The 57,671-nt window shown below is 45.1% G+C and carries 51 protein-coding genes and 1 tRNA gene (1 of these 52 running past the window's edge); 26 read left to right on the plus strand and 26 right to left on the minus strand.

The window, feature by feature from the left end:
- The first annotated feature begins 240 nt into the window (after window positions 1-240).
- Both BW928_RS00005 and BW928_RS00010 read left to right on the plus strand, forming a co-directional pair.
- The gene (locus BW928_RS00005) at window positions 241-1,737 is read left to right on the plus strand and encodes a DEAD/DEAH box helicase family protein (RefSeq protein WP_076554091.1); all 1,497 of its coding nucleotides are present in this window, start codon (window positions 241-243) and stop codon (window positions 1,735-1,737) included.
- A 13-nt stretch (window positions 1,738-1,750) separates the two neighbouring features.
- Complete coding sequence (locus BW928_RS00010; RefSeq protein WP_158078417.1) at window positions 1,751-3,838, plus strand: DEAD/DEAH box helicase; 2,088 nt, start codon at window positions 1,751-1,753, stop codon at window positions 3,836-3,838.
- A gap of 242 nt (window positions 3,839-4,080) precedes the next feature.
- Here the strand turns inward: BW928_RS00010 and BW928_RS00015 are convergent, their stop codons facing one another.
- From BW928_RS00015 to BW928_RS00025, 3 genes are all read right to left on the minus strand, one after another.
- The gene (locus tag BW928_RS00015; RefSeq protein ID WP_076554095.1) at window positions 4,081-6,738 is read right to left on the minus strand and encodes a prolyl oligopeptidase family serine peptidase; all 2,658 of its coding nucleotides are present in this window, start codon (window positions 6,736-6,738) and stop codon (window positions 4,081-4,083) included.
- A gap of 74 nt (window positions 6,739-6,812) precedes the next feature.
- On the minus strand, window positions 6,813-8,150 hold the full coding sequence (locus BW928_RS00020) for a porin family protein (RefSeq protein WP_076554097.1): 1,338 nt from the start codon (window positions 8,148-8,150) through the stop codon (window positions 6,813-6,815).
- 41 nt (window positions 8,151-8,191) lie between these two features.
- Window positions 8,192-9,430, minus strand: a complete 1,239-nt coding sequence (locus BW928_RS00025; RefSeq protein ID WP_143821431.1) for a porin — start codon at window positions 9,428-9,430, stop codon at window positions 8,192-8,194.
- A gap of 515 nt (window positions 9,431-9,945) precedes the next feature.
- Here BW928_RS00025 and rapA point away from each other — a divergent pair.
- Both rapA and BW928_RS00035 read left to right on the plus strand, forming a co-directional pair.
- The gene (gene rapA / locus BW928_RS00030; protein WP_076554101.1) at window positions 9,946-12,810 is read left to right on the plus strand and encodes an RNA polymerase-associated protein RapA; all 2,865 of its coding nucleotides are present in this window, start codon (window positions 9,946-9,948) and stop codon (window positions 12,808-12,810) included.
- A gap of 191 nt (window positions 12,811-13,001) precedes the next feature.
- Window positions 13,002-14,510 carry a YifB family Mg chelatase-like AAA ATPase gene (locus tag BW928_RS00035; RefSeq protein WP_076554103.1) on the plus strand — a complete coding sequence of 503 codons (1,509 nt, stop codon included), beginning with the start codon at window positions 13,002-13,004 and terminating at the stop codon, window positions 14,508-14,510.
- 157 nt (window positions 14,511-14,667) lie between these two features.
- Here BW928_RS00035 and BW928_RS12185 read toward each other — a convergent pair whose 3' ends face one another.
- Complete coding sequence (locus BW928_RS12185; protein ID WP_076554105.1) at window positions 14,668-14,952, minus strand: GNAT family N-acetyltransferase; 285 nt, start codon at window positions 14,950-14,952, stop codon at window positions 14,668-14,670.
- A gap of 123 nt (window positions 14,953-15,075) precedes the next feature.
- Here BW928_RS12185 and BW928_RS00045 point away from each other — a divergent pair, with 123 nt between their 5' ends.
- Both BW928_RS00045 and BW928_RS00050 read left to right on the plus strand, forming a co-directional pair.
- Window positions 15,076-15,702: a hypothetical protein gene (locus tag BW928_RS00045; RefSeq protein WP_076554108.1), complete on the plus strand. Its 627-nt coding sequence runs from the start codon at window positions 15,076-15,078 to the stop codon at window positions 15,700-15,702.
- A 196-nt stretch (window positions 15,703-15,898) separates the two neighbouring features.
- Window positions 15,899-17,101 carry a hypothetical protein gene (locus tag BW928_RS00050; protein WP_076554111.1) on the plus strand — a complete coding sequence of 401 codons (1,203 nt, stop codon included), beginning with the start codon at window positions 15,899-15,901 and terminating at the stop codon, window positions 17,099-17,101.
- Window positions 17,102-17,278: 177 nt separating this feature from the next.
- On the opposite strand, the gene BW928_RS00055 is transcribed toward BW928_RS00050, so the two are convergent.
- Window positions 17,279-17,488, minus strand: a complete 210-nt coding sequence (locus BW928_RS00055; RefSeq protein ID WP_076554114.1) for a tautomerase family protein — start codon at window positions 17,486-17,488, stop codon at window positions 17,279-17,281.
- Between the two features lie 302 nt (window positions 17,489-17,790).
- Between BW928_RS00055 and hutU the strand changes: the two genes are divergently transcribed.
- Together hutU and BW928_RS00070 are read left to right on the plus strand one after the other, a co-directional pair.
- Window positions 17,791-19,518: a urocanate hydratase gene (hutU, locus tag BW928_RS00060; RefSeq protein WP_076554116.1), complete on the plus strand. Its 1,728-nt coding sequence runs from the start codon at window positions 17,791-17,793 to the stop codon at window positions 19,516-19,518.
- Window positions 19,519-19,726: 208 nt separating this feature from the next.
- Window positions 19,727-21,040, plus strand: a complete 1,314-nt coding sequence (locus BW928_RS00070) for a YjiH family protein (RefSeq protein WP_076554119.1) — start codon at window positions 19,727-19,729, stop codon at window positions 21,038-21,040.
- Between the two features lie 142 nt (window positions 21,041-21,182).
- On the opposite strand, the gene BW928_RS00075 is transcribed toward BW928_RS00070, so the two are convergent.
- Window positions 21,183-21,872: a DUF305 domain-containing protein gene (locus BW928_RS00075; RefSeq protein WP_076554121.1), complete on the minus strand. Its 690-nt coding sequence runs from the start codon at window positions 21,870-21,872 to the stop codon at window positions 21,183-21,185.
- A gap of 307 nt (window positions 21,873-22,179) precedes the next feature.
- Here BW928_RS00075 and hutH point away from each other — a divergent pair, with 307 nt between their 5' ends.
- From hutH to hutI, 4 genes are all read left to right on the plus strand, one after another.
- Window positions 22,180-23,736 carry a histidine ammonia-lyase gene (gene hutH, locus BW928_RS00080; RefSeq protein WP_076554122.1) on the plus strand — a complete coding sequence of 519 codons (1,557 nt, stop codon included), beginning with the start codon at window positions 22,180-22,182 and terminating at the stop codon, window positions 23,734-23,736.
- Window positions 23,737-23,962: 226 nt separating this feature from the next.
- Entirely contained in the window at window positions 23,963-24,589 is a 627-nt protein-coding gene (locus BW928_RS00085; protein WP_076554124.1) for a LysE/ArgO family amino acid transporter, read from the plus strand.
- A gap of 24 nt (window positions 24,590-24,613) precedes the next feature.
- On the plus strand, window positions 24,614-25,639 hold the full coding sequence (gene hutG / locus BW928_RS00090) for a formimidoylglutamase (protein ID WP_076554126.1): 1,026 nt from the start codon (window positions 24,614-24,616) through the stop codon (window positions 25,637-25,639).
- Window positions 25,640-25,699: 60 nt separating this feature from the next.
- Window positions 25,700-26,923 carry an imidazolonepropionase gene (gene hutI / locus BW928_RS00095; protein ID WP_076554128.1) on the plus strand — a complete coding sequence of 408 codons (1,224 nt, stop codon included), beginning with the start codon at window positions 25,700-25,702 and terminating at the stop codon, window positions 26,921-26,923.
- A gap of 30 nt (window positions 26,924-26,953) precedes the next feature.
- On the opposite strand, the gene BW928_RS00100 is transcribed toward hutI, so the two are convergent.
- On the minus strand, window positions 26,954-27,853 hold the full coding sequence (locus tag BW928_RS00100; RefSeq protein WP_076554129.1) for a DMT family transporter: 900 nt from the start codon (window positions 27,851-27,853) through the stop codon (window positions 26,954-26,956).
- Window positions 27,854-28,081: 228 nt separating this feature from the next.
- On the opposite strand from BW928_RS00100, the gene BW928_RS00105 reads away from it, so the two are divergent.
- Together BW928_RS00105 and BW928_RS00110 are read left to right on the plus strand one after the other, a co-directional pair.
- Window positions 28,082-28,831 (plus strand): electron transfer flavoprotein subunit beta/FixA family protein, encoded by a 750-nt coding sequence (locus BW928_RS00105; RefSeq protein WP_076554131.1) that lies wholly within the window; start codon window positions 28,082-28,084, stop codon window positions 28,829-28,831.
- 25 nt (window positions 28,832-28,856) lie between these two features.
- On the plus strand, window positions 28,857-29,786 hold the full coding sequence (locus BW928_RS00110) for an electron transfer flavoprotein subunit alpha/FixB family protein (RefSeq protein ID WP_076554133.1): 930 nt from the start codon (window positions 28,857-28,859) through the stop codon (window positions 29,784-29,786).
- A 95-nt stretch (window positions 29,787-29,881) separates the two neighbouring features.
- Here BW928_RS00110 and BW928_RS00115 read toward each other — a convergent pair whose 3' ends face one another.
- Together BW928_RS00115 and BW928_RS00120 are read right to left on the minus strand one after the other, a co-directional pair.
- Window positions 29,882-30,661, minus strand: coding sequence for a TrmH family RNA methyltransferase (locus BW928_RS00115; RefSeq protein ID WP_076554136.1), 780 nt, complete (start codon window positions 30,659-30,661; stop codon window positions 29,882-29,884).
- Window positions 30,658-31,656, minus strand: coding sequence for a class 1 fructose-bisphosphatase (locus tag BW928_RS00120; protein ID WP_076554137.1), 999 nt, complete (start codon window positions 31,654-31,656; stop codon window positions 30,658-30,660). Before BW928_RS00120 ends, BW928_RS00115 begins: the two co-directional genes overlap by 4 nt.
- Window positions 31,657-31,967: 311 nt before the next feature.
- Here BW928_RS00120 and BW928_RS00125 point away from each other — a divergent pair, with 311 nt between their 5' ends.
- On the plus strand, window positions 31,968-32,978 hold the full coding sequence (locus BW928_RS00125; protein WP_076554139.1) for an aspartate carbamoyltransferase catalytic subunit: 1,011 nt from the start codon (window positions 31,968-31,970) through the stop codon (window positions 32,976-32,978).
- 10 nt (window positions 32,979-32,988) lie between these two features.
- On the opposite strand, the gene BW928_RS11555 is transcribed toward BW928_RS00125, so the two are convergent.
- Entirely contained in the window at window positions 32,989-33,162 is a 174-nt protein-coding gene (locus BW928_RS11555; RefSeq protein WP_158078418.1) for a hypothetical protein, read from the minus strand.
- A 47-nt stretch (window positions 33,163-33,209) separates the two neighbouring features.
- On the opposite strand from BW928_RS11555, the gene BW928_RS00130 reads away from it, so the two are divergent.
- Both BW928_RS00130 and BW928_RS00135 read left to right on the plus strand, forming a co-directional pair.
- The gene (locus BW928_RS00130; protein ID WP_076554474.1) at window positions 33,210-34,370 is read left to right on the plus strand and encodes a dihydroorotase; all 1,161 of its coding nucleotides are present in this window, start codon (window positions 33,210-33,212) and stop codon (window positions 34,368-34,370) included.
- 14 nt (window positions 34,371-34,384) lie between these two features.
- On the plus strand, window positions 34,385-35,185 hold the full coding sequence (locus BW928_RS00135) for an HpcH/HpaI aldolase/citrate lyase family protein (RefSeq protein WP_076554475.1): 801 nt from the start codon (window positions 34,385-34,387) through the stop codon (window positions 35,183-35,185).
- A gap of 277 nt (window positions 35,186-35,462) precedes the next feature.
- Here BW928_RS00135 and epmA read toward each other — a convergent pair whose 3' ends face one another.
- From epmA to BW928_RS00170, 7 genes are all read right to left on the minus strand, one after another.
- Window positions 35,463-36,431 carry an EF-P lysine aminoacylase EpmA gene (epmA, locus tag BW928_RS00140; RefSeq protein ID WP_076554476.1) on the minus strand — a complete coding sequence of 323 codons (969 nt, stop codon included), beginning with the start codon at window positions 36,429-36,431 and terminating at the stop codon, window positions 35,463-35,465.
- Between the two features lie 26 nt (window positions 36,432-36,457).
- Entirely contained in the window at window positions 36,458-37,513 is a 1,056-nt protein-coding gene (locus BW928_RS00145) for a 4-phosphoerythronate dehydrogenase (protein ID WP_076554141.1), read from the minus strand.
- Window positions 37,510-38,703 carry an AI-2E family transporter gene (locus BW928_RS00150; RefSeq protein ID WP_076554143.1) on the minus strand — a complete coding sequence of 398 codons (1,194 nt, stop codon included), beginning with the start codon at window positions 38,701-38,703 and terminating at the stop codon, window positions 37,510-37,512. The genes BW928_RS00145 and BW928_RS00150 overlap by 4 nt, the downstream gene beginning before the upstream one ends.
- Before the next feature lie 72 nt (window positions 38,704-38,775).
- Window positions 38,776-39,225: a YaiI/YqxD family protein gene (locus BW928_RS00155; RefSeq protein ID WP_076554145.1), complete on the minus strand. Its 450-nt coding sequence runs from the start codon at window positions 39,223-39,225 to the stop codon at window positions 38,776-38,778.
- A 7-nt stretch (window positions 39,226-39,232) separates the two neighbouring features.
- Window positions 39,233-40,372 (minus strand): 5-(carboxyamino)imidazole ribonucleotide synthase, encoded by a 1,140-nt coding sequence (locus tag BW928_RS00160; RefSeq protein WP_076554147.1) that lies wholly within the window; start codon window positions 40,370-40,372, stop codon window positions 39,233-39,235.
- A gap of 74 nt (window positions 40,373-40,446) precedes the next feature.
- Window positions 40,447-40,980, minus strand: coding sequence for a 5-(carboxyamino)imidazole ribonucleotide mutase (purE, locus tag BW928_RS00165; RefSeq protein WP_076554149.1), 534 nt, complete (start codon window positions 40,978-40,980; stop codon window positions 40,447-40,449).
- Between the two features lie 250 nt (window positions 40,981-41,230).
- Complete coding sequence (locus BW928_RS00170; RefSeq protein WP_076554151.1) at window positions 41,231-42,166, minus strand: metallophosphoesterase; 936 nt, start codon at window positions 42,164-42,166, stop codon at window positions 41,231-41,233.
- 184 nt (window positions 42,167-42,350) lie between these two features.
- Here BW928_RS00170 and truC point away from each other — a divergent pair, with 184 nt between their 5' ends.
- A complete protein-coding gene (gene truC, locus BW928_RS00175) occupies window positions 42,351-43,133 on the plus strand; it encodes a tRNA pseudouridine(65) synthase TruC (RefSeq protein WP_076554477.1) in 783 nt (260 codons plus the stop codon).
- 34 nt (window positions 43,134-43,167) lie between these two features.
- On the opposite strand, the gene hemJ is transcribed toward truC, so the two are convergent.
- The 4 genes from hemJ to serB form a co-directional block, all read right to left on the minus strand.
- A complete protein-coding gene (hemJ, locus tag BW928_RS00180; protein ID WP_076554153.1) occupies window positions 43,168-43,593 on the minus strand; it encodes a protoporphyrinogen oxidase HemJ in 426 nt (141 codons plus the stop codon).
- Between the two features lie 85 nt (window positions 43,594-43,678).
- Window positions 43,679-44,719, minus strand: coding sequence for a biotin synthase BioB (gene bioB / locus BW928_RS00185; protein ID WP_076554154.1), 1,041 nt, complete (start codon window positions 44,717-44,719; stop codon window positions 43,679-43,681).
- Window positions 44,720-44,912: 193 nt separating this feature from the next.
- Window positions 44,913-45,422 (minus strand): hypothetical protein, encoded by a 510-nt coding sequence (locus BW928_RS00190; protein ID WP_076554156.1) that lies wholly within the window; start codon window positions 45,420-45,422, stop codon window positions 44,913-44,915.
- 26 nt (window positions 45,423-45,448) lie between these two features.
- The gene (gene serB / locus BW928_RS00195; protein WP_076554157.1) at window positions 45,449-46,558 is read right to left on the minus strand and encodes a phosphoserine phosphatase SerB; all 1,110 of its coding nucleotides are present in this window, start codon (window positions 46,556-46,558) and stop codon (window positions 45,449-45,451) included.
- Window positions 46,559-46,845: 287 nt separating this feature from the next.
- Between serB and BW928_RS00200 the strand changes: the two genes are divergently transcribed.
- The 3 genes from BW928_RS00200 (at window position 46,846) to BW928_RS00210 (ending at window position 49,009) form a co-directional block, all read left to right on the plus strand.
- Window positions 46,846-48,087: a hypothetical protein gene (locus tag BW928_RS00200; protein ID WP_076554478.1), complete on the plus strand. Its 1,242-nt coding sequence runs from the start codon at window positions 46,846-46,848 to the stop codon at window positions 48,085-48,087.
- A gap of 82 nt (window positions 48,088-48,169) precedes the next feature.
- Window positions 48,170-48,391, plus strand: coding sequence for a PA3496 family putative envelope integrity protein (locus BW928_RS00205; protein ID WP_076554159.1), 222 nt, complete (start codon window positions 48,170-48,172; stop codon window positions 48,389-48,391).
- A gap of 96 nt (window positions 48,392-48,487) precedes the next feature.
- Complete coding sequence (locus tag BW928_RS00210; RefSeq protein ID WP_076554160.1) at window positions 48,488-49,009, plus strand: UPF0149 family protein; 522 nt, start codon at window positions 48,488-48,490, stop codon at window positions 49,007-49,009.
- 183 nt (window positions 49,010-49,192) lie between these two features.
- On the opposite strand, the gene BW928_RS00215 is transcribed toward BW928_RS00210, so the two are convergent.
- A tRNA-Val gene (locus BW928_RS00215) sits at window positions 49,193-49,269 on the minus strand.
- Window positions 49,270-49,327: 58 nt separating this feature from the next.
- Window positions 49,328-50,386: an EF-P beta-lysylation protein EpmB gene (gene epmB / locus BW928_RS00220; protein WP_076554162.1), complete on the minus strand. Its 1,059-nt coding sequence runs from the start codon at window positions 50,384-50,386 to the stop codon at window positions 49,328-49,330.
- A 159-nt stretch (window positions 50,387-50,545) separates the two neighbouring features.
- On the opposite strand from epmB, the gene efp reads away from it, so the two are divergent.
- Both efp and lpxC read left to right on the plus strand, forming a co-directional pair.
- Window positions 50,546-51,121 (plus strand): elongation factor P, encoded by a 576-nt coding sequence (gene efp, locus BW928_RS00225; RefSeq protein WP_076554164.1) that lies wholly within the window; start codon window positions 50,546-50,548, stop codon window positions 51,119-51,121.
- A 244-nt stretch (window positions 51,122-51,365) separates the two neighbouring features.
- Entirely contained in the window at window positions 51,366-52,271 is a 906-nt protein-coding gene (gene lpxC, locus BW928_RS00230; protein WP_076554166.1) for a UDP-3-O-acyl-N-acetylglucosamine deacetylase, read from the plus strand.
- Window positions 52,272-52,657: 386 nt separating this feature from the next.
- Here lpxC and BW928_RS00235 read toward each other — a convergent pair whose 3' ends face one another.
- On the minus strand, window positions 52,658-53,173 hold the full coding sequence (locus BW928_RS00235; RefSeq protein WP_076554168.1) for a hypothetical protein: 516 nt from the start codon (window positions 53,171-53,173) through the stop codon (window positions 52,658-52,660).
- A gap of 233 nt (window positions 53,174-53,406) precedes the next feature.
- Here BW928_RS00235 and BW928_RS00240 point away from each other — a divergent pair, with 233 nt between their 5' ends.
- Complete coding sequence (locus BW928_RS00240; protein WP_076554170.1) at window positions 53,407-54,093, plus strand: CHAP domain-containing protein; 687 nt, start codon at window positions 53,407-53,409, stop codon at window positions 54,091-54,093.
- A gap of 68 nt (window positions 54,094-54,161) precedes the next feature.
- Here BW928_RS00240 and BW928_RS00245 read toward each other — a convergent pair whose 3' ends face one another.
- Complete coding sequence (locus BW928_RS00245) at window positions 54,162-54,779, minus strand: DOMON domain-containing protein (RefSeq protein ID WP_076554172.1); 618 nt, start codon at window positions 54,777-54,779, stop codon at window positions 54,162-54,164.
- A 25-nt stretch (window positions 54,780-54,804) separates the two neighbouring features.
- Window positions 54,805-55,125 (minus strand): YhbY family RNA-binding protein, encoded by a 321-nt coding sequence (locus tag BW928_RS00250; protein ID WP_076554174.1) that lies wholly within the window; start codon window positions 55,123-55,125, stop codon window positions 54,805-54,807.
- 207 nt (window positions 55,126-55,332) lie between these two features.
- Here BW928_RS00250 and BW928_RS00255 point away from each other — a divergent pair, with 207 nt between their 5' ends.
- Entirely contained in the window at window positions 55,333-55,965 is a 633-nt protein-coding gene (locus BW928_RS00255) for an RlmE family RNA methyltransferase (RefSeq protein WP_076554176.1), read from the plus strand.
- A gap of 111 nt (window positions 55,966-56,076) precedes the next feature.
- A protein-coding gene (ftsH, locus tag BW928_RS00260) for an ATP-dependent zinc metalloprotease FtsH (protein ID WP_076554178.1) crosses the window boundary here: on the plus strand, window positions 56,077-57,671 show its 5' portion. 292 nt of this gene lie beyond the right edge of the window; the window shows 1,595 of its 1,887 coding nt (coding positions 1-1,595); the start codon lies at window positions 56,077-56,079; its stop codon lies off the right edge, out of view.

A 57,671-nucleotide genomic window follows, 5' to 3' on the forward strand; every position in this document is an offset into this window, starting at 1 on the left:
CGCCGATGGTAGTGTGGTTCGCCCATGTGAGAGTAGGTCATCGTCAGCATCCCTTTTAAGCCCCCTTCATCGAGTGATGGAGGGGGTTTGTTGTTACAGGGGGTTACAGAGGGTTACGAAGGAACGACGAGATGGGTGGTGAAATGAAAGCAGGCAAGATTAATTTAAATCTGATAAAATGGTGAAATTTACCACAACATAGTTAATCAGAAGCTGTATTAAGACAAAAAGGTGTAAATAATGACCTTGCAGAGAAAGCAAGAGATATCAATTCTATCATTTTGGCACAAGTTAGAGTTTTTTGTTCCTTTTGATGCTAAGCAAAAAATTACAGAAGCACAAGATGACAATAGATACTGCTCATTTTCTATCAATCAATTGGAGGAATTGCCACAGAAGCAATCTGTACGACATCTTCTTCCAACAGCACTGCCAAATAAAGAGTTTGCTGGTGCAGATATTTATTTAAATCTATTTGACACTGGTAAAATTAGCCAAATAATTCAAGATATTTTGCAAGAAGAACTTAGTGAATATGAGCAATTCTCTCAAGAGGTGATGAATGCTGATGATGGCATAACATGTTTTGCCAAATTACAAATATTACAAAATGGTGCTTTGGATATAAAAAATATTCAGCTTTCTACCGTTCCTTGGGCATTGGGACTGAGTGCCAAGCATGGGCTTGGTGCGTTAAATATCAATACATTTGAACAGGATTGCTTAACGCTCAAAGATCAATTGATTCAAATCAACCAAGAATATTGTGTTGACCCAAGCTCTGAAGCGAATAAATCTGTTGGGCAGTACATATTATCACCTGCTGTGTTATTGCGGCTTGTTGAGACTTTGTGTCAGTGGGCATATCACTGCCCATTGATTGAATCCAATGCTTCTATCATTGGTATTTGTCTAAAGTGGCGAGATAAATACAATAAAAAAGAGTTAAAAAATAAGCAGCATGAAGCCAAGCTCAATGCTGAAAAAGATGATGGTAATAAAAAGATCGATGACAGCGATCAAGAATGGGCAGCTGATGATATAGGCATTCTAAATAGTTTTTATGCCAAAGATATTCACAGCATAATGAGAAAAATTAATCAAGGTAAACATAACCCAGCCTTGTCTGCCTATCTGAAAATGGCAGCTGATGAAGAAAAATTTGATTTATATTGCAATCAAAGCGATTGGTTAATTTGGCAAAAGCTACAACCTAAATATTGGAATCGGGGGCGTTGGCTGAGTGAGCCTGCACATGGATTAAGTTTGATGCAGCAATTTGCAGTCAATACTTTCTTTGAGGAAGAGAGCCAGCCTGTATTTTCGGTAAATGGACCGCCAGGTACGGGAAAAACAACACTGCTGAGAGATATTTTTGCAGAAAATATTGTTCGGCGGGCAGAGGTATTGGCTGCAATGGATAAAGCCCAAGATGCTTTTATTGCAATGGATAAAGAAAAAGCTATTAGTATTTTAAAGACTGAATTAACTGGCTTTGAGATGGTGGTTGTGTCTTCAAACAATACTGCTGTGGAAAATATTTCTCGTGATTTGCCAAAACAGTCATCGCTTGCCAGAGATTATCAGAAGAATGGTCAAAATGCTTTTGGTTATCTTGAGACTGTTGCAAGAAACTTGATTGCAAAACAGGGTGGCAAATACAAAAAATTACCCAAAGATCAAGAAGTTTGGGGTTTGTTTTCATGTGCATTGGGCAAAAAAAGCCAATCAGAATAAAGTAAAGCAGGGTTTGTTTTTTGTTAATAAAGACGATGATGGTTATGATTCGAGTTTGTATCAGACTATTTGGCAGTGGCGAGATAATTATCAAGGTGCTACTTTTGGGCAGGCGAAGCAAAATTTTATAAAGCAAAAAAGTCTGGTTGAGCAAAAACTACAACAATTACAGTGTTTGTGTGAACTGCATGAGCAAGTGGTGTTAAATAACAGTGGCAGTAAGCTAAAACAGCAATATGGCGAGCTTGGCACAGAGTTTGAGGCTGCCAAGCAAAACTACGAGCAGGCTGTGTTGCAACTAAAACAGACTCAGAGCATTGAGCAAAGCACCATAAATGTAGATGATGATTTTATTCAAGCTGTTACACAGGCTAAAGCCAATCAGCAAGCCAGTCAAGCGGCTATTGAAAACTGCCAAGACCAAAAGACTTATTGGCAGCATAAACTACAGGCACTTAAGCATGATAAGCCTAGCTTTTTTGTGAGATTGTTTCAAGCGAAGCAGTATAAAGACTATCAGAAAAATTTGGCAGAATGTCATGTACAGTTGGCTCAGTGGCATTTTGACGAAATTGAAGCCAAACAACGCCTGCAGCATCATTTGGATAAATTGCAGTCAGCCAATGATGATTTGTTGGCAGAGCAAAATCGCATTTATCAACAAGAGCTTAATATGGCTCAAGCCCGTGTTGAGCAGTATCAACGGCAGCGAGATAACTATCACAAAAAAATCAGTGAGGTCTTGGAAAAATTGCAAGAATTGGACAGCATGGCAGCGAAATATGGAGTTTTACTCAATAAACTCCCCAATATAAAATTGCCCGCCAGTCTAAATGAACTTCGCCAAGAGGATTATCAGATTGCAGGTTTGTGGCATGATGAAGAGCTTAATCATGAGCGTAGCTGTCTATTTGGCTTGGCTTTGCAGCTGCATGAGGCGTGGCTTGCTGAAGTTAGCAAGAAAGACTGTGGATTTGGTGGTAATCTTGCAAAGCTTAGCGAGTTTTTGCAAGGGAATGTGGTGCCAACCCATGAGCAGGCTTTGGCACTTTGGCAAAGCCTATTCATGGTTGTGCCTGTCGTGTCAAGCACTTTTGCTTCGTTTGCTAGGCAATTTCAGGGTTTGGAAGCAGGCAGTCTGGGCTATTTGTTTGTTGATGAAGCAGGGCAGGCGGTGCCACAGGCTGCCGTAGGAGCAATTTGGCGAGCAAAGCGAGTGATGGTGGTTGGTGATCCTATTCAAATTGAACCTGTCTTCACCACGCCACCACCATTGGTGCGTCATTTGGAGGCAATTTCAGGCATGCCACAAGATGTTGTCGCCTCTCCACTGGTTGTTTCGGTGCAGATTTTGGCAGATAAGTATAATCGATTTGGGGCAAATATTACTCAAAATGGTAAACCTTCATGGATAGGTAGCCCTTTGCGTGTACATCGCCGTTGTCTTGAGCCGATGTTTGGCATTGCTAATAATATTGCCTATGAGGGCAAAATGATTCTCTCTGAAACCAGCTCAGTTAAACAATGTCCGAGCAAAGAGGGGCTGTATCTGGGGGAGAGTGGCTGGGTGCAAATTGTTGGCGAGGCTGCCCCGCAGCAATTTGTACAAGCACAAGCCGATGTGGTGATACAAATGCTGGCTAAGATTGTGCATAGCACTGGTAAGTTGCCTGATTTGTATATCATTACGCCTTTTAAAAAAATCAAAAATGAGCTTATTAAGCAGATAAAAACTACCGACACTTTGCATTCGGCAAAGGGCTTGGGAAACTGGTGTGCAACACGCATTGGCACTGTGCATACTTTTCAGGGTAAGGAAGAAAAAATGGTGTGGCTTGTGCTGGGTTGTGATAAAAATACAAGTGGTGCTGTACAATGGGCAGCAAGCAAGCCCAATTTGCTTAATGTTGCATTGACGCGTGCCAAGCGATATGTATTTATCTTTGGTGATAAGCTGGTCTGGGCAAATAAGCCGTATTTTGATTATGCCATACAGCATTTACCAGAGATTGACTCAGAGAGTTTTTTATCCCAAAGTTGTGAATTGGCAGAAGAGCTGGATAAATTGATGCCATCTGTTAATACCGCAGAATTGTTTTAGGCTGGTTGGGGCAAAATAACGCAATATAAGGTTTTGCTGGTTAAACAAGTGGCTTATTGTGATTTTAACAACCAGCATCAATTGCTTGTTTTGATTGTATTAAATGATTGACGAGATTAAATGCCAAAATCATATGAGTGGTGATTAATGAAATACCAAGTCCAGAATGGCAACTTAAAAATAATCTGCCTTGTATAAGAAAACACCCCAAAGATTGCTTTGGGGTGTTTGTTATGCCAAGATTACTCAGTGTCTTTGTAAGATTCGGTTTGTTCATCCTCTTCTTTACTATCTTGTCCAGTAATTTTGGCAGCCTTTTTCTGTAAGCGTTCTTTTTTAATGATGTCCTCTTGACGCCATTTTTCGGTCTTCATGTCATCAAGTGATGGGCGCGGACCGATGGCAGGTACGCTGGTTACACCCATTTCATTAAAGGCAAATGCCATATCTGCCAGCTCGCGTTCATTACGCTCTGCATAGGTATTTGGGCTATGACCTGCATCTTGTGCAGCAGATAGTAATACAGGACGATCGCAACTTTGAATCTCTTGCATGGCCGCCGCAAAGCGATAAGAGTGCGATGGTACAACACGGTCATCGCGCTTAGAGGTTTCGATTAGAGTTGATGGATAGCACACACCTGCTTTTAGATTGTGAATTGGTGAGTAGCTTTTTAGCACATCAAACACACGGCGACCTTCTTCAGGTGTGCCATATTCGTCCATCCAGTACTGAGTTACACCTGCTTTTTCATGGCGGAATTGGTCAAGTACTGCCACCTGTGGAATGACCACACGGTATTTTTCAGGATTTCGCACCATGGCGGCACCAACCAACAGACCGCCGTTTGAGCCACCGATGATGCCCAAATAATCAGGGCTGGCATAGCCTGATTCGTTCAGGTAATCAGCAGCAGCGGCAAAGTCATCATAGCCCACCAAGCGGTTGGTGTGTTCGGCAGCCTTTTGCCATGCTTCACCATAGATGCCACCACCACGGATAAAGGCATGCGCCCAAACGCCGCCATTTTCTAGCCAAATAGAGCTGGCTGGGAAGCCAAATGATTGACTATAAATCACACCATAGCCACCATAACCATAGAGCATGGTTGGGTTTTTGCCATCAAGCTTGATGCCTTTTTTGTGGCTGATGACCATCGGAACTTTTGTGCCGTCTTTTGAGGTGTATAAGACAACCTTAGTCTCATAGTCGTTCTCATTAAACGGCGACAAATCAAAGCGACGAACATCAATAAACTTGTCTTTGGCGATGCTGTACTTATAAGTTGTCTGTGGTGTTGTCGGATTTTCATAACGGAAGCTGATGTAGTTTTCGCCAGCTTGGAAGTCGTTGACATCAATCTCATCTGGGTCTGTTTCTTCGGCTTGATCTTCAGCAACATTGCTCGACAGCTCAGTAACTGAACCACCGTCTTTTGGTGTCAGATCTTTAATAATCTTGCCTGTAGTTGCATCAATCAGCACCACTTGGCTGGCACCATTTTTTAAATAAGTGGCGACAAAATAGCCCTTGCCTTCCTTATGGCGAATGACTTCGCCAGATTCAGGGTCGATGATATCATAACCCTCAGGGAATGGTACGACCACTTCGCGTTTTTTTAGATTATCAAGATTGGTCTTGATAATCTCACCACGGCGATCGTTTTCACCACTGATGATCCATACATCACGGGTCTCTGGGTCAAAGTCAACCAACTTTGCCAAAATATTTTGGTTAAACGAAGTACCTCTGAAGACTTTATTGAAATAGTCTTTATTATGCAGGCGATAAGTCTTTTTGGTCTTGGTATCTTTGATATATACCGAATCACTCCTATCCCAAGTAGCCATGACGATGTAGCGATTATCATCACCTTTTAGTGATACACTTTTAATGCTGGCACCATCGACCTCGTCTAACGACACCACAACAGGGTCGTTAAACTTCTCTTTACCAATAGTGCGACTAAAGATAAATGGTCTCCATAGTTCAACTGCATTATACAGAATGGTTTCATCATCAGCCCAAGTTGCTGATGTATAGCTGCGAGAAATACGGCTGATGATTGGTGTGGCGAGCTCACCTGTTTTGGTGCTAATCACATGCAAAAAGTATGGATCAGAGTCAGCACGACCTTGACGCACAAAGAACGATGCGTAAGTGCCATTTTTACTGACCTTAAAGCTACTCATCTGAGATTTGCCACTTTCAGACAGATTGCGCTCATTAACAAGCTCAACAACACTGCCGTCAGGTTTGGTCAACTCGACACGGCGATAACCATCTGGGTGGCGATAAAAGCGGAACTCACCCACGCCTTTACGGTTAATGCGACTGAAAGTGTGTTCTCTGTTTTTTAAGCTGTCGGTATTTTCTTTCAGCTGAGCAAAGACAGGCAGGTTTTCGATGTAGTTATCAGTTACGGCATTTTGTGCTTCCACCCAGTCATTCACCTCGGTTGAAACAGGTGGCGGTACAGTTTGTAAAAACTTGGTGGTCTCAGCAGCCAGCGGTTTATCATCTTCTGCAGGCGTACCAATAAAGTTACGATCACGGTCAGCGGTAACTTCTTTGTTTTGGGCTGGGTTGATTGGGTCATAGTCTTCTAGCCAGCGATATTTGTCAATCACAATGCCACTGCTGTAGCGATCGATACCATCGTCAGGCTTGGTTCTTTCGTAGTAGGCGTTGTTGCTGTTGGCGGTGTTCATTGACATACCAAATTCACCAAACAAGAAAGGATCAAGCGTCTCTTGGTGATTGCGAGTGGCAGGGTAGACCAGCGGAGTTGTATTGGTGGTTTTGGCTTTTGGCTGTTCGCTTTGTTCGGCATGGCTTGGCATGGTGAACAATGTGGCGATGATTGCAGCAGCCAAAGTGCTTACTTTGTGTATTTTCATCGTATTATCCCTAAAATTATCTTAGCTAGGCTACTGACAGGCAGCAGCCGTGCTTTTTAAGATTTAATGACAGATTAGAAGCTAAAGACAACGCCAGCACGGACATTGGCATCTTTGGTTTCTGCATAGTCGGTATTTGCCACTTGATAGGTGGTTTTTTCGCGATCGTAGCGAGTATATAGACGCACATTTGGACGGATGCGATAGTCAATCTGTGCATAGATTTCTTTACTCTTGGCTTTATCAAATAGATATAGTTCGTCGCCATCAACATAGCTAAAACCTTCAAGTCTATTCGCAGGCCATGTAGCGAACAGCGGCTTAGCACCCTCTTTTAGTGTACTTTTGGTCTTTTTCACACCATAGCCTGTACTGATCTGTACCACTGGATTGATGTCATAGGCAAACTTTGCACCCACATAGTCAGTCTTTTTGTTATCCAATACTGTGCCATAGGTAGTAGTATTTGAGTCAAGTGGCACTCTCTGATCAGACATGCTTTCTTTTTTGCGACCAGCATCGGCAGCAATCAAGAACGGACCTGCTTGGTATTCTAAAGAAACAGCAGCACCTTGGGTTTTTTCTGGATAACGGTTTAAGGTGTTTTCAACCCAGCCGTAGTTTTGGAATACGGTATTTCTTCCACTGGAATTTAAGCCTGTGTAGGTGGTATTGGAATAAGCTGGATTGGCTTTATTTTGGCTATAGCCTGCTGCCACGCGTACACTTTGATTGTCAGCAAATGGATAGCGATAGCTGACCGATGCACCAAAGCCTGATTTTAGCCCTGAGTTGTCTTCTTCGCGCACATCGTTTATCCCAGTAAAGCTATAATAAGCACTGGTATGTAGGCCCTTGATGCCGTAGTAATCTAGGCGTAGTGCAGAAGAGCTGAAAATATCCAGTGGTGTATCTGTGCCTGTGCGATTGACATAGTTGGTGTGCAGGTATTGACGACCGATACTGATGGCACCTTGGTTTTTCTTATCAAATGAGATGCTGGAGTTATTTAGGTACATATCTCGGCTGTCGCTATAACCCAAACCAACATTGCCCGTTACACGCCAGTCATAAGGCAGCTCTTGAGAGGCACGAAACTCTACATAAGATACGCCACTGGTTTGGTTTAGACGAGGTTTTTTATCGGTATTGGTTAAGTTATAGCTTGTATCCACAAGGCTGGTACGAGAGGTTGTGCCACTTCTATACCAGTCATAACCATCAGCATCAAACAATACATTGTGCTGTTGGTCTTTTTTGGTAGCCTGAATGTCCACCTGACCGTTGATATCTAGCGACAGGCCATTTTTCTTGTAGATGTTATATACCGCTTGGCTGCTGGTGGCAAGACCAACTGTGCCTACAACCATTGCCAATTTGCTAAGACGGAATAATTTGGTTGAAGTTTTCATAAATCAAGTCCTTTCCTTAAGTGATCTGTAAGTGTATTAAGTTAAAAAGCGAAGCGAGCACCGAGACTAGTTTCTAGCATTTTGCGTCTGCTAAATTCGCCTTCGGTAACATAGGTACGAGTGCGAGTATCGGTAACGCCAGCATTGATAGTCAAGCCTTTATACAGTTGATACTCCAAATCAATGCCATAACGCTCTTGTTTACTCTTATCAAACACTAGCGATCTGGTAGTGTAGTTATAACCTCGGTCCATTAGCAGATTTGGGTTGCTCACCAAATCATCTATGCTGACTGATTTGTTGTTGTTATCTTCACGATAAGCATAGCTGAGCGTGCCTGCCAAACGAGGAGTGAAGTTGTAGCTTGTCTTAATGCCATAAACAGTGGTTTTCATGTTGTCAGACCAAAGTCCATTGTAATGGGTTTTTTGCTGACCATAATCCAATCCAACAGTCAAATCTTTATAATCATAGCTGGCACCAAGTAGATAAGATTTACCCTTGCTTGGCGTGTTGGTGAAATACGGATTTTCATTACCCTTGCTGACTGTGCCGCCAGCTGCGACCGTAATTTTGTGATATGGGTTGATGTCAAATAGATATTTGGCAGAAGCACCCGTGCTGGTACGCCAGCCACCCAATTGTCTATTATAGACATTTGAAGAGGCATTAAACGCATGATAAGCATTGAGTGTCAAATCAGGAATATGGGTAGATTCAACACTGATGTTATTGCCAGCCTGCTGAATGATGTTATCCACATCTGTTTGGCGTACTGGTAGACGACTCCAGCCATCACCAATGGTAACGCTTAGATCTTCTTTGTAGTCTAAAGTTACGCCCCATAAAGCACCATAGTTTCTGTAAGAGTCTGAATTGTAATTGATGGCAATCGATCCACGCAGAAGAAGATCTTTGGTTAAAACTTGTCTGGCTGCTAGCTGCAACATCACTCCATCTGTGCCGTCTTCGCGGATTCTTCTGTCTGAATCTTGGCGGTCTTGGTTTGCCATGACATCAGCAAGCGTGCCTTCGGTAACTAGATTGCCGTTACGATCGTAAGTGTCAAAAATACGAGGGTCGCCTAGGGTATAGGTGAATTTATTGCTGCGATTGACTAGGTTGGGGCTGACATTGGTAAAAACACCAAATTGCAAACCATCACGGACAGCTGGTGTGTCAATCCAGACGCTGTGAGCAGGCATGGCAAGCATGGTTGCCAAACACGCTAGCGTTAGCTTGGACGCTTGGTTTAGGGAAGTGGGGGGGGTCGGACGCATAAAAATTGTTCTCCTTAACGCAAAATAAACCAATCCAAGTGATTTTGGTTTAGCTATCCAAAATGTTGGAATGGCTGATCAGGGAATTCGTGTTAATGCTACAATTAAGTTACAAAACATTGCAAAAACACTGAATTGTTGTGATTATTACACAATAAAAAACAAAAAACAAGAATTTTTATTGCAATTTAGAAATTTTTGTTTAGCTTTTTTAATTGGCTATTCCAAAAGGTAATAAAAACAAGAAGATAGTTGGTAAGTTTGGCAAAACCGTGGTGGCGATGACTGTTTGCTGTGGGCATTGTAGACTGCTGACTGTTAGCTTAGTGAGGGCTTGTGGCTATTGATGAGTCAAAAACCCAAGCCAGCCTAAGATTGCACCAGACTGCCAAATTGGCGACTATTATTGATAATGATAAAATAATATGTGAAAAATTTTGCCAACTCAAGTAAAATAAACAGTTTGCTTTTGCCAAATATTGGCGTATGACAATAATCAAAAAATCGAGCAGTCTATGAGTGAAAATTTTGCCATTGGTCAGCGTTATTTGTCCGACAGTGAGTCAAGTCTGGGTTTGGGCGTGGTGATAGATGTTGATGATCGCTGTGTGCATATTTTATTCCCCCAAAGTGAGCAGACGCGAGTCTATGCCAAAGCATCGGCGTTGTTGTCTCGTGTCATATTCTCAAAAGGCGATAGCATTACAGATCAAGATGGCAATCTGTACACAGTGGCAAGCCGTGAGGAAATATCAGGGGTGGTGCGATACCACCTAAGCTGTGGCAAAAGCCTGATGGAGACCAGATTGGCTGCCAATATTACTCTGGCAAAGCCGCTGGAGCGATTGCTGGCAGGGCATATTGCCTCATCAGATGAGTATGAATTGCGTCAAGATGCTTTGCGTATCCAAGCCATGCTAAGTCGCCACCCATTGCGTGGTCTGATAGGAGCAAGGGTGGATATCATCAAGCATCAGTTGTATATTGCTCATGAGGTGGGCAAGCGACTTGCTCCTCGTGTGTTGCTGGCTGATGAGGTTGGACTGGGCAAGACAATTGAGGCTGGGCTAATTGTCCATCAGCAAATCATCACAGGTAAGGTTGAGCGTGTGCTGATATTGGTGCCTGACAGTTTGCAATATCAGTGGATGATTGAGTTAAAACGGCGGTTTAATTTGGACTTTGCGTTGTTTGATTTGGTGCGTACTGCATCCATCAAAGAGCATAATCCTGAGCAAAATGTCTTTTTGACAGAGCAGTTTATCATCGCAGGGATTGATTTGTTGCTTGATCATCATGATTTGTATGAACAGGCTTATGCAGCAGGGTTTGATTTGTTGGTGGTGGACGAGGCACATCATCTGCATTGGGACAGTGAACAAGGTGGCAATGACAAATACGAGCTGGTGGCGGATTTTGCTGCCAATATTGCAGGCGTGTTGTTATTGACCGCAACGCCTGAACAGCTGGGTGTGGAGAGTCATTTTGCTCGTTTGCGACTGCTTGATTCGCATCGTTTTGATGATTTGGAGGATTTTGTTGCTGCCCAAGATGCTTTTGCCGATGTGGCGATGGTGGCAACTTTGTTGATTGATGGCGTGGAATTGTCCGCCAAACAGATTCGTGCGGTGGCAGGGTTGCTTGGCTTTGATGAAGTGCAACTGGCCGATATTAATGCCAATGAGAGGCTGCGTACCCATGTGATTAATGAGCTTTTGGATAGGCATGGCACTGGGCGTGTGCTGTTTCGCAATACACGAGACAGCGTGCAGGGATTTTTTGGGCGTATGAGTGTGCCGTATCCGCTGCCACTGCCGATGGCATGGCAAAACACCCATTATACACAAGGCAAATTGCGTGAGCAGCTGTGGGGCGAGGAAAATTATCCTGATGGTTCATGGCTTGAGCATGACCCGCGTGTGGCGTGGTTGATTGGGCTATTGCGTGAACAATTAAAGCACCAAAAGGTGCTGCTGATTGCACGAAGTGGAGCAACCATCGAAAGCCTAGAGGCGGCGTTGCGATTGCACGCTGGCATAAAGACGGCGGTGTTTACCGAGCAGATGAGCTTGCTTGAGCGAGATCAGGCGGCGGCGTTTTTTGCCGATGAGGCGGGGGCACAGATTTTGTTATGCTCAGAGATTGGCTCGGAGGGGCGTAATTTTCAATTTGTGCAGGATTTGGTACTGTTTGATTTGCCTGCCAATGCTGACACGCTGGAGCAACGCATTGGTCGGTTGGATCGCATTGGACAGATTGCCCAAATCCGTCTGCATGTGCCATTTGTCGTGGGAACTGCCCAAGAGCGACTGTATCATTGGTATGATGGGGCGTTAAATATCTTTCATCAAATCAGCCCAACTGCCCAAGCGGTGCAAGAGGCGTATTTGCCACAGCTTAAGCCACTGCTTGAGGCGGCGGATACCCCTGATAATCGTGAGGCGTTGGCAGGCTTGATTGCAGACGCCTTGGAATACCGTAAGCAGCTAGAGGAGCAGCTACAGGCAGGGCGAGATCGTCTGCTTGAGTATAATTCATGCCGCCCGAATGTCGCTACGCGTATCGAAACGGCAATGCGAGAGCTTGATGAGAATAAGCTGCTGCCTGTATTTTTGGACAGATATTTGACAGCGGTTGGCATTGATTATAGCGTGCAGCGAGATGGTTCGTGGATTATTCACCCAATTGATGGCTCTCAGGTTGATATAGAGGGCATTGAGAGCTTGCCACTTGACGAAGATGGCATGAGTTTGACCTTTAGCCGCAAGCAGGCTTTGGCTCGTGAAGATTTGCAGTTTATGAGCTATGAGCATCCGTTGGTGCAGGCGATTTTGGAGGGGGTTTTGTCAGGTGCTTTTGGCAATACGCAGGTTGCTTTATTAAAATCTGCCGCCCTGCCAAAAGGCATGCTGTTGATTGAAAACCACTTCCGCATTGAGGCGATTGCTGCCAAGCGATTAAATTTATCGGCTTATCTGCCTAAGCAGAGCTTGCGTGTGTTTTTGAGCGAGCGTGGTGATGATTTGACAGCGGTGGCAACCAGCGAAAAAATCCTGCCATTGATTGAGCGACTTGATAAGGCTCGTGCTCGCCAAGTTACCAAAGTGCGTGCCGATATTATTGATAACCGCAGCCAAGATGCCAAGCAAATCGCCACGGCTCAGCTTGATGAAATCAGCCGTCAGGCAAGTACTGCCTTTGCCGAACACATGGATAAAGAGATTGGCAGATTGACCAGATTGCAGGCAATCAATCCCAATGTGCGTCATGATGAAATCGCTGCCTTGCAGGAGCTAAAACAGCAAGGAATGCAGGCACTGGGCGGATTGTCGCTGGTACCAGACAGCATTCGGGTGTTGGTGGTGGTCGCACCTGATTGATTGAAGGCTGATGATTTGTAAAATGATGGACAAATAATGCTTGCGGCTTGTCTGGTGCTATCATCAGACTAACAAAGTGGCGATTAACAAAGCCGCTTGGCAGAAGTTTTGGTGAAATTTATCACAAAACACTGCCAGATACGCCAGAGTGTGCTATGATGGATAAAAAATGAACCAAATAAGGATATCTGATGTCATTTGCCAAAGTATATACTCGTTCGGTGGTTGGTCTGCACGCACCACAGGTGCTTGTTGAGGTGCATTTATCACAAGGGCTGCCTGCCTTGACCATTGTTGGATTGCCTGAGGCTTCGGTGCGAGAGAGCAAGGATCGTGTGCGTTCGGCACTGATTAATTCAGGCTTTGAATTTCCCAATCGCCGTTTGACCATTAACCTTGCCCCTGCTGATTTGCCAAAAGATGGTTCTAGGCTGGATTTGCCGATTGCCATGGGGATTTTGGCGGCAAGTGGTCAGATTGATGAGTCGGTGCTGGCAGCGTATGAGTTTGTCGGTGAGTTGGCACTAAATGGCGAGCTGCGACCTGTTACTGGGGCGTTGTCTGTGGCTCGTGCAGTCAAATCCGCCAAAGATGGCAAACGCACACTGATTGTCCCAACCACCAATGCCGAAGAGGCAGTCAAGGCAGGCGGCGTTACCGTGTTGGCGGCACAGTCGCTTGAGGCGGTTTGTCGCCATTTGGAAGTGGTTAGCGGTGCCAGTAGCAATCAGGCAGATTTGTTGCCAGCTGCTACCGCTGCTGTACATAATCTGGCGGTGGAATATGTACTTGATTTGGCGGATGTAAAAGGTCAGCATCATGCACGCCGAGCGTTGGAGGTGGCAGCAGCAGGCGGGCATTCGTTATTATTTATGGGTCCGCCCGGCTCGGGCAAGACGCTGATGGCATCAAGATTGCCAAGTATTCTGCCACCACTGGCGGAAGAAGAGGCATTGGAGGTGGCGAGCATTTATTCCATCGCTGGGGTGGAGTGTCGTTTTGGCGAGAGACCATTTCGTGCCATTCATCATACGGTATCGGCAGCGGCATTGGTTGGTGGTGGTTCGCGTCCCAAACCCGGTGAGATTAGCCTTGCACATCGTGGCGTGGTGTTCATGGACGAATTGCCAGAGTTTGATCGCAGGACGCTGGAGACTTTGCGTCAGCCAATCGAATCCAAGCAGATCGTCATCTCGCGTGCCAATTCTCAAGTGTCTTTTCCTGCGGATTTTCAGCTGATTGCAGCAATGAATCCTTGTCCTTGCGGTTATTATGGTGATTTATCAGGTCGCTGTCATTGCCGAGCTGAACAGGTGAAAAAATACCAAGATAAAATTTCAGGGCCGCTGCTTGATCGCATTGATTTGCATATCAAAGTTCCAGCCATGCCCATCAATGAGCTGCAAAATGCACCAGCAGGCGAGGCTTCGTCTGTTGTGCGTGAGCGAGTGGTGGCAGCACGACAAATTGCCATCGCACGGCAGGGCAAGGCCAATTATGAGCTTAGCCCCAGTCAGCTTGATCAGGTGGTTGTGCTGGGTACTGCCGAGCAACAAATGTTGCAGTTGGCACAGTCGAGACTTAATCTATCGGCACGCAGCTATCATCGTATCTTAAAGGTGGCACGCACCATTGCTGATTTGGCGGCCAGCGACAAGGTTACTACAGTGCATCTTGCCGAGGCATTAAGCTATCGCTGATTGGCGTGGATTGGCTGGCGACAGGGCAGTGCAAGTTTATCAATTATTTTCAATTATTTTGTCAAATGCAGTCAATCAAGCAGTGATGATAATCCATGTGTATCTAAGATAACCGCTTGATTGACTTGGGCTATATGCCAAAAGGGTAGTGTTTGTGCTAGTTCTCGTTACCAATCCAGTAGCGTCTGTGCTTTTTGCCAGCGTTGCTTGGGTGGGCGAGGGTATTTTCAAGCACGCCGCCATTTTTGCTGATGACAAGCTGTGAGCCGATATTATGCTCATCGCAGGTGATGAGTATCCGATTGACGCCCAGTTCATTTAGCCGTGCCACAGCAAATCGTAACATGGCGGTAGGAATGGCACAGCCAACCTGCCAAACACCTGCATGAATATTTGCCAAAATGGCGTCTTTGATGCGTTGGTAGGCGGGGGTTTTGGACATAATTTGAGCTATATAAAAAAAATTAGCGTGATTTTATCATAAAATCCAAAAGCTTTTTATAAAAATTATTTTTTTGTCTTTTTTTATGTTATACTAAATTTTTACTTTTATTAGGTGTTTTGTATGAAATTGTTTAATTTAACCGCCATTTCTTTGGCAATGTTATTGACTTTAACCGCCTGTGGTGGTGATAAACCTGCCGAGACAACACAAGAAGTCAAAACCGAAACCGCCACAGAAACCAAAGCCGAAACCACTTCCGAAACCACAACCGACACAGGGGCTATGCCTGCTGAAATTGACAAACTGATTATTCAAAGCCCTTATATGGAATTTTCGGTGCAAAGCAATCGTACCTTTGTGGTTAATCATATTAAATCCGAATCTCAATTAACCCCAGAACAAAATGCCTGTTTATTAAGTTTGGAGGGCAATCCTAATTATCTTGAAATACTTGAACCTTATGTCAAAGGTATTTTGAGTGATGATGAAATCAAAGAAGCGGACGAATTTTTTGCCAGTGATGCAGGGCGTAAATTTGCCGAGATGATGCTAAATCAAATGGGTGCGGAGAATTTACCGCCTTTTGTTGAACCAACCGACAGCGAAAAAGCCGAGATTGCCAAAGCAATGCTAAAACCATTTTTTGTAAAAATGCAAGCTAAGCAAGACGCAATGAGCGAACAAGAAGCACTTGATTTTATAGCGTTAATGGTTAATAAAGAAAAGGCTCGTTGTCAGATTTCTTAATTTAATTGATTTTAAGGCAAAATTTTTATTAAAAATAGAATTTTTTAGTAGATTTCCTGCGAAACTTTGAAATAAGGAAAACCGTTCGTGGTGAGCTTGTCAAACCATAGCGGTTTTCCTATCCGAAGGCATAGCTCAGGGTGAACGGAAAACCTAGTTTTGTAAGAAGTCTAGTATTTTTTTAAGGATAACAACATTGTCTTTTTTGTCAAAATTATTTGGTAATAAGCCAAAAGCCGATTTTATTGTCCATCGCATTGATTTTGATGTGCCAAATAATAAAACCTTAAAAGATGGCGAATATCTATGGGCAACGATTGATTTTGAGAGCAAGCACCCTTGTCAAGTTTGGCTTCACCCCAATTCAGACGATGTATTTCGTGGTAATGTTTCTGGCGGTTATCATCCGTCCGATGTTTATCCAGCAGGGCGACACACCATAAAACGCTGGTTTTATTTTAATAATCTTGATGTGGCGGATTATCCGAATGGACTTTTGGTCAATGGTGGAAAAGTGATTGCCCAGACAGAAGATGGCTATACTTTGCACAATCAAGTATATCCGACTGATTGTACTTTTGTGCCATTTTCGCCTGATGAATTAAAAGAGCGTCAAAATATTGATAAAGAGGGATTGGAAATAGAATTTATCAAGGCTCGTATTACAGATAGTGAATATGGTTATGAGCTGATTGGTTTATCGCCCAATGATACGGTGGGTATGGAGACAGAAATTAGCGTGCGTATTCATACCAAGTGCAATGATGGAGTGCATTTTGCTTGTTTCCCAAGAACAGATGGGGAAATGAATTATGGTTATAATCCAATGTCAAAACCCTTAGATGGTGTGCTGGATCTGCAATTTACCATGAAAGAAACAGGCAAAATCAAAGGCTTTTTGATTATTGCTTATAATCGTTATGACTATGAGATAGAGCATTTGGTTGTAGATTTTCCTTTGACTGTAGAAGATTGGTCTGATGATGGGGTGGGTCAAGAGTTTACTTTTGCTTTTGATGGCATTTATGATGATGAAGCAAATTTAAATGGCGAATTTGAACGAGTTGAAAAAAATTCTACCATTTCAGCTGATAAATATATGCGTTTTTATATTCATCTAAATCATCAATTAAAACACGGTATTCATATTAAGCTATATGATGTGATTAATAATAAACCACAGCATTTATATTATTGTAATGTGCTAAGTCAAGAAGATTGTCAAGAATACGATGGTAATCCTTATTTTTGTCTTGATTTTATGGAAGATGAATTGGAAGAATTTTATGAAAATAATCAATCACGCCAAATCTCTGGATTTTATATAGTTGCCAGTAATATGGTAGGCGAAGTATTAGCCGAAGAAGTGGTGGATTATCCTTTGACGATTGTGTCATAGGATTGATTGTGTCATAGGATTTTTTTGATGACAAAAATGCCCGTCAAAATTGATGGGTATTTTTTTGTGAAAAATGCTTGCATTTCCCCAAAATTTTACTCAATATCACAAAATTTGTATACAAATCATTTCCATCAAAGTGCAGCTATGTTTTAGTACATCTATATTTTAGTGCATCTATGTCTTATTGGCACGCAGCTGGCTGACAGTTTTGCCGCCAATGCCCCAATTGTCCATCTCTACCTCATCAATAACAACCACCGTGGTGGCGGGATTTTTGTTCAACACGTCTTGCAGCAGTTTGGTTACACCTGCTATCAGCTCCGCTTTTTGGGCAGGCGTGGGGGCTTCGTTGCCGCCTGTAACTTTGATATTGACATAGGGCATGGGACATCCTTTTGTATGCTTTTATTAAATGTATACTGTGGTTAAAATTGATGCATCATAGCACAAAGTGTTTGGGTTGTTAAACTTTTTGTTATGTGATTAAAGCTTGCGATTTGTCTAAATTTTTACCCAAATTGAAATATCAACACGCCCAAGTATCAATACACCCAAAATGTGAATGTTTTGTGCAAAATCTGCTTGCATTCAGCAAAATTTTTTGCTAAATTTGTCTATATAAATTTGACCAATGATTTGGGCAAGTTTATTTGGTCTAATTTTCACCTGCCAAAAAAGGATATTTTATGAGCAAATTTACTCGCACTGACACAAGCCGCGTTATCAAAGCACCAACAGGCACAACCTTGACTTGCAAAAGCTGGCTGACCGAAGCACCGTTTCGCATGATTCAAAACAACCTGCACCCAGATGTTGCCGAAAATCCACAAAGCCTTGTGGTTTATGGTGGCATTGGGCGAGCGGCTCGCAACTGGGAGTGTTATGATAAGATTCTTGAGACGCTAAAGACGCTTGAGGATAATCAGACATTGTTGGTGCAGTCGGGCAAGCCTGTGGGCGTGTTTAATACGCACGAAAATGCACCACGAGTGCTGATTGCCAACTCAAACCTTGTGCCAAAATGGGCAACTTGGGAGCATTTTAATGAGCTTGACCGCAAAGATTTGTTCATGTACGGACAAATGACCGCGGGCAGCTGGATTTATATTGGCACGCAAGGGATTGTCCAAGGTACTTATGAAACCTTTGCCGAGGCAGGTCGTCAGCACTTTGGCAATGGTGTGGATAAATCCACCAACAACTGGAAAGGTCGCTGGATTTTGACAGCAGGCTTGGGTGGTATGGGTGGTGCTCAGCCACTGGCGGCGACCTTTGCAGGGGCGGTAAGTCTAAATATTGAGTGTCAGCAATCAAGCATTGATTTCCGCCTGCGTACTGGCTATGTGGATAAGCAAGCGGATAATTTGGATCATGCCTATGAGCTGATTAAAAAACATACTGCCAAAGGTGAAGCGGTGTCAATTGCCTTGCTTGGCAATGCTGCCGAGATTTTGCCAGAGATTGTCAAGCGAGCCAAAACCGCCACGGCTGACACGGCGTATCTGAAGCCTGATTTTGTTACTGACCAAACTTCGGCTCATGATTTGATCAACGGCTATCTGCCAATCGGTTGGACGGTAGATGAGTGGAAAGCGGCACAGGCTGACCCTGCTTTGCACGAACGCCTCACCAAAGACGCTGCCAAATCTTGTGCCGTGCATGTGCAGGCAATGCTTGATTTGCAGGCGATGGGCGTACCAGCAACCGATTATGGTAACAATATCCGCCAAGTTGCCTTTGATGAAGGGGTGAAAAATGCCTTTGATTTTCCGGGATTTGTGCCTGCGTATATCCGCCCCTTGTTTTGTCAAGGCAAAGGGCCGTTTCGCTGGGTGGCGTTGTCTGGCGACCCTGAGGACATTTATAAGACCGACCAAAAAATCAAAGAACTGTTCCCTGATAATGCCCATGTACACAACTGGCTAGATATGGCAAAAGACCGCATTCATTTTCAGGGCTTGCCTGCTCGCATTTGCTGGCTTGGGCTTGGTGAGCGTGATAAGGCGGGCTTGGCGTTTAATGAAATGGTCAAAAATGGCGAGCTAAAAGGCCCCATTGTCATCGGTCGAGATCATCTGGATACAGGCTCTGTTGCCAGCCCCAACCGCGAAACCGAAAGCATGAAAGATGGCTCGGACGCTGTGTCAGACTGGGCATTGTTAAATGGTATGCTCAATGTCGCAGGCGGGGCAACTTGGGTGAGCCTGCATCACGGCGGCGGTGTCGGCATGGGCTACAGTCAGCATTCGGGCATGGTTATCGTAGCGGACGGTACTGACGCTGCCGCCAAACGCCTTGCCAATGTGCTGGTAAATGACTGTGGCAGCGGTGTGATGCGTCATGCTGATGCAGGTTATGAGCTTGCCATCGAGACGGCAAAAAACTTTGGGCTAAATTTGCCGATGATTAAATGATGTATCTGTTTGGCATTGCTTAACCAAAGCAGTTGCCAAAGTATAAGCGTGATAGATGTGCCTTGCTGTTTGACTGATGATGATTTTGCTGTTTGTGGCAACTCGGTTTAAACAGCAAGGCGGATAAGCAGTACAATATCCAAGCTGTCTGCTTGATTGTATCATCTATCACGCCGCCTTTTGCTTGGCGTGTTTTAAGGATAAAACGATGACACAACACAACAAATCTACCCAGCTTGCCCTTTGGCAGATGATTGTCTTTAGCCTTGTGGGAATCGTGATGTTTTTTGTGCCATTTACTATTGGTAACAAACGCACGATTGCTTTTGACCATGCGGCAAGCTATCTGGTGAATGAACAAAAACCACTGGCGATTGTGCTGCTGTTTGCTTTGATGATTTATGGTGTGGCAAAGCCATTTGTTACAGGTAGTTATAAGCATAACTTAACAAATAAGATTTTGACCGCCCTTAAGGTGGCAGGCTTGATATTGGCGGTGCTTTATATCACAGGTCTGGCACCAGAGCTCATCATGCAAAAAGACATGATGCCGTTTTTGTTTGATAAATTGGCTTTGCCTGTTGGTATGATTGTTCCAATTGGGGCGATGATGTTGGCATTTTTGCTTGGCTTTGGCTTGCTTGAGCTGATGGGTGTGCTGATGCAACCTGTGATGCGACCGATTTGGAAAACTCCCGGTGCTTCAGCGATTGATGCGGTAGCTTCATTTGTCGGCAGCTATTCGGTGGCATTGTTAATTACCAATCGCGTGTATTTGCAAGGTCAATATTCCACCAAAGAGGCGGTGATTATCGCCACAGGATTTTCTACCGTTTCGACAGCTTTTATGGTGATTATCGCCAAAACGCTTAATCTGATGGATTTTTGGAATTTGTATTTTTGGTCGTGCTTGGTGATTACTTTTTTGGTAACGGCGATAACCGCACGCTTGCCGCCCATTGCTACGATGGATAACAGTAAGCCAATTGCCGATGTTACTGCACAGGGTCAAAGCCGCCTAAAACTTGCTTTTGACACTGGTATTAATACTGCCAAAGCCAGTGATGGTTTGCTAAAGGTTCTGTGGACAAATCTCAAAGATGGTATTGAAATGGCAGCGGCAATTGTACCGTCCATCATTGCCATCGGTCTGCTTGGGCTGCTTTTTGCCAAGTATACGCCTGTGTTTGATGTATTGGGCATGGCATTGTATCCTTTTACTTATTTGGGTGGGCTACCTCAGCCGATGGTGGTTGCCAAGGGCTTGTCGGCAGGGCTTGCCGAGGTGTTTTTGCCTGCATTGTTGCTTGCCGATAGCGATATTTTAACCAGATTTGTAACGGCAATCGTGCCAGTGAGTTCAATCATCTTTTTCTCGGCGATGATACCTTGTGTGCTTGCGACCAATATCCCCTTGTCCGTGCCAAAAATGATTTTGATTTGGTTTATCCGTACGGCATTAAGCATTGTGCTTGCGTGTGCTTTTGCCCAGTTGGCTTTGGCATTGGGCTGGTTGGCTTAGGCTGAATGAAGACGGTCGCGATATTTTGGCTTATCGCACTGGATTTGTGCGGTACAAAAATAACAAGCAAAAAAAGCAAGACCCAAATTTAGGTCTTGCTTATCAAATCACCAAACTACCTATTGCTAGGGCGTTTGGGTGATTAGTTGGCTTTTAGCCAATCTTTTAGGCTGGTGATGACCGCTTCATTGTTGCTGATTAATGATTGAGCCAGTTGTTTTAGGCTGTCATCTTTGCCGTATTTGAGTTGTTGTTCTGCCAAATCAACCACTGCTTCATGGTTGGCAAGTAGGTTTTTGGCAAATATCTTATCGGCACTGATGGCTGCTTCGGCATTGTCCGCTGTACCCATCAGATCTTCGTGCAGCTCGATAAGTTCTTTGTTGAATTCTTCTTTTTCGGCAAATGCTTCGCTGGCATCTTGATTGTTTGCCAAATAATCGCCCAAAGTTTTGCTGATTGTAGCATTATCGGCGATTTTTTGGGCAATGCCAGTCAATAGTGGATCGGTGCCATTTTTTAGTTGTAGATTTGCCATGGCAATCGCACTGTCAATCTGTGGTTGCACGCTCTGGGCAAACATACGATCGGCACTGTTGCTGGCTTCGGCGGTTAGGCTTTTGTCCAAAGATTCAGCAACGATTTTCATGTATTCTGTCAGCACTGGATCTTGAGCGGTATCAGCTGCTGGTTGTGTTGTTGGAGCGGCGGCAGTTTCGGTTGTGGTGGCTGCGGCGGTATCGGTTGTTTTGGCTTGTTCTGGTGCTTTTTGTTGATTGCAAGCGGTTAGCATCAATGGCAAAATGGCAGCTGCTAGAAGAATTTTTTTCATAAAACCCCCAGTTGGTTATTAAGTGAATGATAATCAGAACTGCAATCAGTCCTGATTCTATGGAGAATAGCAATCATAAGTTTTTCATTATACCCAAAAATAAGCCGAATGCAACTTGATGGCAACTGGCAGGGTATGAGTTTTGTAGTTAATATGTCTTGAAATTATACTATTTTGTTGCTATAGTCATTTTTTGATATGATGCTTGGGCTATTTGCAGTTAATTGAGCGACAGGCTTGCATCACCACGATTTTATTTGTTGTTTGATAATATGGAAACATTTGACCAGATTTTAGGAGCGTTATCATGAAGCCAACCTTGACAATCATACCAAGTCAGCTAAGTTTTAAGCAGTTACGCCAAATTTATACCAAGCCAGCCATCATTCGCTTGTCCGAAGGCAGCTATGCGGCGATCGAACAATCACATCAAGCAGTGCAAGAGATTATCAAACGCGACAAGGCGGCGTACGGCATCAATACAGGCTTTGGGCTGCTGGCAAAAACGCGTATTGCCAATGATGAGCTTGAGCTTTTGCAACGCAATCTTATCCTAAGCCATTCGGTTGGCACAGGCGAGCTGTTGCCTGATGAAGTGGTGCGACTGATTGTGGTAATGAAAATCTCAAGCCTAGCTCAGGGCTATTCGGGCGTGCGTGCTTGCGTGATTGATGCACTGATTAATCTTATCAATCATGACATCATGCCGTGCATTCCTGCCAAAGGTTCGGTGGGGGCATCGGGTGATTTGGCACCGCTATCGCACATGACTTTGGCAATCTTGGGCGAAGGACAAGTGCGAGTGCATGGCGAGCTTGTGCCAGCCAAACAGGCATTGGCACAGGCAGGGCTTGAGCCGATTACGCTGGCTGCCAAAGAAGGCTTGGCACTGATTAATGGCACACAGGCATCAACGGCACTTGCGATTCGCGGCTTGTTTTTGGCACAAGATTTGTTGGCAGCAGCAACCATTACAGGCAGTATGTCAATTGATGCTGCCAAAGGCTCGGACGCACCATTTGATGCACGCATTCATAAGGTGCGTGGCCATCATGGACAAATCCAAATTGCCAAAGCACATCGCAGTTTGATTGATGGTAGTCAAATCCGTGAATCGCATAAGATTGACGATGATCGTGTCCAAGATCCTTATTGCTTGCGTTGCCAGCCGCAGGTGATGGGGGCGTGTCTTGATATCATCAATCAGGCAGGGGCAACCTTATTAAAAGAAGCCAACGCGGTAACTGACAATCCGTTGATTTTTGATAATGACGGCGAAGCAGTGGCAATCAGTGGTGGTAATTTTCATGCTGAGCCTGTGGCGTTTGCTGCTGATATGCTGGCACTTGCCATCAGTGAGATTGGCTCAATGAGCGAACGCCGCATTGCCTTGTTGATTGACAAAACCTTATCAGGTCTGCCTGCGTTTTTGGTGGAAAATGCTGGCACCAATTCAGGCTTTATGATTGCTCATGTTACGGCGGCGGCTTTGGTCAGTGAGAATAAATCACACGCACACCCAGCCAGTGTTGATAGCATTCCTACCAGTGCCAACCAAGAAGACCATGTGTCGATGGCAACTTATGCTGGTCGCCGCCTGTATGAGATGGCACATAACACCGCAGCGGTTGTCGGCATTGAATTATTGGCAGCGGCACAGGGAGTGGATTTTCATGCCAAAGAAGGTCTTAGTACCTCGCCGCTACTTGCCAAAACGCACCAGCTGCTGCGTCAAAAAGTGGCGTTTTATGACAAAGATCGCTATTTTGCCCCTGACATTGAAAATGCCAAAAACTTGGTGTTGTCAGGCGAGCTGCTTGCCCATTGGGACAATTTGCGTGATGAGTGGTATCTGGCAGAATAAGCACGCACGCCCAAGATCTTTTTTGGATTTTGGGTTGTGTTTTTAAGGATTTGTGATAGCATGGTGCCTTTGGGTCAATGTCAAAGGCACAGCATTAATGTTTGCACTTGGTCTATATAAATTTAGCCTATTAATGACCACGCCCAAAGACCGCTTTATTTGCCAATGATGGCTTGTAGGGCGGATTTGTATAATCATAACGGCCGAGAGGCTTAGGGTGGTAGCGATGTTTGTGAAAGGGGCGTTGGTTTCGGCAAGTCTAATCATGGCAATTGGCGGTCAAAATGCCTTTGTGCTAAAAAACGGACTGAAGAAAAACAATGTTTTTGCAGTCAGTTTGATTTGTTTTTTGTGTGATTTTTTGCTGATGACCATCGGTGTGCTGGGCTTGGGGTCAATATTGGCAACCAACAAATGGCTAAGTGGCGGATTGGCAATTTTTGGTGCGGCATTTTTGGGTGTTTATGGGTTTAATTCCTTTAAAAGCTCATTTGCTGGCAATGACGCATTGCTTATTGATGGTCAAAATCAAGTTTCTGACAAGCTAAAAACCACAGTGCTTGCCACTTTGGCGGTAACTTTATTAAATCCCCATGTGTATTTGGACACAGTGGTGATTGTTGGCGGTATCGCAGGGACGCTGGCATTTGAGCAGAAATTACAGTTTTTGGCAGGGGCGTTGCTTGCCTCATTTGTCTGGTTTTTTGGTTTGGGCTTTGGTGCCAGATTTTTGTTGCCTTTGTTCCAAAAACCAAAAGCATGGCGAATTTTGGAATTTGTTATCGGTTGCATTATGTGGTGGATTGCCTTTGGCTTGCTTGCTTTTGCCTATCGGTTATTCATCGGGCAGTGATGGTCAGCAATTTGCGAGGTTTAGATGTCAGCACAAATAATCAAAACAGCTTATAATCAAGCCATTTATACAGCACGCCAAGAAAATTATGAGCATAACACTGCCAGTTATTGGCAGCAGGCGATTGCTGAATATGAGCAGCAACCGATTACGCTTCTAGGCTTTGCCTGCGATCAGGGCGTGCAACGCAATCAAGGACGCATTGGTGCAAAGCACGCACCAGATGTGATTAAGGTCGCCTTTGGCAAACTGCCAATCTCCAGCAAGCTATGGCGTGCTTTTGGTGATGTGGTTTTGTCAGGTGGGCTGGTCGCTGACGCTGGCAATATTCAGTGTGCTGATGATGATAAGATTGCTGTGGATATTTTGGAGCAATGCCAGAGCCAGTATGCTGACGATATTTGCAAGATTATTTGCAGTGGCAGCTTACCAATTGCCATCGGTGGCGGGCATGAGATTGCCTTTGGCTCGTTTATGGGGCTTTATCGTGCATTGGCATTGTCGGGCAGTCAGGATAAATCCATTGGCATTATTAATCTTGATGCACATTTTGATCTGCGTTGTGATAAATATGCAACCAGTGGCACGCCATTTTTGCAGATTGCTGATTTTTTGGCTCAGCACAATCAGGCGTTTCATTATTTGGCGATTGGCATCAGTGAGTTTGGCAATACTGCCGCTTTGTTTGATAAGGCAGAGCGTTTGGGCGTGCATATCATTGATGAAAATGCCTGTCATGAGCTATCTTTTGACGAGATTAAGGCACGGATTGACGCATTCATCGATGGTGTGGATGTGCTGTATTTGACGCTGGATTTGGACTGTTTACAGGCTGGCTTTATGCCTGCGGTCAGTGCGGTCAATGCCAAGGGGCTTGATGTGCATTTTGTTGAAAAATGCTTAATTCATGTTATCAAAAGTGGCAAAGTAAAAATAATAGACATTGCTGAATTTAATCCCAATTATGACATTGACGGACGGGGTGCAAAGGTAGCAGCACGATTATTGGCTCAGATGGCACAGGCGTTTTTGTTAGAAAAAATCAAATAAAACTTAATCAAAAATAAACCATTATCCATGACAATAGACAAGACAGCATAGGGAGCATTTATGAGATTTGACACCTTGATTATCAATGCCAACCTTGCCACGATGAATGAAGAGTTTGGCTTTGGTCGTGGTACGGCTTATGGAGCGGTAGCGAATGCAGCTTTGGGCATTGTTGATGGCAAGATTGCATGGATTGGCAGTATGGCAGAGCTATCCACACACCATGCAGACGAGAGGATAGATGCCTGTGGTGGCTGGCTGACCCCTGCATTGCTTGATTGTCATACGCATTTGGTCTATGCGGGCAATCGCAGTGATGAGTTTGAGATGCGACTAACTGGCGTGGATTATACAACCATTGCCAAAAATGGCGGCGGTATTTTATCAACGGTGCGTGCGACACGGCAGGCGAGTTTTGAACAGCTGTATGAGCAAAGTCTGCCCAGATTTTTGGCACTGGTTAATCAGGGCGTGGCGACCATCGAGATCAAATCAGGCTATGGCTTGGACTTAGACAGCGAACGAAAAATGCTCCAAGTCGCCAAAAAACTTGGCGAGGATTATGGCATCAGCGTACAAAAAACCTACCTTGCTGCCCATGCTCTGCCGCCAGAATACCAAGGCGATGCTGATGCTTATATTGAAAAAGTCTGCCAATGGCTGCCGATTTTGCACGCAGAAGGGCTGGTGGATGCGGTTGATGCTTTTTGTGAAAAAATTGCCTTTACCATTGAGCAAGTGGCACGAGTATTTAAGGTGGCACAGTCCTTGAATCTGCCTGTCAAGCTGCACGCCGAACAATTGTCCGACATGGGTGGCAGTGGCTTGGTGGCAAGTTTTCGGGGGTTGTCTGCTGACCATATTGAGTATTTATCCAGTGGCGATATTGTCAAAATGGCGGCGGCTGATACGGTTGCAGTGTTGTTGCCGACCGCCTTTTATTGCCTGCGTGAAACCAAAGTGCCACCGATTGATGAGCTGCGTAGCCATGCGGTAAAAATGGCGGTATCAACTGACTGCAATCCCGGCACATCGCCATCGGTATCGCTTATGCTTGCTATGAATATGGCTTGCACACTGTTTCGCCTAACCCCAGAGGAGGCGTTGGCTGGCACAACCATTCATGCTGCCTGTGCGTTGGGGCTACCAAATAAAGGTAAATTGGCGGTTGGCTGTGATGCTGATTTGGCAATCTGGCAGATAGACAGACCTGCGGATTTGAGCTATTTGATTGGACAAAATGTACTCAAACAGCTCATTATTGCAGGCAAATCACGCCACTGATGGTTAATGCTTAAGATAATAAAGAGCAGCTTATGGCTTTTGGGTTTTTTGTAGCCATCGCCATGGTTGCAATGCACCCAATGCCATACCAATCAGCCCAAGAAGCAAAGTGGCATCAATCATCTCGCCAAGCAGTGGCACGGCAAGCAGGCTGGCAATAAATGGTGCCAAATTGGCAATGCTGCCTGCCTGAAATACACCGATTTGTGCTACGGCTTTGGCATAGCTAATTGTGGCAATAATCACCACAAAAATACTATGAAACAGCCCTTGTATGACCAAATGCACTGGTTGATTGTTGGCAAAATTTGGTTCTACAAATAGCACATAGGCAGGAATGTATAAAATGGCAGACCATATCGCCACGCCACTCATGATGTGCCATGCAGAAAAATTCCATTGCCGTAATAAGACAGAAAATAGCCCCCAGCAAGCACCGCTTAAAATAAAAAACACATCACCGATGCCAAAGCGAGCATTGTCAGCAATCATCATCACCGCCATCAGCAGCAAGGTCGCCACAATAATCCCAAGACCGATGCCTGTGTGCTTGTCAATGCCTTGTTTTAGCACAACATAGCCTATCAGTGCGGCAAACAGCGGAAAAGTGCCATTTAAAAACACCACGCCGTGTGCCACAGGGGCATAAAAAAATCCACTATAAACCAAAGTGCAATAGCCAATACTGCCAACCAGTGCCAAAATCAGCATTCGCCAGTCAAACAAAAACCGATAATCTTTTTTTAGCCACAAAATCGGTATCAGTACCAAGGCTGCTATGCCAAACCGCAACAGCAACACATCCCAAACTTGGATTTGCCAGTAGGCGTTCATGCGAGCAAGCAGCCCAAAACTGCCCCAAATGCACATGGTGATAATGGTGAATAAATAGCCTTGTTGGGTGGTGCTTAGATGACGAAAGAATTTCATGGTAAGCAGTTGGTAAAAAGCAGAGTGCTTATTATATCACAAGCAAATTGGCGTACAAAACAAGCGTGCCATGAGAACTGTTTATAAAATTGGCAAAATTATGTTACAAAAATGACCAATGGGTCAAATTTGCCATTGTTTGGCGAAAATTTGCTTGTAATGGTTTACAAACTTGTCTGAAATGTGTATTGTATAGCTGTTGTTTGTTTTTAATTAAAAGAGGAAATTATGAAAATATTAGTTGCGGTAAAACGCGTTGTCGATCACAATGTCAAGGTGCGTGTTAAGGCGGACGAGTCAGGCGTGGAGCTTGCCAATGCCAAAATGTCCGTCAATCCTTTTTGTGAGATTGCCATTGAAGAAGCGGTACGCCTAAAAGAAAAAGGCATTGCCAGCGAAATTATTGCTGTATCAATTGGCACAAGTCAGGCAGCAGAGCAGATTCGCTCGGCATTGGCATTGGGGGCGGATCGTGGTATTTTGGTAGAAACTGACGAAAAAGCCCACCCACTGCAAGTTGCCAAAATCCTAAAAGCGGTTGCACAGGCAGAAGATGCCAAAATCGTTTTGCTTGGCAAGCAGGCGATTGATGATGATAACAACCAGACAGGACAAATGCTGGCTGCACTGATGGGTGTTGGTCAGGGTACTTTTGCCTCCCAAGTTGAAGTTGAGGGTGATGCAGTTAAGGTTACTCGTGAGATTGACGGTGGTTTGCAAACGGTAGCTTTGCCATTGCCTGCGGTGATTACCACCGATTTGCGTTTGAATGAGCCTCGTTTCCCAAAACTGCCAAACATCATGGCTGCCAAGAAAAAACCACTGGAAAACAAAACTCCAGCAGATTTTGGCGTTGATATGACCTCAAAATTACAAACACTCAAGGTTACAGCACCAAAAGAGCGTTCGGCAGGTGTTAAGGTGGCATCAGTTGATGAGCTGATTGACAAGCTAAAAAATGAAGCACGCGTGATTTAATTAACAGATAATAAGGATAATTAAGATGACAATTTTAGTCTATGCAGAACACGACAACCAAGAATTAAAATCAGCAACGCTATCAACGGTTGCAGCAGCAAGCAAAATCGGTGGCGAGGTACATGTATTGGTGGCAGGCTCTGGCTGTCAGGCGGTTGCAGAGCAAGCTGCCAAGATTGCAGGCGTGAGCAAAGTTTTGCTGGCAGATAATGTCGCCTATGCCAATCAACTTGCCGAAAATGTCGCTTTGTTGGTCAAGGAGCTGGCGGCAAGTTATAGTCATATTCTTGCTGCTGCAACCACCACAGGCAAGAATTTTTTGCCACGCGTGGCGGCGTTGCTTGATGTGAGTATGGTGTCAGATATTACAGCGGTCATTGATGCCAATACTTTTGAGCGTCCGATTTATGCAGGCAATGCCATCGCAACTGTCAAATCCAGCGAGAGCATCATTGTGGTATCGGTGCGTGCAACGGCATTTGACCCTGTTGAATCAACAGGTGCAGCAGCGATAGAGAGCGTGCCGCTTACGCTTGATGCTGGCAAATCAAGTTTTGTCAAAGAAGAGCTTGCGGTATCTGATCGTCCTGAGCTTACTTCGGCAAATATCGTGGTATCAGGCGGTCGTGCATTGGCAAGTGGTGAGAATTTTGCCAAATATATCGAGCCATTGGCGGATAAATTGGGTGCGGCAGTCGGTGCAAGCCGTGCGGCAGTTGATGCAGGTTTTGTGCCAAATGATATGCAGGTTGGTCAAACAGGCAAAATCGTTGCACCAAACTTGTATATTGCTGTTGGTATCTCTGGAGCGATTCAGCATCTGGCAGGTATGAAAGATTCTAAGACCATCGTGGCAATCAACAATGACCCAGAAGCACCGATTGCTGCGGTTGCTGATTATTTCTTGGAAGGGGATTTGTTCAGCGTGGTGCCAGAGCTCACTGACAAGCTATAATATCGACAAAAACGCACTCAATTGGGTGCGTTTTTTTTGGGTGTATTGATAGGGCTTGCTAATTATAATGCCCAAGCCAACCATTAAAAGCAAGGTTAATGTTGGGCAAATTGTCGCTGTCTTAGCATTTCATAAAAACAAACCGAGCCTGCAACCCCGACATTGAGGCTTTCTTGACCGTTTGGTTGGGGTAGGGCGATGGCGGTGGCAGTGCGTAAGAATATCTCGGATACGCCTTGACCTTCATGTCCCAGCACCCATGCGATTGGTTGCGTTAAGTTGTGCTGATAGATGACTTTGTCAGTATGGCTGCTGGTGGCGTATAGCGGTATTTTGACTTTTTGTAGAATGGCTTCATAATCGACTTGCTCAAAGATTGCCAAAGAAAAATGAGCCCCCATGCCAGCACGCAAGCACTTGGGCGACCAAAGATGGGCGGTGCCTGTAGTGCTGATGATGGTGCTGATGCCGACAGCGGATGCGGTGCGAAGCAAAGTGCCAATATTACCCAAGTCCTGCAACCCGTCCAAAATCAGACAATCGCTGGTGATAACACCCAGTGCAGGCGTTGGTATCTCGACAATTGCCATGATATCAACACCTGTACCTAGGCTACGAATTTGTTTATAAACAGCGTCTGTGGCAAGGATAATCGACTGAGCAATCTGCTCAATTAGCCCAGCAACTTCAGGGTGGCTGAGTGCAGATTGACCGATGATGATTTGCTTTATTGTGAAGTTTTGCTTAATTGCTGCTTCTATTAAATGCACACCCTCAAGCACGGTCTGACCGCTTTTTTTGCGTATGCGATGCTGCGTAAGCAAGGCGGCGGCGTGCTTAATGGTTGGGTTGGCAAGCGAGCTGATTGGGGTCATGCCACTGTTCCATCTGCCAGTATGCCTGCTTTGGCGTGCAATTGTCTGACATATTCAACCTCTTGTGTCGCCCCCAGTACAACTGGAATCCGCTGATGAATATGCGTTGGTTGAATCTGCATGATTCGTTGAACGCCGTCTGTGCTGGCACCACCTGCTTGCTCAATGACAAAGCTCATCGGATTGGCCTCATACATGAGCCGTAATTTGCCTGCCTTGCCTGCAATCTTGGTATCAAATGGATACATAAACACGCCGCCACGAATCAAAATCCGATGCACATCAGCAATCATTGCTGCCACCCAGCGAGTGTTATAATCTTTATTGCGTATGCCTGTATCACCTGCAACCAATTCATCAATATATTGCTTGATGGGTGCAAGCCAATAGCGATGGTTAGAGGCATTGATGGCGTACTCGGCTGTGGTTGGGCTGATGCGTACATTGTCGTTAATCAGCAGATAGGTTTGGGTATTTGGATCAAAGCTAAACATTGCCACGCCATTGCCCAAGGTCAGTGCAAGCATGGTGGAAGTACCATAAATAAAATACCCTGCCGCCAGCTGATTTTCGCCAGATTGTAAAAAATCTGCCTCAGTTGCTATCTCGCCTACGCGATGATACGGCAAAATAGAAAAAATCGTACCAACGGTCATGTTGATATCGATATTGCTTGAACCGTCCAAAGGGTCAAAGGTGATAAGTACAGTGCCGTCTTGGTTGGCAGGGCTGATTTCATCAAGTTCTTCGGAGGCGACGCCTGCACAGTTTGGGTTGCGAGTCAATGCCCCAAGCAGCAAATCATTTGAGATGACATCAAGTTTTTTTTGGGCTTCGCCTTGCACATTTTCGCCACCTGCATCACCATGAATGCCAGCCAATGCACCTTTGGCAAGCAAGTGGCTGATGGAAATGCTGGCGGTTGCCAAGGTGGTGATGGTGCTGGCAACGGCGGCATTGGCGTGGTTTTGCAGATACTGAGCAAGTGTTATCATGATTTATCCTTATCATTAAAATTGGTAGGCTGGGTTGATATTAAGTTTGTTAAAAATAGCAAACAAAATCACCACCAAAAACAATATCAGGGCTAAGGCTTATGGTGGTGTCAATCACGAGCCAATCGTGTGATAATGCCATATTTTAGCATGATTTTATCAAGAAAACTTGCAAAATTGGCACTGTTTTTGTGGGGAAAAATTTGCTAAAATGACTTAATTTATTTTTTTGACCGCCAGTTGGCAATTTGGCAAAAACCATTGGCAAAGCAAGTTTTGTATTATTTCAGGTTTTGATCTAAGGAATTTACATGAATAATGTTCAGGCACGCCTCAATGCACAGCTGGCACAACCGCAGCTGGCACCCAATGATGGCATTCGGCATTTTTTGGGCGTGGAGGGTTTGTCGTGTCGCCAGCTTGAGAGCATTATTGACAAGGCGATGGGTTATTTTGATGCCAAGGGCAGGCTGATAAATACCGATGAGCTGGCTGGTTGTACGGTGATGAACTTGTTTTTTGAGAATTCAACACGCACTCGCACGACTTTTGAGGCTGCCCAAAAACGACTGGGGGCAAATGTATTAAACCTTGATATTGCTCGCTCATCAACCAATAAGGGTGAGACTTTGCGTGATACACTGTGGAATTTGCAGGCAATGAGTGCTGATATGTTTGTGGTGCGGCACAGTGCCTCTGGTGCGGCACATTTTATGGCGACGCAGGTAACGCCAAATGTTGCCATTATTAACGCAGGTGATGGTTGGCACGCTCACCCAACGCAGGCAATGCTTGATATGCTCACCATCTATCGCGAGGCGAATAAACCATTTCACCAGCTGTCCGTTGCAATCATTGGTGATATTAAGCACAGTCGTGTGGCACGCTCGGACATAGCAGCACTACAGACTTTGGGCGTGGCGGATTTGCGTGTGATTGCCCCAAAGACCTTGTTGCCAAAAGGTATTGAGCGTTATGGCGTGCGTGTTTTTGAGGATATTGACAAGGGCTTGGCAGGTGTGGATGTGATTATCGGACTGCGTATCCAAAATGAACGCATTGGCTCACCGCTTTTGCCATCAACCAGTGAATATTTTAAGATGTATGGCATTACCGAGAGTCGTGTTCGCCTTGCCAATCCTTCGGCACTCATCATGCACCCAGGTCCTATGAACCGTGGCGTCGAGATTGCGTCTGCGGTGGCAGATGGGCCGCAATCGGTGATTTTAAAGCAAGTGAATAACGGCATCGCTGTCCGCATGGCGGTGATGGCGATGGCATTGGCAGGGCAAAAAGCCAGCAGAGCCAATTTGACCAATTAAGCTGCCAGCCTTAAGCGGTTTGTTCATTTTGCTGATAGCAACTGGCTGTGGTGATCGCCATCGTGCATTTTGCTTGGGTTTGCTGGTGGTAGAATGATACCAGTGATGATTGGGATTTTGCCAAATGCTCGCTTGGCTTATGGACTTGACAACCATCGGTTGATGCTTGATAAATTTTGCTCATGATAAGGATAAATATAAATGACTGTCTCAACAAAACAACACGCCTCTTTGACAAATTTATTGCCCAGCGATTGGCAATTTGACCAAAACCAGCTAGAAGGCGTGGACACGCAGGGCAAATGGCTAATACCGCCAATCGTGGATTTGTGTGCAAGATTAAGAGAGCCGGGGCATCAGTCGCATGGCACATTGGCAAGCGAAGGGCAGGCCGCCAGAGCAAATGGTATTTTGCACATTGTGCTGCCGCCTGATACCGACCCTGTGCTAGAAAATGGCTCTTTATTAAAGGGCTTGCGTGAAAAGGCGTTGAATGATGGCGGCGTGCATTTGCATATCTTGGGGGCGATGACAGCAGGTCTAAAGGGTGAGCAGCCTGCCAATTTGGCTGGATTAAAGCAAGGCGGAGCGATTGCTGTTAGTAATGCTGGGGCAGGTTTTGCTAACGATTTGGCATTATTACGCTGCTTGGAATATGCGGCGACTTTTGGCATTAAGGTATTTTTTTATCCTGACGAGCCAAGCCTGTCGCGTGGCGGTGTGGCACATGAGGGCTATATCGCTTCATTTCATGGGCTGCAAGGGATACCGTGGCTTGCCGAGACCATTGCGTTGTCCAAGCAAATTCTGATGGCAGAAGAGACAGGGGTAAGCGTGCATTTTAGCCAGATTACCTGTCGTACTTCGGTGGAGCTGATTCGCTGGGCAAAGCAAAAAGGGCTGCCGATTACTTGCGATGTTGCCATGCACCAGCTGCACCTGACCGATGATAATATTGAGGGCTATAATGCCAATGCCTATGTGTTACCACCACTTCGCAGCAATACCGACCAAAAAGCATTGATTGCAGGTTTGCAAGATGGGACGATTGATGCGATTTGTAGCCATCATGAGCCATTATCAATGAGTGCCAAGCAAGCACCGTTTGCCGAAAGCACAGCAGGCATTAGTAATTTTGATACCTTTGTGTCTTTGGGTTGTCAGTTGGTGGCTGATGGCGTGCTAACTGCCGAGCAATTGATTGAAAAAATCTGCCTAAATCCTGCCAAGATTGCAGGCATTGATAACTATCATGCCATCGGTGGTGCGGTGCTGCTTGACCCAGAGGCGAATTGGACAGTGTCGGCAGAGACCATGCTGTCTGCAGGCAAAAACACGCCTTTTATGGGGCAGGTATTAACTGGCAAAGTTTGCCGTGTGTTTTTTGATTAATCATGATGCAAGCGATGACAAAGACACTGTATCTGTTCGTGCCTGCGGTGCGTCTTGATAGAGTATCAAAGGCGATTGCCACAGGTGTTGATAAGGTCATCATCGATCTGGAAGATACGGTTGCAGACAATGCCAAAGATTCGGTGCGTCAAGCGTTGCTGGATTTTGATAAGCAGACGACGCATCGTTATTGGTTGCGGATTAATGCTTATGATACGGCAGCTTACCAAGCCGATATCGCCTGCGTGAATGAGCTGGTGCAGCTGGATGGTTTGTTGTTGCCAAAATGCCAATCTGCCGAACAGGTGACACAGGTATATCAGCAGAGCCAAAAACCCATCATCGCTATGATTGAGACAGCGGCAGGGCTTGCCAATCTTGTGCAGATTGCACAGGCGACAGGTGTGCAGGCATTGAGCTTTGGTTGTTTGGATTTGGCACAGTCATTAGGGGTGCGTCCAGATTCGGCTGCTTATGCGACCTTGCTTGACAAAGTTCGCACGGATTTGTTGGTATATTCAGCGGTTTATGGATTGCAGCCACCGATTGAGACCATTTTTGCCGATTTTGCCAATGAGCAGGCTTTTGCCGACCGTGTGGCGTATTGGCGTGATTTTGGTTTTGCTGGGCAATTGCTGATTCACCCAAAGCAAGTGGCGATTGCACGGCGTGTACTGGCAGATGAACAGGATTGGGCATTTGCCGAGGCGATTTATCAAAGGTATGAACAAACGGGTGAAATTGCTTTTGCCATTGACGGCAAGATGGTGGATTTGCCCTTAATACAGTGGGCAAGGCGACTGCTTGACAAGTAGTTTGGGCGGTTTCGATTCATCTTTTGCGGTAAATTTCCCACCACTGATCCAACTTCCCTACACCATGTGCCAGTGGTAAATGCTGATTGTCATCACCACTTGGGGTTTGATGGCGATAAAGCCAATCTTTCGCTGGCTGATTGTCTGCCGTGATAGCTTTTTAATAAAATCTGACCGTATTCAAATCGCCAAATGCTTACTTTGTAGGCTTGGTTTTTGATGTTAATTTATGCGTTTGCCATACCGTCATGTTGATGGCGGCTTTGGCAAGATGGTACTAAGCACGCTCACTGATGATGGCGATGGCGTGATTAATGTCTGGCAAATTGTGCAAAACCATAAACAGTCTATCAATGCCCAGTGCTATCCCACTGCAGGCGGGCAAATCATCGCACGCATTAAGTAGGTTGTAATCAATGGGCATGGTGGGCAGATTTAGCTTGGCTCGTAGTGCATTGTCAGCTTGAAATCTCGCCAACAGCTCGTTTTTATTGGCAAGCTCATCATAGGCATTGGCAATCTCAATACCGTTGATATACAATTCAAATCGGCTTGCCACCAGATGCCCATTATTATCTGTGCTGATTTTGGCAAGGGCGGCAGTGGCAGGCGGATAGTCTGTGATAAGTGTCGGTGCCTCAAAGCCCAGCTTGGGCTCAACCAAATGGCTAAACAGTAAATCAAGCCAGCCTTGTCTATCTACACCCATATCCAGCCTGATTTTATGGTGCGTGGCACAGGACTTGAGTTCTGTCAGACTGGCGGAAAATGGGTGAATGGCGGCGTATTTTTCAAAAGCATCGGCGTAGCTTAGCTGTTGCAGCTTGATGGGGTGGTGAAATACCGCTGCCAGCAGCTCCTCTAGTTCGCAGGCTAGCATCGCCAAGTCAAATTTTGGCCGATACCATTCTAACATGGTGAATTCTATATTGTGCCGCCCCCCTTGTTCATTATCACGAAATACTTGGCAAATCTGATAAATTGGCACTTGGTAGCTCGCCAAAAGTCGCTTCATGGCAAACTCAGGCGAAGTGTGCAGATAGCCTGTGTGTTTTTTGCCATGGTGATGAAACAATGCCTGCACGGATTCGATATAAACATCGGTATTGCCAGCGTGCGACAAAATGGGCGTTGTTACCTCCAGTACATTTTTTGTCAGGAAAAAATGACGGATACTGCTGAGCAGTTGGGCTTTTTTTTGGGCATGAGCAAGACTTAGCGTCGGCATATAGGTGGTTGTCATAATGTTGGCTTTTGGGTTTGTTTTGATGATTAAAAAATCCATTCACGCCGCAGCGGATAGTTTTTGCGTAAGCGGTCAAAATCATCACCACGCACACCATGGTGATTGATTGCCTGTAGCTTGGCAAAATCAGCTTCAATGTCATAAAAATTCTTAAGAATTTCTAAATTAAATTTATTTAATAATTCATCAAAAAAATAAGGATTGGGGGGTAATAAAGGAGCAAGGGTTTGTTTGATTGGCAGTTCAAAATGCCGACAAAACGCTTGATAAATCATGTCCGTACCGCGAATTTTGCCCTCAAGTGTGTAGCCTGCAATGTGTGGCGTGGCAAGCGATACTTTTTTTAGCAATTCATCATCAATATGGGGTTCATTTTCAAATACATCTAATATAGCAGTTAAGTTTTTATTATTTATGGCAGCTAATAGGGCAGCTTGGTCAATCACCTCGCCACGGGCGGTATTGATAAGCAGGGCGTTGGGGCGAATACGTGCCAATTGTTCATGACTGATGAGCTTGGCAGTGGGGTGCGTGCCTGCGTGTGTCAGTGGTGTGTGAATGCTGATGACATCGGATTGTAGTAGCTGTTCAAAAGTGGCATTGTTGATGGCTGATGGTGCCAAAAATGGATCATACCCCAACACTTGCCAGCCGAGTTTGTTGGCATAATTTGCCAGTGTGCTGCCAATATTACCAAGTCCAATAATGCCAAGCTTGATTGGCGTGTGGCGTGCCTCTGGCAAGGTGCGTAAGATGGCAGTGATGACATATTGTGCAACAGAATGCTTGCTGCAGCCAGCGGCATTGGCGAAGCTGATGTTAAATTTTTGCAAAAAATCACCATCTACATGGTCTGTACCGATGGTTGCCGAGCCAACAAACTGCAAATTAAGGTGTGATATGTTGGCAAGGTTTTGTGCATTGATTGGCGTAACCGAACGAATGAGCAATGCATCAGCACGGTGCTGCTGTAGCACCTCGCCAGTAATATCGCGACCTGCCATCTTAATCAGGCGAACCTTGTGATGATTCAGATAGCTTTCTAGATGGCTGATATTTTCATCAGCAATGACGGTGATCATGATTTATCCTGTGGCTGCTCGGGATTGTTTTTTGTGATGGCATCGTGGTCTAGGATTGGCGCAGGGTCGGTATCGGCAAGCAACGCCTCTCCGTCAGCAACCACAAAACCACTGCGGCGACTGGCAAAAATCTCGCTTTTGTGCTGGCTTATCCACTCTCGCCAGACCGCCAAAGCAATGGCAAGCACAACAGGGCCGATAAATAGTCCCACAAAGCCAAATGCCGTCAAGCCGCCAAGCACACCAATAAAAATGATGATAAAAGGAATTTTGGTGGCACCGCTGATGACGATGGGGCGAATCAAATTATCCACCCAACTGATGACCAAAATACCCCAAACGGCCAAGCCAATCCCTTGCGTGGTAAAGCCTTGTGAAAGCAGCCAAAGCGAAACTGCACCCCAAGCAAAAGGCGTACCAAACGGAATCATCGCCACCACAAAGGTGATGAGCGTGAGCAAAATCGGACTGGGGGCACCAGCAACAGCATAGCCGATACCAGCCAGCAATGCTTGAGCCAGAGCGGTCAAGCCAATGCCATAAACCACCGCTTGCGTGGTGCTGGCGATGGCGTTGATATAGTGATCAATGCGATCGCCGATGATATTTCGCATGGCTTGGCGGATTTGCTTGACCAAACTTAACCCATCACGATAAAAGAAAAACACGGTCATCAATGCCATGCCGAGTTTGGCAAAGTTTTTCAATGCAGCATCAAAAGCGATTTTGCCATAGTGCAAATGCGACTGAATCCAGTTGCGTACAGCTGCCATTGAACTTTCTGGGTCTTTGTTAATCTCCCAGAGTATGTCTTTGATTTGCTGACCGATGACAGGTAGGTTTTTGATGTTTTCTGGCAAATCTACATAGCCTGCTTGCAGCCGTCTGACAGCCATACTATAAAAATTCACCACTTCATGCTGCAAATAAATAACACCGATAGCAAGCGGAATGCCAATAATCAGCGTGATGGAGACAGTCATGATTAATGCACTTAAAGTGGGGCTAAGTCGCACTTTTTGGTGAAAAAATTGATACAAGGGAAAGGTAACATAGGCCAAAATCGCTGCCCAAATCGCAGGTGAGATAAAAAAACGCACCACTTGCAGGCACAGAATTACCAAAACTGCCAACAAAATAAATGCCAACAGTCGCTGCAGGACAATTTCTTTGCTCCACTGCTCAATCATAACTTGCCACCGAAAAATTTATTGTATTTTGCCAAAAATACTGTCATCTTGCAAATGACAATTTGATGAATATTATCGCACCAAGCGATTAAGTGCATTGGCAAAGGCAATTTTATCTTTGTCGCCATAGCGTGCTTGCTTGCCCATTTGGTTGGGGTTTAGTAGACCTGTGGCACGCATTGTATCCATAAAATCACGGGCGTTTAATTTGGATTTGATGGTGTCGGCAATAAACTCTTCGCCATGTACGCTTAGTGCTTTGGCGGATTTTGCCAAGATAGCATCTGCCAGCACAATGTCATTGGTGATAACCAAATCGCCCTTGCTGACAGCGTTGATGATGTAATTATCCGCCACATCAAAGCCATGAGCAACAACGATATTCGCCAAAAAGGGCGAGGGCGGTAGCCTGATGGGGTGATTGGCGACAAATGTACTCATCACCTCACAACGCAAGGCGGTTTTGATAATTAATGTCTTGGCAATGGCAGGGGTGGCATCAGCATCAACAAAAATCTGCACAAAGCACCTAGCAATTGGACTGCTGTACGATGGATTCAATGTGCTGATGGTCGGTGATTGATTCGCTGATGATGGTCAAATGCCCAATCTTACGCCCAGCTCGCTCGCTTTTGTGATAGTGGTGAAAATTCACCCCATCGGTTGCCAAGATGTCATCAAGGTTTGGGTATTTGCCGATGATATTAAGCATGACAGAGGGTTTGATAATGCTGGTGTCACCAAGCGGCAATCCTACTACAGCACGAATGTGGTTTTCAAATTGGCTACAAGCCGCACCCTCAATGCTCCAATGTCCAGAATTATGCACGCGTGGGGCAATTTCGTTGGCGATCAGTTCTGATTTGCTGACAAATAACTCAAGCGTCAAGACGCCAACATAGTTAAGATGAGTTAAAATTCTCTCAATGCTTTTTTGGGCTTGTTTGTTTAAAATTTCGGCATCGGCAGCAGGAGCGATGCTTTTGGACAAAATGCCTTGCTGATGATGATTTTCGACCAAAGGATAGAAGCGAACATCGCCATTTTTGCTACGCACAGCGATGATGGAGACTTCCCGTTCAAAATCAATAAACCTTTCGGCAATCAGTGGTGCTGGAGTGCTTGTCAAGCCTCCCTCGCCTGTGGTTGCACTACCAAGCTGCCCCCAAGCAGCGGCAATATCATCGGTTGTTTTGATGACAAATTGCCCCTTACCATCATAGCCACCTCGAGAGGTTTTTAGCACCAATGGCAGACCAAGTTTATTGCATGAATCTTGTAGTTCTGCTAATGAATTAACCACACGATAAGGTACGGTGCCAATGTTTAGCTCGTCAAATAAGGCTTTTTCGATTAAGCGGTCTTGGGCGATTGCCAAGGCGTTTGGCGGTGGATAAATACCTTGTTTTTGCTGGCTTAATAATTCGGCAGTTTCTACAGGTGTGTTTTCAAATTCTAAGGTAAAAACATCGCAAGCGGCAATAAATGCCTCAAGCTGATGGCTTTTAAAAACCTGCCCATACAATCCTGCTGGCGGATTGTCCGCATCTTCCAAAAACACACAACGATGGCCAAGTTTTAAGGCGGCTTGAGCCAACATCATGCCCAATTGACCACCGCCTAAAATGCCAATGGTTTTGCTGTTTGTGTTGATAGCGGTGGTAGTCATAATTTATCCAAAATTTATCCAAAATAACAATGGGGCTATTATCGCATATTTTGCCATAAATTTCACGCCCAACATCAGTTGATGATGCCAGGGGTGGGGCTGTTTAACACAGTTTGGGTTTGTTGGCTGCGAAAATCGTGCAGTTTTTTGGCAAGGGTGCTGTCATGCAGTGCCAAAATCTGAATGGCAAGCAAGGCGGCATTGAATGCCCCTGCGGTGCCGATGGCCAGCGTGCCAACAGCGACACCTTTGGGCATTTGGACGATGGATAGCAAGCTGTCCCAACCACTTAGTGTGCTGGATTTGACAGGCACGCCAAGCACGGGTAGGGCGGTTTGGCTGGCACACATACCGGGCAGATGGGCAGCCCCGCCAGCCCCTGCGATGATGATTTGCAAGCCTTTTGCTTGGGCGGATTTTGCATAATCAAACAATTTGTCAGGTGTGCGATGAGCCGAGACCACTTCACATTCAAAAGCAACACCAAAGTCTGCCAGCAGCTGTGCCGCCTCGCTCATGGTTGCCCAATCAGATTGAGAGCCCATAATAATGCCAACTTTTGCAACGCCAGCAGGGGAGGAGATGGGTGCAGGCTGGGTAGTAGTCATGTTTTTCCCTTAAAATTTCAAATAAAACAATAAATAAGCCAAGCTGATAAATTAGCACATTTGCACAAAAATAGCAATTTATCCAGCAGACTGACCTAATTTTTGGCGTGTGATATTTGGTGGCTTGGCTAGTATCGTTTGTGGTTGATTGTTATCACGATACAAAATGGCACAATTTGGCGGTGATAAAATTGCACCGCCGCAGATGGTAGCCAAGAGATGTGCTTGCCAAAATTTGCCATAAGGAAGGTTAGCCACCTAAGTATTGGACAAATTTGTCATCGGATAATGTTGGGTTGTCGGTATCGAATTGATAAGCGGTCAAATGGCCTCCGCCCCCTGCAGAATAATCCGTGCAGACCACGCTGTCGGACAGTATCGTAGGCGTGCCTGTCAGCCAATAATGCCCGATAAAAGTTGGCTTAGTGTTATTTGCCCGAAATGGCGTTGTGATAACCATTGGCTGATTGTCGGCAGCTGGGTGCAGCATGGTGTTTGCACCCAGTTGGGCAGCGGCAGCCAATGGCAGTGTCTGCCAGTTTTCCAGCCACCATTTGACACGCGTGCGATGGCGTATGATTTGCCCATCGGTCAGCACCATGCCTGCGGGCAAAGCCACCTCAATGCCTTTTAGCAGATTTTCAATGGCGTGATATGGAGCAGAGTCTGCCGTACTGCTCGCTATCACAGTGCATGGATTGAGGCAGTTGTTGGCACTTAGGTGTGTCGTGAGCGTTTTTTGGGCATCGTTATCCCAGCAGGCATGCACAACTTGTAAATCTGGCAAATCAAGCCAAAGTGGCAACTCATACATTCGCTGCAGCCAATAAGTATGCGTCGCCGAGCCAAAGGGTGCTTCTGCCAAAAATGCTTGGTGCTGATGAGTGTTGCGGTCAGTGTGCGGACGACAATAACCGCCATCAGGGTGTGCTGTGGCGTAGGCGATGGCATTGTATTCATGGTTGCCCATCACAGCAAGGGCGACACCAGCATCAATCATGTCAAAGACGATTTGTAAAGTCTGCAATTGAGCAGGGCCTCTGTCAATAAAATCACCAACAAAAATCGCCTGATGATTGGCTGGTGGTTGATAGTATTGCCCTTGATGGCGATAGCCCAGTTTCTCAAGCAGTCCGATGAGTTTGTCAGCGTGTCCATGAATATCGCCGATGATGTCATAAATCATAATATATCCGCTACCAAGTCTAAGTGGTTAAATGATTATCCATGTGCCATTTGGGTAATTGGTTTGGGCATGATTGCCAAATTGGCTTTATTAATATAGCACAATTGCCAAAGTCTTGACAAAATTGGCTGGACTTTTTGTAACAAAACTGCTATATTTTAAATTTTATAATAACTATATTTTAATGATAAATTTAACAAAACAACAAAGTGAACAAACAACCGATGTGCCACAACAGACCTTGTCCATTATTTATCAAGATGAATATCTGGTGGTGGTAAATAAACCTGCAGGTATGCTGGTTCATCGCTCATGGCTGGATAAAAACGAGCGTCATGTCGTCATGCAGCAGCTGCGTAATCAGCTGGGCTGTCATGTGTATCCTGTGCATCGTTTAGATAGGCCGACTTCGGGGGCGTTGTTATTTGCCTTGTCCAGTCAGGTTGCAAGGCAGCTGGCTGAATTGTTTGAACTTCATCAAGTAGAAAAAAGTTATCTGGCGGTGGTGCGTGGCGTGATTGATTCGGGCAGGATTGATTATCCGCTCAAGCCACGATTGGATAAGATTGCTGATAAATTTAGCAACCCTGACAAGCCAGCAGAGACTGCTATTACCGATTATCAAGTACTGGCAACGACCGAGCAGCCTTTTGTTTCTTGTAAGCGGTTTGCAACTTCTCGTTATAGTTTGGTGGCATTAACACCAATCACAGGACGCAAGCATCAATTGCGGCGACACATGAAGCATATTTTTCACCCCATCGTTGGTGATACCACCTATGGCGACAAGGTGCAAAATCGTGCCATTGCTGCCCATGTAGGAGTGCGTCGTTTGATGTTACACGCTTATCGTTTGGCATTTGTGCACCCTGTTACAGGGCGGCATTTGTCGGTGATTGCACCGCTTGATGATGCGTACCAAAAATTGCTAACAGCATTTGCTTGGCAGGGCGTGCTGGCTGATTGACTTGCCAAAAGCACCAAACTGCCAAGGTGAGTGCTTAAAGTGGCTTGACCACCGCCAGAATCACCACGGCAATCAAAATTACAACAGGAATCTCATTAAACATACGCCAATAAGTGTGGCTTTTGTAATGAGGGTTATCCACGAGGCGTTTGCGAAATTGACCGCAGAGCAAATGATAGACGGTTAGACAGATGGTTAGGACAAGTTTAATATGCAGCCAGCCCTGACTAAGATAAACGCTCGGTGCTAGGGCAATCATGCTTAGCCCAAAGCCCCAAGTAGCAATCATGGCAGGGGTCATAATGCCGCGATAGAGCTTGCGTTCCATCAAGGCAAATCTGTCTTGGCTGGGGGTATCTTCGCTCATGGCGTGATAGACAAACAGTCTTGGCAGATAAAAAATTCCAGCAAACCAACAAACCATGCTGATGATATGAAAGGCTTTTAGGTAATCAATCATGCTTATGCTCGTCTTTATCGCTGGCTGAAGGGTAATTAGGCTTGCTATTATAGCACAGTTTTTATCCTTCAGTCAGCAGATGGCACTAGGCGGTCAATGGGCAATGGCTGGGTGGTTGTTCGGATATGGCAACACCGCTCATGGCATCGATGATTGTTGGTTTGGGTGCTGCTTTGGCGGCAACCAGACCCAGTTCAGCCATGAGACGATCGTCATGTGAGGTGGATTGATTGCCTGTGGTGAGCAGCTTATCACCATAAAAAAACGAATTGGCACCCGCCATAAATGCCAAGGCTTGCTCGCCATCGCTTAGGCTTTCGCGACCTGCCGACAGTCGCACATGGCTGGTCGGGCAGCAGATGCGTGTTACCGCGATGGTGCGAATCCATTCAATGACGGACAGTTTACCTTCGGCAAGTACCTTGTCGCCCAGTGGTGTACCTTGAATTGGAACGAGCAAATTCACAGGAATGGACTGTGGCGGTATTGGCATTTGCGTGAGTTCATAAATCCAATCAATACGATCTTCGCGGCTTTCGCCCATGCCAACGATACTGCCCGAGCAGACATTGATGCCTGCATTGCGTACATTGTCAATGGTGTTTAGGCGGTCGTCATAACTGCGAGTACTGGTAACGGTGTCATAGTAGTTACGCGAGGTATCCAGATTGTGATTATAATAATCCAGCCCAGCCTCCGCCAGTGTCTGTGCTTGGTCGGCATTTAACATGCCCAAAGTCATGCAGGTTTCAAGCCCCATTGCCTTAACCTCACTGATAAGCTCAACCAAATAGGGCATATCTTTGGCACTGGGGTGTTTCCATGCTGCCCCCATACAAAATCTTGATGAACCCTGTGCTTTGGCACGACGGGCGGCTGCCAAGACTTTGTTAATCTCTAGGCGTTTTTCGGCAGTAAGTCCAGTTTTGTCGCGATAATGACCCGACTGCGAACAATAGCCACAATCCTCAGGGCAGTTGCCTGTTTTGATGGATAATAAAGTGCTGATTTGTACTTCGTTTGCGGTGAAGTGCTTGCGATGCACCGTTTGTGCTTGCAGCAACAAATCCATCAGTGGCAAATCAAACAAGCGTGTGATTTCGTCCTTGCTTATTGTGGTCATCATGGTTTTCTCACTTTTGCCAAATTAATTACCAATACCAAAAATTAACTGATTAAATCGCCAAAAGCACGATGCTGATGACTAAGTGAACAATTGTAGCGAAAAATTCATCAAATAGCAAATCACCCTGACAATGCCAACAAGTTATCGCTGTCTATTTGACCGTGCTGCTTTGATGGCTGTGCCAAAGTTTTGGCTATTTTTGCAGTTTTTGCTTTAGGTTGCCAAGCAATTCTTTGGCATTTTGTGCATAGGGTTTGGCGATTGCCACCAGTGGCTTGACTTGGTCAAGGTAAGGTTGATACGCTTCTGGGACGCTGGCGGCTTGTTTGCCGATACTGGCGAACCAAAGCAGTAATTTATAATCACCAGTGATGGTTATGTCGCCATCTTGAATGGCAGTCATAAAGGCGGTTATATCGCCTTTGGTCAGCAGTTGTACACCAGTCATTGCGTCTTTAAAATCAATCGTCAAATCGGCATTGTGTGCCGTGCCAAGCGACTGACCGAAGTGAGAGTTTTCAAAGCGAAAATAGCGTGCCATCTCAGGTGCGACAAACTGAATGCAGACATTGCGGTCTTTGATAAGATTATTAAAAGTTTCGTTATCACGGTTTTTTGCAAGGTTTTGTAGGCGTAAGCCAAGCAGTGCCAGCAGTGCATCAAGTGGATTGGTTTTGACATTGATAACGGGTATTGTAAACATAACACTTCCTTAAAAATATCTAAAAATCATCGGCTGCATTTGTCAAGGCGATGACCAAGCACATACAGCACGCCTTCTAGCCCTGTTGTATTGATGGCGGCATCGGCTTTGGCTTGTACGATGGGTTTGGCGTGATAGGCAATGCCAATATCACTGATGTTCATCATCGGCAAGTCATTGGCACCATCGCCAATACAGACGATCTGCTGTGGCGACAATCCCAGACGCTCGGCAACTTGTTGGGTGATGATGGCTTTTTGGGTGCCGTCTAAGATGGTATCGCCAATCGTGCCTGTGAGAGTTTTGCCATCGCTTATCAGTGGATTGGCATAGTACTCATCAATGCCAAGCGTGTTTGCAACATATTTGGCAAATGGTTCAAATCCACCCGAAATCAGCACGGTATGATAGCCCAGTGCTTTTAGGGCATGAATGGTCGCTGCTGCACCACGGCTAAAGCTGATTTGCTTGGTGATAATTTCATCAACAATCTCAATGGGTGCCTCTGCAAGCAGTGCAACACGACGGGCAAAACTGGTGGCAAAATCAATCTCGCCACGCATGGCTTGTTCGGTGATTTCGGCGACTTTTTCTGCCACGCCGCAGAATTTGGCAAGCTCAACGATGACTTCTTGCTCAATCAAAGTCGAATCCATATCAAAGCATGCCAAGCGATGCTCGTTGAGCATTTTTTCTATGGATAAAATATGCACATCGGCATGAATGTGGGCGGACAGATGGCTGCTGATTTGTTCATCAAGGATATGGGCGGCAGCGTCTTTATTGATCGCAAAATTGGTTTTTGGGGCGAGTAAATAGCGGTGAATTGCTACATCGGCAAGTGCTTCATCACTGCTGATTTTATGCGTGCTGACTGCAGGGGCATCATCTATGAGTGAATGCAGTTGCCAATTGGGCTGTGATTGCACCCAGTTTTGTATAAGGGTGTCAATGTTTGATTCTGTCGCTGGGCTGACAATGATGATGGCAAAAATAGGCAACGCAGCAAGCGTGGCATAAGCATCATCGGTGCCGAAGTCCGCCCCTGTTGGCACGCTGGGCAGTTTGCCGCTTAAGCTACTTAGGGTATTTTGCCATGCTTTGCTATTTTTTGGCAGCTGATAGGTATAAGACATATCCAAATTATCCTTGTTGTCAGAATTACCATATTAGCAGGTAATGAGTGATTTTAAAAGAGCAAACGCAGGATTTGTGCCATTTTCTGATCAGCATTTTGGGCAAAAGTGCCAAACTTGCCATCGCCACCCATGGGCTTATTGGTTGATTGTAGGAGTCTATTAAGTGGATTTTTGACAACAAACCACAAAAGTGTTAAGAAAATTCACCAAAGCTGATAACTATATTGTCATTTGATGATATAATGGGACAATTTAACCGTTTGAATTATAATTTGGCAATTATCATGACTTATCTAGCACCCAGACAGGGTATTTTTGCGGCGATTGTTTTGGCAAGTTTGACACTGCATTTATTGTTTTTTGTCATCAGTGCCGAGCGTGGCATCAATGCTCAAAATCAGCAAGTAGTAAACCATAGCGTTGCTGCTTTAAGCCAAGAATTGGTCGCACCGTTGGCAGCCTATGATAGGGTTAGCATGAGCGTAATTGCCGAGCCGTATACCAATGAGCAAGCGGTGGGTTATATTGGCATCTATGATAGCCAAGGTCGTATATTGGTGCCTCTAGGAGAGGCAAGCGATGGCTATCGCACCGAGCAAATCATCGCTACAGGCGATCAGGTGCTGGGCAAGGTTGCGGTGCAAGCCAAACCAATCAGCCGTGCACAAATTTTGTCGGATAATTGGGTGTTTTTGCTCAGCGTTATTGGCTTACACATCATCTTGTGGTTGGTGTATGGCTATGTTGCACGACCAACTGCCGAATTAAAGCGTCAAATTGCCCAGCGTGTACGAACGGATTTATTAAACAAAGGCTTGTTAAGCGAGCAGCAACCTGCCAAGGTTGAAGCTGCTGAGCCAGAGCAGTCGCCATCACAAGCAAGCGATGACGAACAGGACGATGAGCTGCAAATTGATGATTCAAGCGATGAAACCACGCTGTCGGCTGCTTACACGGTGCAGTTAAGCTATGATGATCCACGACATTTATTGGCAACTGTGAGTATTGATACCAAAGCGGCTTATTTGGCTCTGTGCGATCAGTTGTTTGACAAAGCGTGTCAGGCGTTGCTTGAGTTGCCTTTGTTTGCAGGCGTGGAGACCGCCAACAAAAAAACCTTTGACGACTCAGGCGTATCAATCACACTGCATGCCAAAGAGCCAACCGCCAAGACAGCGACAGCGGCGGCACTTTTGTCCAAATTGCTGGTGATGGTCAATGAAGTGGTGTACCAAAAGCACCGTGAAATCAGACGCTTTGCCTTGCCTGTTAAGGCGGTCTGTAGCGATGCTGATTCGGCCGAGATTGCCAAATTAATCTCTTTAAACCGCAAAGAGCAGCTGTTGATTATTTTGCCAGAAGCAGGGCGAAATCAGGTCTCAACCTACATGAGCCTATCTGCACTCAAGCAGCCAAGAAGCACCCACGAAAGAGATGCTCGCGAGATTGTCAGCGTAACCAATGCCACCACCGAGCGTCTAAAAATTGCTTGCGATAAAGTCTTGCTTTTTGAAGATAATGCTTGACAAAATGGCTATTTTGTTTTATAAGGCTATCAATCCATACGGCAAACTGTGCCATAGCGTACAATCTGACTAAGGAGTCATTATGAGTAATATTGATGATGATTTTGATGATGATAATTTTGAAGAAGATGCCGATGCACAACTGGCAGACGAATCCAAGGCAAAACCGCTCGAAAAACGCCTAAAAATCGATGCTTTATTAGAAGAGCAGCGACTGAACAAACTTAAGCGCGCCTTAGAAGATGGTGATGATTTTGCAGAATTTGATGATTTGGACGATTTGGATTTAGATGACGATTTTTAATCGCTAAGTCATGGTTTGATTTGCCAGCTGATTTGACTTTTGGGGCAAAGTCGCCCATTGTGGTCAATCTTGACTATTTATATAACTGGATATTTCATGAACAAACAACAATTATTTGATTACCTAGAATCACCTGCCAATGAGATAGGGCTTGACCCAATCGCTGCCCATGGTTTTTTGACGGCAACGGTAGTGGGCAAGCCTTTACCAAATTGGCTGTCGGCATTTTTTGAGGGTGGCGATAGTCGCGTGCCTAATGATGTCAAGGCAGCGTTGGTGGCATGGCAACAGGAGCTTGTTGATACCTTAAAGGCCGAACAGCCGATTGAGTTGCCATTTGATGCCAGTGAAGAGGCTGAAGATTTTAGCGAAGATGGTGATTTGGCGGCGTGGGCAATTGGTTTTGTTGATGCCATGTATTCTGATGAAAATGTTGATTGGTTTGACGATCCTGATACCGAAGAAGAGGTGGCGATGCTGACCTTACCGATGGTTGTTTTGTCAGGTATTGATGAGGAAATGGACGATATGCGTGACGATGAAACGCTTGCCCAAATGGCAAATGCACTCGAGGATAATATCACAGAGTTGTTTTTATTGTTTCATACACAAGAATAATCAATTATTTGATAAAAGCGGGCTTGTCCTGCTTTTATTTTGCCAGTTGTTTGCTTGACGAGCTGGGCTTTGACTTTAGATGCTATCAAGCTGGCGCCAAGATTTTTCACAATTGTCAGGAAATAACAAAACCAGATATAACAAGGGCTGTCGCACAATAGTGGACAGCCCTAGATTTATATTTGGTAGGCGTAAACGGACTCGAACCATCGACCCCCACCATGTCAAGGTGGTGCTCTAACCAACTGAGCTATACGCCTGTGTAATTGCGTGCTATTTTAGCAAACTTTTGGCAAAAAGCAAGCGTTTTTTGTATTTTTATGACGATTTTGTATTTTTTGCCATCTGGTCAAATTGATAGATGTCAATCGGTGTTTTAAACGGGCGATTGGGCAGTTCTTGCACCAGCTTTGGCACAAGGTAGCCAGAGAGTCGCTCAAGTAATTGCCAATAAATCGCTACCGCTTGCTCAATGGGCAGGTCAAAATGTGCTGCACCTGCCACCTTGTCCAAAATATGCAAATAATAAGGCAAAATACCAGCGGCGAATAACGCATGGCTTAGTTGTGCAAGCGTATCGGCATTATCATTAATATTTTTTAATAAGACAGTTTGGTTAAGTAGCGTAATTCCTGCCGCTTTTAGGGCGTGGCATTTATCGCTAAGTGATGTGTCAATTTCGTTGGGGTGGTTGATGTGCAGCACCAATACAATGCTTTTTGATTGGGATTTTAATAACTCAATCAGCTCATTATCAATGCGGTTGGGTAGCACCACAGGCAGGCGTGTATGTAGGCGAATGGTGTGCAAGTGATTGATTGTGCTAAGTTTATCCAGCCACAGTTTAAGCCGTTTGTTGCTTAAGTTTAAGGGGTCGCCGCCGCTTAGTATTACTTCATTAATTTGTGAATTTTTATTTATATATGCCAGAATCTCATCAATTTGTTGCGTGTTGGGCTGGTTGCCAGCATAATCAAAGTGCTGGCGAAAGCAGTAGCGGCAATGTATAGCACATGAGCCAGTTACTGTTATCAGGACGCGGCTGTCGTATTTGTGCAGTATGCCCTTGGTGGGATTGTGATGATTTTCGGCAAGAGGGTCGGTGCTATAACCTTGCACAGACAGAGCTTCTTTGGTATCTGGCAGCACTTGCAGTAACAAAGGGTCGTTTGGATTGCCTTTTTGCATTTTGTTAATAAAAGCATGTGGCACACGCAAGGGGAATTTTTTGGACGATGGTTGGGTCTTGGGCGGTGCTGGTAGCTCAAGCAAGGCAAATAATTCATCAATATTATCAACAACGGCTGATAATTCGTCTTGCCAAGTCTGAAAAACTGGCATTTTGTCGCTTGGGTGAATTTTTTTTGTAGAAATCATGGTTTAGGTTTTGACAAAAATCATTAAAACTTTATATAATGGAGTGTTTATGGGCGAAATCGCCAAAACATTATAGCACAGCGGATTTTTGGCTGTGAATTAATTTTGCCGAGCGTGCTTGGCTAACTTGATAACAAACCAAAGAGCAATAGGTAAATTATGGCAAGTTTTTCTACAAATGATTTTAAGGCTGGATTGAAGGTTATGCTTGACGGCAACCCTTGTTCAATCCTTGAAAATGAATATGTTAAGCCGGGCAAAGGTCAGGCGTTTAACCGTGTTAAGCTACGCAATCTACGCACAGGCAAAGTGCTTGAGCAAACCTTCAAATCTGGCGATACGCTAGAAGGTGCCGATGTGATGGATGTTGAGATGAACTATCTGTATAACGATGGTGAGTTTTGGCATTTTATGCACCCAGAAAGTTTTGAGCAGTTGCAAGCTGACAAGACAGCCATGGGCGATGCGGCACAGTGGCTAAAAGAAAACTCAAACGCACTTTGCACCATTACTTTGTTCAATGGAGCACCGCTATCAGTTACGCCACCGAATTTTGTTGAGCTTGAGATTGTTGAAACCGATCCAGGTGTGCGTGGCGATACTTCAGGCGGTGGCGGTAAGCCTGCACGCTTGGAGACAGGGGCGACAGTGCGTGTACCGCTATTTGTTCAACAAAACGAAATCGTCCGTGTCGATACCCGCACTGGCGAATACCAAACGCGTGTTTCTGCTTAATCTTATCTTGCAAAACAGTGCCAATCGGCACTGTTTTTTTGTGCAGGCGTGTTTGTTTTGATGATATGGCTTGGCAAATGATGTCAAATTTACAAATCATCAACCGAATGCAACATAATTTTGCCAAAAGTGCCATGTCAATAGATGACAAAAAATACACCAAATGGTAAACTATGCTGACACATTTTGAAATATTTTGATGAAATCAGCCTTGTGATTTTGTCAGGCATCACCGAGAATAACTATGACAAAGCTTAATCAGCGTACAGTGGCGACAGCGATTGCTGCAACAGGCATTGGGCTACACAGTGGTAAAAAAGTAACGCTGACCTTAAAGCCTGCCCAAGTAGATACTGGCATTGTGTTTGAAAGAACCGATTTGGGCAAGACGATACCTATGGCGGCAAATCTCGTGCAAGATACCATGATGTCGTCCAATCTGGTGCAAGGTGATGCTCGTGTAGGGACGGTTGAGCATTTGCTCTCGGCAGTGGCGGCGTGCGGTATTGACAATCTCATCATTGAAGTAGACGCACCAGAGATTCCCATCATGGACGGCAGTGCTGCACCATTTTTGTATTTGATTGACAAGGCGGGTATTGCTGAGCAAACTGCTCTAAAAAAATTCATTAAAATCATTAAGCCTGTTGAGGTGAGCGATGGCGACAAATGGGCTCGCCTTGAGCCGTATGAGGCAGGATTTTTGATGGATTTTGAGATTGATTTTGCTCATGCGGCGATTGCAGCAACAGAACAAAGCACACGGCTTGATTTTAGCACCGCCAATTTTGCCATTGAAGTGGGACAGGCTCGTACTTTTGGTTTTTTAAAGGATTTGGAATATCTACAAAAAAATAACCTAGCATTGGGCGGCAGTCTTGATAATGCGGTTGTGCTTGATGATAATTCGGTGGTTAATGCAGATGGATTGCGTTACCCCAATGAATTTGTTCGCCACAAGATGCTTGATGCCGTGGGTGATTTGTATGTCATCGGACATCCGTTGCTTGCCAAATTTTCAGCGTTTAAATCAGGTCATGCGTTAAATAATGCACTGATTCGTGCAGTTTTGGCAGATGAAAGTTGCTATAAAATTGTAACATTTTATGACAAAAATGATTGCCCGATTGACTATGTGGAAGCAGCATAACGCAATTTTTGCTACAGCCAATCCTAGTATCAATCTATGAATGCCACCCAAAGGCAAATTTAGCTGCAAAAGCACAGACATATTTCAGATTTTGCATAATTATCATATCAAAAATGAAAAAACCCACAGTGAATTGACTGACTGGGTTTTTTTATTGCCATAAAATACAAAATAGTAAATAAAATCAACAGTTTATTTGATAAAAGCAGCCAGATGGTTAATTAATGATTAAAAAATCATCAACTGTAAACATATTGTAATAAAATACCAAGTTCTTTGCTTGGTTACAAAACTTTACAAAAAGCTTGGCTGGGTGGTGATGGTTTATTTGTTATTTATTTTAATTATAAATTTATTTTTATTAATAAATAACAATCATGGCTGGTTCAGTCTTCGCTGGCAAGTTTTTGCAAAGCCTCAATCAAATGCGGATTTTTGCTGATTAATTTGATATTTTGTGTTATCATTTGCCTTGTGTTTTCGCTTAGGGTCTTTTTAGCCACTGGGCGAGCATCTGATGGCAGTAAATTGGGCGAAGTAATGAACTTGATTGACTGCAAATGACAAAAACGCTGATCATAAGCACGCAAAGCTTGAACACAATCCTCCATGATATAGCGTGCATGATTGGCAGCGGTCGGCGAATCTAGCGATAGAGTAAGCTCGGTCGGCGAAACATAGATGGCATAGCAGCCTCTAAGCGTCTTTTCGTCAAAAATGGGCGTAAGAGCATTGCGAAGTAGTTGCGTATGATATTGCAAATAGCGATATTTTGACATCAGTGGTTTTGACAGCATGGCACCTGCTGCAGCTTGTTTTTCAAGCGGTGTGGCAAGATGATTGGTTGTGCGAGTTTTTGCCAACAAATCATTAATCCGTGTGGTTTTTGTGGAATCAGACATGGCTCACCTAGAGAATAATTGACCTTGGACATGGTGTCCGCAGAGCAAGTGTATCACACCTTTTGAGAAAAACAACCATCACGCAAGCGTTGGGCTGTTTTTTTAGTACACCAAGGAAGTGTATTGTGTGGCACTGGCTTTAATCAAAACCAACCAATGGCACAACCGTAGCGGTTTGACAAGCTGACAGATGTTTTGTCGGTAAATCTCTTTCGGCTGTGTAAGGAAAATCAATGAAACAAGTACTTTGGCTACTATCAGCCGTGGGATTAACTTTTGTGCAATCAAGCACAGCACAGAACAACTATGTCAATAACACCGCTCAAGCCAGTTATGCTGCCAGCGTGCCAGACAATATTGACAGTGTGATTAATAGTCTGATTATCAGCAGTCAAAACGCACAAGCACAGACTTATCGTCAGGGTGCAACTGCTGAATTTAGCAGCAACTTTCAAGCACCAAAAACCAGCGAACGCCTTACCGCCAACAGTGCCCCAAGCATTGCAGCAGCAGCAGCGTCTCGTGCCGCACTAAAAAGCAGCATCGGTCGCTGTGCGATGTATGTTCGCAAAGCTCTACAGGCTGCTGATTATAAATTCACCCCACAGGTTTCTGCGTATCAGTACGCCAGCAATGGCACATTGGCATCAGCAGGTTTTGTAAAACTTGACAATAATAACTATGTGCCACAGGCGGGCGATGTTGCGGTATTTAACCGTACGGCAAAAAATCCACATGGACATATTCAGATTTATGATGGCAAAGACTGGATTTCTGATTTTCGCCAATCCATCTCAGAGACTCGCCAGCCGAACTTTAGCCCATACGCACAGCATAATGGCTACAGCGTGTGGCGTGATGCACGCTTTGTAGATGCTTCGGCAAATACTGGCACAATGCTTGCCATTAATGGACAATGATTGTATGCCATACAAAAAGTCAGACTAAGTCTGGCTTTTTTGTTTGTATAACTGGTTGTAAGTTTGTATTAATGCCAATACTGGCGTTGATGAAAATCAGGTGTGGTGGCGTGCGTGATGGCATAATACACAGGCACGCGGCAATCATCAATCAATGGATATAAGATGGCAGTGATGTTGATATCAAGATTGGCACGCAAAAGTGGCTTGAGCATATGGCAAATCTGTAGCTTTAGCACATAAGCATCAGGGGTGCTGCTTATTTTTTGTTGTAAATCATGCTCAAAATCCATGATTGGTGGCAGGGTGCTTGGTGTGCGATAGTTCTCAAAGCGATAAATGTTGTAGCGAGAATCAACAGCGGCGTTGATTTCAATATAGTTATCGGCTTGTTTTTCGGCGATAAAGCACTCAAAACAATCCATCTCCCACAAAAAATCAGCACGGCAAGCGGCTTTTGATTGATTGATAATAGGGTCAAAGAGTGCGTGCGTATGGGTGGTTTTTTCAACATAAAAACACAGCTGCAAAGCATCATTCTGATTGCACAAGCTGGCAGTGATTTTTGCTGGCGTGAAGTGATTGACCGATTGCTGATGGGCATCATCAATCACCGCTTGCAGGACAAAATGTTCGCAATGACCAAGAGTGTCATGCGATATATCGCCATAAGAACTTGTTGTCATTTTAATAGATGTTACCTATGGATAATTAGGCAAAGCCAAAGCGGCTTAAGTTTGACAGTTTGGGATTGGCCTCGTCATTGTTGCGAAGTAGTAGTACCATGCGACCGATGTGATGAATGACGCTTGATTCGGTGGCGTTGGCGATGGCGTCAGCACAGGCTTTGCGTTCTTCGCCACTGCCAGCAGGAATTTTGATTTTGATTAGCTCATGGTCATGCAAGGCACGAGAAATTTCCTCAATGACAGTTGGACTGATGCCATTGGCACCGACAATCACCACGGGATCAAGCTGATGACCAATGCCACGCAGGGCTTTGATGTCTTGTAGTTTTGATTTTTTGCTCATAAAATCTCCAAATTGAGCTGGCAAGCAGTGAGAAATTTACATTATTATAGCAGATTTTCACCAAATTTACTGCCAATAATGGTAAACTAGAACATTCCGACTGGCTCTAGCTGGGCTATATAGGCGATGTCATTGTATGAATGAATGATGGCAAAACCAACTTCGGCTGAGACCAGATGGTGATAAATTTGACAAAAAGGCAGGTATATGGCAACCAGAATCAAAAATAAAAAACTCTCCAAGTCCAGCCGTGCGTGGATGAAAGAGCATATTGATGATTTTTATGTGCAAAAAGCCCAAAAAGAGGGCTATCGAGCAAGAGCTGCCTATAAGCTACTGGAAATTAACGAAAAAACAGGCTTGATAAAAAAAGGCATGACTGTGGTGGATTTGGGTTCGGCACCCGGTAGTTGGTCGCAGGTTGCAGGGCGACTGGTCGGAGATGGTGGCACGCTTATCGCCTCGGATATTTTGCCAATGGATACGCTGGAGAATGTTACCTTTATTCAGGGTGATTTTCGTGAAGAGGCGGTATTTAATCAAATCATGGATGAGGTTGGTGGCCGTAGGGTTGATGTGGTGTTGTCAGATATGGCACCAAACACCTCAGGCATGGCAGCGGTAGATCAGCCACGCATGATGTATCTGTGCGAGTTGGCGGTAGATTTTGCCCTAAAGGTGCTGCCAGAGGGTGGGGCGTTAATCATGAAGGTATTTCAGGGTGAAGGTTCACAAGAGTTGCGTGCCAATATGCAAAAGCAGTTTAGCAAAATTAAAAGTATCAAGCCTGCTGCCTCTCGCCCTCGTTCCAAAGAAATGTTCTGGGTGGCGATTAAATAAAACCACCAATAGGGCTTGAAATCATCAAAACAAGCAATATATAACACAAATAGGCATTGGGTGGCTTGTCCACCTGATTTTCATAAGCTAAGGATAAAAAGTTTGAGTGATATGGTAAAGAATACCTTATTGTGGCTGGCGATTATCGGTATCGTAGTTGCGATTTTTGGCAATTTGGATCGCGGTCGTGCTGATGCTGATTCTTTGAACTATTCGGCATTTGTAACCGCAGTTGCCAATGGCGAAATTAAAAATGTCAAAATTGATGGCGAGGAAATCACGGGCAAAAAAGTCAATGGCGATGATTTTGAGACCATTCGTCCCGCCCTTGCCGATGATGAACTGATGCCATTGTTACGCAAAAACAATGTTGAAATACAAGGCACAACGCCTGAACGCCAAGGTGTTGGTATGCAGTTGTTGATGGCGGCATTTCCGATTTTGCTCATCGTTGGTCTGTTTTGGCTGATTATGCGAGGTATGAGTGGCGGCGGTGCTGGCGGTGGTATGGCTGGTCGCAACCCCATGAGCTTTGGTAAATCAAAGGCAAAAATGCTCTCAGAAGATCAGGTTAAGGTAACTTTTGCCGATGTTGCTGGTGTGGAAGAATCCAAGCAAGAAGTTGCTGAAATTGTTGATTTCTTAAAAGACCCAAGCAAATTCACCAAACTTGGTGCAACCATTCCGCGTGGCGTGCTAATGGTTGGCCCGCCTGGTACTGGCAAAACCTTGCTTGCCAAGGCCATCGCTGGCGAAGCAAAAGTGCCATTTTTTAGCATTTCAGGTTCTGATTTTGTTGAGATGTTTGTCGGTGTCGGTGCTTCTCGTGTGCGTGATATGTTTGAACAGGCGAAGAAAAACGCACCTTGCATTATCTTTATCGATGAGATTGATGCTGTTGGTCGCCATCGTGGCAGTGGTATGGGTGGCGGTCATGATGAGCGTGAACAGACACTAAATCAGCTGCTGGTTGAGATGGACGGTTTTGAGGGCAATGATGGCGTGATTGTTATCGCTGCAACCAACCGTGTGGATGTGTTGGATAAGGCATTGTTGCGACCCGGTCGTTTTGACCGCCAGGTTAGTGTTGGCTTGCCTGATGTCAAAGGTCGTGAGCAGATTTTGAATGTGCATTTGAAGAAATTGCCTGCAACCGTTGGGGTGGATGTGAACGCTTTGGCACGCGGTACGCCGGGCTTTAGTGGGGCACAGTTGGCAAACTTGGTCAATGAAGCGGCATTGTTCGCAGCTCGCCGAGATAAAAGCAGCGTGGACATGAATGACTTTGAAGATGCCAAAGACAAACTGTACATGGGGCCTGAACGCAAGTCTATGGTGCTAAAAGAAGAAGAGCGTCGTGCCACTGCTTATCATGAAGCAGGTCATGCACTGGTGGCACAATTGCTACCCGGCACTGACCCTGTACACAAAGTAACCATCATGCCCCGTGGCTGGGCATTGGGGGTAACATGGCAGTTGCCAGAGCAAGATGCTGTCAGCAGCTATAAAGACAAAATGCTTAGCGATATTGCCATCATGTTCGGTGGTCGCATCGCTGAAGAGATTTTTGTTAATCGCAAATCAACAGGTGCGTCCAATGATTTTGAGCGAGCAACAAAAATGGCACGAGCGATGGTTACACGCTATGGTATGTCTGATGCACTGGGCGTGATGGTCTATGAGGCAGAGGAGCATGGCGGTTATTT

The sequence above is a fragment of the Moraxella cuniculi DSM 21768 genome (assembly GCF_900156515.1).
GTDB lineage: Bacteria > Pseudomonadota > Gammaproteobacteria > Pseudomonadales > Moraxellaceae > Moraxella > Moraxella cuniculi.

Coding starts and splice junctions, on each gene's coding strand:
- BW928_RS00005 (WP_076554091.1), top strand. CDS start 241: ATGACCTTGCAGAGAAAGCAAGAGATATCAATTCTATCATTTTGGCAC.
- BW928_RS00015 (WP_076554095.1), bottom strand. CDS start 6,738: ATGAAAATACACAAAGTAAGCACTTTGGCTGCTGCAATCATCGCCACA.
- BW928_RS00020 (WP_076554097.1), bottom strand. CDS start 8,150: ATGAAAACTTCAACCAAATTATTCCGTCTTAGCAAATTGGCAATGGTT.
- BW928_RS00025 (WP_143821431.1), bottom strand. CDS start 9,430: ATGCGTCCGACCCCCCCCACTTCCCTAAACCAAGCGTCCAAGCTAACG.
- rapA (WP_076554101.1), top strand. CDS start 9,946: ATGAGTGAAAATTTTGCCATTGGTCAGCGTTATTTGTCCGACAGTGAG.
- BW928_RS00035 (WP_076554103.1), top strand. CDS start 13,002: ATGTCATTTGCCAAAGTATATACTCGTTCGGTGGTTGGTCTGCACGCA.
- BW928_RS12185 (WP_076554105.1), bottom strand. CDS start 14,952: ATGTCCAAAACCCCCGCCTACCAACGCATCAAAGACGCCATTTTGGCA.
- BW928_RS00045 (WP_076554108.1), top strand. CDS start 15,076: ATGAAATTGTTTAATTTAACCGCCATTTCTTTGGCAATGTTATTGACT.
- BW928_RS00055 (WP_076554114.1), bottom strand. CDS start 17,488: ATGCCCTATGTCAATATCAAAGTTACAGGCGGCAACGAAGCCCCCACG.
- hutU (WP_076554116.1), top strand. CDS start 17,791: ATGAGCAAATTTACTCGCACTGACACAAGCCGCGTTATCAAAGCACCA.
- BW928_RS00070 (WP_076554119.1), top strand. CDS start 19,727: ATGACACAACACAACAAATCTACCCAGCTTGCCCTTTGGCAGATGATT.
- BW928_RS00075 (WP_076554121.1), bottom strand. CDS start 21,872: ATGAAAAAAATTCTTCTAGCAGCTGCCATTTTGCCATTGATGCTAACC.
- hutH (WP_076554122.1), top strand. CDS start 22,180: ATGAAGCCAACCTTGACAATCATACCAAGTCAGCTAAGTTTTAAGCAG.
- BW928_RS00085 (WP_076554124.1), top strand. CDS start 23,963: ATGTTTGTGAAAGGGGCGTTGGTTTCGGCAAGTCTAATCATGGCAATT.
- hutG (WP_076554126.1), top strand. CDS start 24,614: ATGTCAGCACAAATAATCAAAACAGCTTATAATCAAGCCATTTATACA.
- hutI (WP_076554128.1), top strand. CDS start 25,700: ATGAGATTTGACACCTTGATTATCAATGCCAACCTTGCCACGATGAAT.
- BW928_RS00100 (WP_076554129.1), bottom strand. CDS start 27,853: ATGAAATTCTTTCGTCATCTAAGCACCACCCAACAAGGCTATTTATTC.
- BW928_RS00105 (WP_076554131.1), top strand. CDS start 28,082: ATGAAAATATTAGTTGCGGTAAAACGCGTTGTCGATCACAATGTCAAG.
- BW928_RS00110 (WP_076554133.1), top strand. CDS start 28,857: ATGACAATTTTAGTCTATGCAGAACACGACAACCAAGAATTAAAATCA.
- BW928_RS00115 (WP_076554136.1), bottom strand. CDS start 30,661: ATGACCCCAATCAGCTCGCTTGCCAACCCAACCATTAAGCACGCCGCC.
- BW928_RS00120 (WP_076554137.1), bottom strand. CDS start 31,656: ATGATAACACTTGCTCAGTATCTGCAAAACCACGCCAATGCCGCCGTT.
- BW928_RS00125 (WP_076554139.1), top strand. CDS start 31,968: ATGAATAATGTTCAGGCACGCCTCAATGCACAGCTGGCACAACCGCAG.
- BW928_RS11555 (WP_158078418.1), bottom strand. CDS start 33,162: ATGAGCAAAATTTATCAAGCATCAACCGATGGTTGTCAAGTCCATAAG.
- BW928_RS00135 (WP_076554475.1), top strand. CDS start 34,385: ATGACAAAGACACTGTATCTGTTCGTGCCTGCGGTGCGTCTTGATAGA.
- BW928_RS00145 (WP_076554141.1), bottom strand. CDS start 37,513: ATGATCACCGTCATTGCTGATGAAAATATCAGCCATCTAGAAAGCTAT.
- BW928_RS00150 (WP_076554143.1), bottom strand. CDS start 38,703: ATGATTGAGCAGTGGAGCAAAGAAATTGTCCTGCAGCGACTGTTGGCA.
- BW928_RS00160 (WP_076554147.1), bottom strand. CDS start 40,372: ATGACTACCACCGCTATCAACACAAACAGCAAAACCATTGGCATTTTA.
- purE (WP_076554149.1), bottom strand. CDS start 40,980: ATGACTACTACCCAGCCTGCACCCATCTCCTCCCCTGCTGGCGTTGCA.
- BW928_RS00170 (WP_076554151.1), bottom strand. CDS start 42,166: ATGATTTATGACATCATCGGCGATATTCATGGACACGCTGACAAACTC.
- truC (WP_076554477.1), top strand. CDS start 42,351: ATGATAAATTTAACAAAACAACAAAGTGAACAAACAACCGATGTGCCA.
- hemJ (WP_076554153.1), bottom strand. CDS start 43,593: ATGATTGATTACCTAAAAGCCTTTCATATCATCAGCATGGTTTGTTGG.
- bioB (WP_076554154.1), bottom strand. CDS start 44,719: ATGATGACCACAATAAGCAAGGACGAAATCACACGCTTGTTTGATTTG.
- BW928_RS00190 (WP_076554156.1), bottom strand. CDS start 45,422: ATGTTTACAATACCCGTTATCAATGTCAAAACCAATCCACTTGATGCA.
- serB (WP_076554157.1), bottom strand. CDS start 46,558: ATGTCTTATACCTATCAGCTGCCAAAAAATAGCAAAGCATGGCAAAAT.
- BW928_RS00200 (WP_076554478.1), top strand. CDS start 46,846: ATGACTTATCTAGCACCCAGACAGGGTATTTTTGCGGCGATTGTTTTG.
- BW928_RS00205 (WP_076554159.1), top strand. CDS start 48,170: ATGAGTAATATTGATGATGATTTTGATGATGATAATTTTGAAGAAGAT.
- BW928_RS00210 (WP_076554160.1), top strand. CDS start 48,488: ATGAACAAACAACAATTATTTGATTACCTAGAATCACCTGCCAATGAG.
- epmB (WP_076554162.1), bottom strand. CDS start 50,386: ATGATTTCTACAAAAAAAATTCACCCAAGCGACAAAATGCCAGTTTTT.
- efp (WP_076554164.1), top strand. CDS start 50,546: ATGGCAAGTTTTTCTACAAATGATTTTAAGGCTGGATTGAAGGTTATG.
- lpxC (WP_076554166.1), top strand. CDS start 51,366: ATGACAAAGCTTAATCAGCGTACAGTGGCGACAGCGATTGCTGCAACA.
- BW928_RS00235 (WP_076554168.1), bottom strand. CDS start 53,173: ATGTCTGATTCCACAAAAACCACACGGATTAATGATTTGTTGGCAAAA.
- BW928_RS00240 (WP_076554170.1), top strand. CDS start 53,407: ATGAAACAAGTACTTTGGCTACTATCAGCCGTGGGATTAACTTTTGTG.
- BW928_RS00245 (WP_076554172.1), bottom strand. CDS start 54,779: ATGACAACAAGTTCTTATGGCGATATATCGCATGACACTCTTGGTCAT.
- BW928_RS00250 (WP_076554174.1), bottom strand. CDS start 55,125: ATGAGCAAAAAATCAAAACTACAAGACATCAAAGCCCTGCGTGGCATT.
- BW928_RS00255 (WP_076554176.1), top strand. CDS start 55,333: ATGGCAACCAGAATCAAAAATAAAAAACTCTCCAAGTCCAGCCGTGCG.